General features: G+C 69.9%; 60 protein-coding genes (2 of these 60 running past the window's edge). 28 read left to right on the plus strand and 32 right to left on the minus strand.

Annotated elements, in window-relative coordinates:
• The 3 genes from hisD to HZS55_RS15360 form a co-directional block, all read left to right on the plus strand.
• On the plus strand, window positions 1–504 hold the 3' portion of the coding sequence (gene hisD, locus HZS55_RS15350) for a histidinol dehydrogenase (RefSeq protein ID WP_179908461.1). It extends 816 nt beyond the left edge of the window; only the last 504 of its 1,320 coding nucleotides appear in the window; its start codon lies off the left edge, out of view; the stop codon is at window positions 502–504.
• Window positions 505–586: 82 nt separating this feature from the next.
• Window positions 587–1,090 carry a GNAT family N-acetyltransferase gene (locus HZS55_RS15355; protein ID WP_179908462.1) on the plus strand — a complete coding sequence of 168 codons (504 nt, stop codon included), beginning with the start codon at window positions 587–589 and terminating at the stop codon, window positions 1,088–1,090.
• A 93-nt stretch (window positions 1,091–1,183) separates the two neighbouring features.
• Window positions 1,184–1,555, plus strand: a complete 372-nt coding sequence (locus HZS55_RS15360; protein WP_179908463.1) for a HesB/IscA family protein — start codon at window positions 1,184–1,186, stop codon at window positions 1,553–1,555.
• Here HZS55_RS15360 and HZS55_RS15365 read toward each other — a convergent pair.
• The 5 genes from HZS55_RS15365 to HZS55_RS15385 all read right to left on the minus strand — a co-directional run bounded on the left by HZS55_RS15365 (window position 1,552) and on the right by HZS55_RS15385 (window position 3,937).
• A complete protein-coding gene (locus HZS55_RS15365) occupies window positions 1,552–1,752 on the minus strand; it encodes a dodecin (RefSeq protein ID WP_179908464.1) in 201 nt (66 codons plus the stop codon). The genes HZS55_RS15360 and HZS55_RS15365 overlap by 4 nt on opposite strands.
• A gap of 103 nt (window positions 1,753–1,855) precedes the next feature.
• Complete coding sequence (locus HZS55_RS15370; RefSeq protein WP_179908465.1) at window positions 1,856–2,509, minus strand: hypothetical protein; 654 nt, start codon at window positions 2,507–2,509, stop codon at window positions 1,856–1,858.
• Entirely contained in the window at window positions 2,506–3,144 is a 639-nt protein-coding gene (locus HZS55_RS15375) for a hypothetical protein (RefSeq protein WP_179908466.1), read from the minus strand. The genes HZS55_RS15370 and HZS55_RS15375 overlap by 4 nt, the downstream gene beginning before the upstream one ends.
• Before the next feature lie 82 nt (window positions 3,145–3,226).
• Window positions 3,227–3,535: a DUF7116 family protein gene (locus tag HZS55_RS15380; RefSeq protein WP_179908467.1), complete on the minus strand. Its 309-nt coding sequence runs from the start codon at window positions 3,533–3,535 to the stop codon at window positions 3,227–3,229.
• A 162-nt stretch (window positions 3,536–3,697) separates the two neighbouring features.
• Window positions 3,698–3,937 carry a DUF5816 domain-containing protein gene (locus HZS55_RS15385; protein WP_135363358.1) on the minus strand — a complete coding sequence of 80 codons (240 nt, stop codon included), beginning with the start codon at window positions 3,935–3,937 and terminating at the stop codon, window positions 3,698–3,700.
• A 177-nt stretch (window positions 3,938–4,114) separates the two neighbouring features.
• Between HZS55_RS15385 and HZS55_RS15390 the strand changes: the two genes are divergently transcribed.
• Together HZS55_RS15390 and HZS55_RS15395 are read left to right on the plus strand one after the other, a co-directional pair.
• Window positions 4,115–5,470, plus strand: a complete 1,356-nt coding sequence (locus tag HZS55_RS15390; RefSeq protein WP_179908468.1) for a bifunctional metallophosphatase/5'-nucleotidase — start codon at window positions 4,115–4,117, stop codon at window positions 5,468–5,470.
• Between the two features lie 80 nt (window positions 5,471–5,550).
• Entirely contained in the window at window positions 5,551–5,952 is a 402-nt protein-coding gene (locus HZS55_RS15395) for a universal stress protein (protein ID WP_179908469.1), read from the plus strand.
• Window positions 5,953–5,973: 21 nt separating this feature from the next.
• Here HZS55_RS15395 and HZS55_RS15400 read toward each other — a convergent pair whose 3' ends face one another.
• The 3 genes from HZS55_RS15400 to HZS55_RS15410 all read right to left on the minus strand — a co-directional run bounded on the left by HZS55_RS15400 (window position 5,974) and on the right by HZS55_RS15410 (window position 8,469).
• Complete coding sequence (locus HZS55_RS15400) at window positions 5,974–7,119, minus strand: mechanosensitive ion channel family protein (protein ID WP_179908470.1); 1,146 nt, start codon at window positions 7,117–7,119, stop codon at window positions 5,974–5,976.
• A gap of 194 nt (window positions 7,120–7,313) precedes the next feature.
• A complete protein-coding gene (locus HZS55_RS15405; protein ID WP_179908471.1) occupies window positions 7,314–7,550 on the minus strand; it encodes a hypothetical protein in 237 nt (78 codons plus the stop codon).
• 67 nt (window positions 7,551–7,617) lie between these two features.
• Window positions 7,618–8,469, minus strand: a complete 852-nt coding sequence (locus HZS55_RS15410) for a translation initiation factor eIF-2B (RefSeq protein ID WP_179908472.1) — start codon at window positions 8,467–8,469, stop codon at window positions 7,618–7,620.
• Between the two features lie 181 nt (window positions 8,470–8,650).
• Between HZS55_RS15410 and HZS55_RS15415 the strand changes: the two genes are divergently transcribed.
• The gene (locus tag HZS55_RS15415; RefSeq protein ID WP_179908473.1) at window positions 8,651–9,121 is read left to right on the plus strand and encodes a type IV pilin; all 471 of its coding nucleotides are present in this window, start codon (window positions 8,651–8,653) and stop codon (window positions 9,119–9,121) included.
• 39 nt (window positions 9,122–9,160) lie between these two features.
• Here HZS55_RS15415 and HZS55_RS15420 read toward each other — a convergent pair whose 3' ends face one another.
• Window positions 9,161–10,624, minus strand: a complete 1,464-nt coding sequence (locus tag HZS55_RS15420; RefSeq protein ID WP_179908474.1) for an RtcB family protein — start codon at window positions 10,622–10,624, stop codon at window positions 9,161–9,163.
• A gap of 162 nt (window positions 10,625–10,786) precedes the next feature.
• Here HZS55_RS15420 and HZS55_RS15425 point away from each other — a divergent pair, with 162 nt between their 5' ends.
• Window positions 10,787–10,963, plus strand: a complete 177-nt coding sequence (locus HZS55_RS15425) for a hypothetical protein (protein ID WP_179908475.1) — start codon at window positions 10,787–10,789, stop codon at window positions 10,961–10,963.
• A 66-nt stretch (window positions 10,964–11,029) separates the two neighbouring features.
• Here HZS55_RS15425 and HZS55_RS15430 read toward each other — a convergent pair whose 3' ends face one another.
• From HZS55_RS15430 to HZS55_RS15440, 3 genes are all read right to left on the minus strand, one after another.
• Complete coding sequence (locus HZS55_RS15430) at window positions 11,030–12,121, minus strand: DoxX family protein (RefSeq protein WP_246308279.1); 1,092 nt, start codon at window positions 12,119–12,121, stop codon at window positions 11,030–11,032.
• A gap of 66 nt (window positions 12,122–12,187) precedes the next feature.
• Window positions 12,188–12,619 (minus strand): archease, encoded by a 432-nt coding sequence (locus HZS55_RS15435; RefSeq protein ID WP_179908476.1) that lies wholly within the window; start codon window positions 12,617–12,619, stop codon window positions 12,188–12,190.
• Window positions 12,616–13,632, minus strand: coding sequence for a DUF502 domain-containing protein (locus HZS55_RS15440; RefSeq protein WP_179908477.1), 1,017 nt, complete (start codon window positions 13,630–13,632; stop codon window positions 12,616–12,618). The genes HZS55_RS15435 and HZS55_RS15440 overlap by 4 nt, the downstream gene beginning before the upstream one ends.
• Window positions 13,633–13,737: 105 nt before the next feature.
• On the opposite strand from HZS55_RS15440, the gene HZS55_RS15445 reads away from it, so the two are divergent.
• From HZS55_RS15445 to HZS55_RS15455, 3 genes are all read left to right on the plus strand, one after another.
• Window positions 13,738–14,223, plus strand: a complete 486-nt coding sequence (locus tag HZS55_RS15445; protein ID WP_179908478.1) for a GNAT family N-acetyltransferase — start codon at window positions 13,738–13,740, stop codon at window positions 14,221–14,223.
• A gap of 209 nt (window positions 14,224–14,432) precedes the next feature.
• Window positions 14,433–15,593 carry a DNA primase small subunit PriS gene (gene priS / locus HZS55_RS15450; protein WP_179908479.1) on the plus strand — a complete coding sequence of 387 codons (1,161 nt, stop codon included), beginning with the start codon at window positions 14,433–14,435 and terminating at the stop codon, window positions 15,591–15,593.
• 19 nt (window positions 15,594–15,612) lie between these two features.
• On the plus strand, window positions 15,613–16,683 hold the full coding sequence (locus HZS55_RS15455) for a DNA replication complex subunit Gins51 (RefSeq protein WP_179911894.1): 1,071 nt from the start codon (window positions 15,613–15,615) through the stop codon (window positions 16,681–16,683).
• 74 nt (window positions 16,684–16,757) lie between these two features.
• Here HZS55_RS15455 and HZS55_RS15460 read toward each other — a convergent pair whose 3' ends face one another.
• Window positions 16,758–17,927, minus strand: coding sequence for a S1C family serine protease (locus tag HZS55_RS15460; RefSeq protein ID WP_218927233.1), 1,170 nt, complete (start codon window positions 17,925–17,927; stop codon window positions 16,758–16,760).
• Window positions 17,928–18,070: 143 nt separating this feature from the next.
• Here HZS55_RS15460 and HZS55_RS15465 point away from each other — a divergent pair, with 143 nt between their 5' ends.
• From HZS55_RS15465 to HZS55_RS15480, 4 genes are all read left to right on the plus strand, one after another.
• Entirely contained in the window at window positions 18,071–20,002 is a 1,932-nt protein-coding gene (locus tag HZS55_RS15465) for an ABC transporter ATP-binding protein (RefSeq protein WP_179908480.1), read from the plus strand.
• 58 nt (window positions 20,003–20,060) lie between these two features.
• Window positions 20,061–20,405, plus strand: a complete 345-nt coding sequence (locus HZS55_RS15470) for a hypothetical protein (RefSeq protein WP_179908481.1) — start codon at window positions 20,061–20,063, stop codon at window positions 20,403–20,405.
• A gap of 75 nt (window positions 20,406–20,480) precedes the next feature.
• A complete protein-coding gene (locus HZS55_RS15475) occupies window positions 20,481–21,212 on the plus strand; it encodes a metal-dependent hydrolase (protein ID WP_179908482.1) in 732 nt (243 codons plus the stop codon).
• 126 nt (window positions 21,213–21,338) lie between these two features.
• Complete coding sequence (locus HZS55_RS15480; RefSeq protein ID WP_179908483.1) at window positions 21,339–21,737, plus strand: OsmC family protein; 399 nt, start codon at window positions 21,339–21,341, stop codon at window positions 21,735–21,737.
• Window positions 21,738–21,958: 221 nt separating this feature from the next.
• Here HZS55_RS15480 and HZS55_RS15485 read toward each other — a convergent pair whose 3' ends face one another.
• Window positions 21,959–22,258: a PRC-barrel domain-containing protein gene (locus HZS55_RS15485; protein WP_179908484.1), complete on the minus strand. Its 300-nt coding sequence runs from the start codon at window positions 22,256–22,258 to the stop codon at window positions 21,959–21,961.
• A gap of 144 nt (window positions 22,259–22,402) precedes the next feature.
• Here HZS55_RS15485 and trxA point away from each other — a divergent pair, with 144 nt between their 5' ends.
• Complete coding sequence (gene trxA, locus HZS55_RS15490; protein WP_179908485.1) at window positions 22,403–22,867, plus strand: thioredoxin; 465 nt, start codon at window positions 22,403–22,405, stop codon at window positions 22,865–22,867.
• Between the two features lie 43 nt (window positions 22,868–22,910).
• Here trxA and HZS55_RS15495 read toward each other — a convergent pair whose 3' ends face one another.
• Window positions 22,911–23,984, minus strand: a complete 1,074-nt coding sequence (locus HZS55_RS15495; protein ID WP_179911896.1) for a CNNM domain-containing protein — start codon at window positions 23,982–23,984, stop codon at window positions 22,911–22,913.
• Window positions 23,985–24,196: 212 nt separating this feature from the next.
• Between HZS55_RS15495 and HZS55_RS15500 the strand changes: the two genes are divergently transcribed.
• Entirely contained in the window at window positions 24,197–24,871 is a 675-nt protein-coding gene (locus HZS55_RS15500; RefSeq protein ID WP_179908486.1) for a metal-dependent hydrolase, read from the plus strand.
• 14 nt (window positions 24,872–24,885) lie between these two features.
• On the opposite strand, the gene thrC is transcribed toward HZS55_RS15500, so the two are convergent.
• Window positions 24,886–26,124, minus strand: coding sequence for a threonine synthase (gene thrC, locus HZS55_RS15505; RefSeq protein ID WP_179908487.1), 1,239 nt, complete (start codon window positions 26,122–26,124; stop codon window positions 24,886–24,888).
• Between the two features lie 150 nt (window positions 26,125–26,274).
• On the opposite strand from thrC, the gene HZS55_RS15510 reads away from it, so the two are divergent.
• The 6 genes from HZS55_RS15510 (at window position 26,275) to bioD (ending at window position 32,073) form a co-directional block, all read left to right on the plus strand.
• Window positions 26,275–26,979, plus strand: coding sequence for a protein sorting system archaetidylserine synthase (locus HZS55_RS15510; RefSeq protein WP_179908488.1), 705 nt, complete (start codon window positions 26,275–26,277; stop codon window positions 26,977–26,979).
• A 67-nt stretch (window positions 26,980–27,046) separates the two neighbouring features.
• Window positions 27,047–28,195, plus strand: a complete 1,149-nt coding sequence (bioB, locus tag HZS55_RS15515) for a biotin synthase BioB (RefSeq protein ID WP_179908489.1) — start codon at window positions 27,047–27,049, stop codon at window positions 28,193–28,195.
• Between the two features lie 30 nt (window positions 28,196–28,225).
• The gene (locus HZS55_RS15520; RefSeq protein ID WP_179908490.1) at window positions 28,226–29,407 is read left to right on the plus strand and encodes a transcriptional regulator; all 1,182 of its coding nucleotides are present in this window, start codon (window positions 28,226–28,228) and stop codon (window positions 29,405–29,407) included.
• Between the two features lie 84 nt (window positions 29,408–29,491).
• Window positions 29,492–30,091 (plus strand): hypothetical protein, encoded by a 600-nt coding sequence (locus HZS55_RS15525; RefSeq protein WP_179908491.1) that lies wholly within the window; start codon window positions 29,492–29,494, stop codon window positions 30,089–30,091.
• Between the two features lie 69 nt (window positions 30,092–30,160).
• Window positions 30,161–31,372: an aminotransferase class I/II-fold pyridoxal phosphate-dependent enzyme gene (locus HZS55_RS15530; protein WP_179908492.1), complete on the plus strand. Its 1,212-nt coding sequence runs from the start codon at window positions 30,161–30,163 to the stop codon at window positions 31,370–31,372.
• The gene (bioD, locus tag HZS55_RS15535; RefSeq protein ID WP_218927234.1) at window positions 31,369–32,073 is read left to right on the plus strand and encodes a dethiobiotin synthase; all 705 of its coding nucleotides are present in this window, start codon (window positions 31,369–31,371) and stop codon (window positions 32,071–32,073) included. Before HZS55_RS15530 ends, bioD begins: the two co-directional genes overlap by 4 nt.
• Before the next feature lie 294 nt (window positions 32,074–32,367).
• Here bioD and HZS55_RS15540 read toward each other — a convergent pair whose 3' ends face one another.
• Together HZS55_RS15540 and HZS55_RS15545 are read right to left on the minus strand one after the other, a co-directional pair.
• Window positions 32,368–33,516: a phosphotransacetylase family protein gene (locus HZS55_RS15540; protein ID WP_179908493.1), complete on the minus strand. Its 1,149-nt coding sequence runs from the start codon at window positions 33,514–33,516 to the stop codon at window positions 32,368–32,370.
• On the minus strand, window positions 33,513–35,660 hold the full coding sequence (locus tag HZS55_RS15545) for an acetate--CoA ligase family protein (RefSeq protein ID WP_179908494.1): 2,148 nt from the start codon (window positions 35,658–35,660) through the stop codon (window positions 33,513–33,515). Before HZS55_RS15545 ends, HZS55_RS15540 begins: the two co-directional genes overlap by 4 nt.
• A 305-nt stretch (window positions 35,661–35,965) precedes the next feature.
• On the opposite strand from HZS55_RS15545, the gene HZS55_RS15550 reads away from it, so the two are divergent.
• Window positions 35,966–36,352, plus strand: a complete 387-nt coding sequence (locus tag HZS55_RS15550) for a hypothetical protein (protein ID WP_179908495.1) — start codon at window positions 35,966–35,968, stop codon at window positions 36,350–36,352.
• 123 nt (window positions 36,353–36,475) lie between these two features.
• A complete protein-coding gene (gene dpsA / locus HZS55_RS15555) occupies window positions 36,476–37,024 on the plus strand; it encodes a DNA starvation/stationary phase protection protein DpsA (RefSeq protein ID WP_179908496.1) in 549 nt (182 codons plus the stop codon).
• A 3-nt stretch (window positions 37,025–37,027) separates the two neighbouring features.
• Here dpsA and HZS55_RS15560 read toward each other — a convergent pair whose 3' ends face one another.
• Window positions 37,028–37,222 (minus strand): hypothetical protein, encoded by a 195-nt coding sequence (locus HZS55_RS15560; RefSeq protein WP_179907686.1) that lies wholly within the window; start codon window positions 37,220–37,222, stop codon window positions 37,028–37,030.
• 133 nt (window positions 37,223–37,355) lie between these two features.
• On the opposite strand from HZS55_RS15560, the gene HZS55_RS15565 reads away from it, so the two are divergent.
• From HZS55_RS15565 to HZS55_RS15575, 3 genes are all read left to right on the plus strand, one after another.
• On the plus strand, window positions 37,356–38,453 hold the full coding sequence (locus HZS55_RS15565; RefSeq protein WP_179908497.1) for a Gfo/Idh/MocA family protein: 1,098 nt from the start codon (window positions 37,356–37,358) through the stop codon (window positions 38,451–38,453).
• Between the two features lie 80 nt (window positions 38,454–38,533).
• Window positions 38,534–39,259: a DUF7547 family protein gene (locus HZS55_RS15570; protein WP_179908498.1), complete on the plus strand. Its 726-nt coding sequence runs from the start codon at window positions 38,534–38,536 to the stop codon at window positions 39,257–39,259.
• A 151-nt stretch (window positions 39,260–39,410) separates the two neighbouring features.
• The gene (locus tag HZS55_RS15575; RefSeq protein ID WP_179908499.1) at window positions 39,411–39,899 is read left to right on the plus strand and encodes an HTH domain-containing protein; all 489 of its coding nucleotides are present in this window, start codon (window positions 39,411–39,413) and stop codon (window positions 39,897–39,899) included.
• 116 nt (window positions 39,900–40,015) lie between these two features.
• Here HZS55_RS15575 and HZS55_RS15580 read toward each other — a convergent pair whose 3' ends face one another.
• The 10 genes from HZS55_RS15580 to HZS55_RS15625 all read right to left on the minus strand — a co-directional run bounded on the left by HZS55_RS15580 (window position 40,016) and on the right by HZS55_RS15625 (window position 50,771).
• The gene (locus tag HZS55_RS15580; protein WP_179908500.1) at window positions 40,016–40,393 is read right to left on the minus strand and encodes a Zn-ribbon domain-containing OB-fold protein; all 378 of its coding nucleotides are present in this window, start codon (window positions 40,391–40,393) and stop codon (window positions 40,016–40,018) included.
• Window positions 40,390–41,541 carry a thiolase family protein gene (locus HZS55_RS15585; protein ID WP_179908501.1) on the minus strand — a complete coding sequence of 384 codons (1,152 nt, stop codon included), beginning with the start codon at window positions 41,539–41,541 and terminating at the stop codon, window positions 40,390–40,392. The genes HZS55_RS15580 and HZS55_RS15585 overlap by 4 nt, the downstream gene beginning before the upstream one ends.
• Window positions 41,542–41,634: 93 nt before the next feature.
• Window positions 41,635–41,982: a hypothetical protein gene (locus tag HZS55_RS15590; protein ID WP_179908502.1), complete on the minus strand. Its 348-nt coding sequence runs from the start codon at window positions 41,980–41,982 to the stop codon at window positions 41,635–41,637.
• Window positions 41,982–43,589 carry an acyl-CoA carboxylase subunit beta gene (locus HZS55_RS15595; protein WP_246308280.1) on the minus strand — a complete coding sequence of 536 codons (1,608 nt, stop codon included), beginning with the start codon at window positions 43,587–43,589 and terminating at the stop codon, window positions 41,982–41,984. Before HZS55_RS15595 ends, HZS55_RS15590 begins: the two co-directional genes overlap by 1 nt.
• Window position 43,590: 1 nt before the next feature.
• The gene (fabG, locus tag HZS55_RS15600) at window positions 43,591–44,334 is read right to left on the minus strand and encodes a 3-oxoacyl-[acyl-carrier-protein] reductase (RefSeq protein WP_179908503.1); all 744 of its coding nucleotides are present in this window, start codon (window positions 44,332–44,334) and stop codon (window positions 43,591–43,593) included.
• A gap of 307 nt (window positions 44,335–44,641) precedes the next feature.
• Window positions 44,642–45,424, minus strand: a complete 783-nt coding sequence (locus HZS55_RS15605) for a helix-turn-helix transcriptional regulator (protein WP_179908504.1) — start codon at window positions 45,422–45,424, stop codon at window positions 44,642–44,644.
• Between the two features lie 351 nt (window positions 45,425–45,775).
• Window positions 45,776–46,834: an HTH-type sugar sensing transcriptional regulator TrmB gene (gene trmB, locus HZS55_RS15610; RefSeq protein WP_179908505.1), complete on the minus strand. Its 1,059-nt coding sequence runs from the start codon at window positions 46,832–46,834 to the stop codon at window positions 45,776–45,778.
• Window positions 46,835–46,957: 123 nt separating this feature from the next.
• Window positions 46,958–48,055, minus strand: a complete 1,098-nt coding sequence (locus HZS55_RS15615; protein ID WP_179908506.1) for a glucose 1-dehydrogenase — start codon at window positions 48,053–48,055, stop codon at window positions 46,958–46,960.
• 140 nt (window positions 48,056–48,195) lie between these two features.
• Window positions 48,196–49,260, minus strand: coding sequence for a Gfo/Idh/MocA family protein (locus HZS55_RS15620; RefSeq protein WP_179908507.1), 1,065 nt, complete (start codon window positions 49,258–49,260; stop codon window positions 48,196–48,198).
• 212 nt (window positions 49,261–49,472) lie between these two features.
• A complete protein-coding gene (locus HZS55_RS15625; RefSeq protein ID WP_179908508.1) occupies window positions 49,473–50,771 on the minus strand; it encodes an HAD family hydrolase in 1,299 nt (432 codons plus the stop codon).
• A gap of 172 nt (window positions 50,772–50,943) precedes the next feature.
• Here HZS55_RS15625 and gfcR point away from each other — a divergent pair, with 172 nt between their 5' ends.
• The gene (gene gfcR / locus HZS55_RS15630; RefSeq protein WP_179908509.1) at window positions 50,944–51,579 is read left to right on the plus strand and encodes a transcriptional regulator GfcR; all 636 of its coding nucleotides are present in this window, start codon (window positions 50,944–50,946) and stop codon (window positions 51,577–51,579) included.
• A gap of 21 nt (window positions 51,580–51,600) precedes the next feature.
• Here the strand turns inward: gfcR and HZS55_RS15635 are convergent, their stop codons facing one another.
• From HZS55_RS15635 to HZS55_RS15645, 3 genes are all read right to left on the minus strand, one after another.
• Window positions 51,601–52,053 carry a hypothetical protein gene (locus tag HZS55_RS15635; protein ID WP_179908510.1) on the minus strand — a complete coding sequence of 151 codons (453 nt, stop codon included), beginning with the start codon at window positions 52,051–52,053 and terminating at the stop codon, window positions 51,601–51,603.
• A 137-nt stretch (window positions 52,054–52,190) separates the two neighbouring features.
• Window positions 52,191–53,483, minus strand: a complete 1,293-nt coding sequence (locus HZS55_RS15640; protein ID WP_179908511.1) for an MFS transporter — start codon at window positions 53,481–53,483, stop codon at window positions 52,191–52,193.
• A 103-nt stretch (window positions 53,484–53,586) separates the two neighbouring features.
• Window positions 53,587–54,095, minus strand: the 3' portion of a protein-coding gene (locus tag HZS55_RS15645; protein WP_179908512.1) for an HD domain-containing protein. The gene runs 304 nt beyond the window's last position; only the last 509 of its 813 coding nucleotides appear in the window; its start codon lies beyond the right edge, outside the window; it ends in the stop codon at window positions 53,587–53,589.

The following is a 54,095-nucleotide window of genomic DNA, read 5'->3' on the forward strand; positions in this document are numbered from 1 at the left end:
GTCGCCGCGGCCGTCGACGACCACGCGACGGGCCGCGACCGCGAGGAGACGATCCGCGCGGCGCTCGACAACGACGCCAGCGGCGTCTTCCTCGCGCGGTCGATGCCCGAGGCGGTGCTGTTCGCCGAGGAGTACGCCCCCGAGCACCTCTCGATCCAGGCCGACGACGCCGAGGCGCTGCTCGACCGCATCCCGAGCGCCGGCAGCGCCTTCCTCGGCCCCTACAGCCCGGTCGCGGCCGGCGACTACGCGACCGGGACCAACCACGTCCTCCCGACAAACGGCAAGGCCCGTGTGACCGGCGGGCTCTCCGTCGACACCTTCCTGCGGTCCACCACCGTGCAGCGACTCTCCGAGGACGCGTTGGGCGACCTGCGCGACACCGTCACGACCTTGGCCAACGCCGAGGGGCTGGAGGCCCACGCCCACAGCGTCGACGCGCGCCTCGAGGCGGGCGCCGTCGACGGGGACGAGGACTCCGACGCAGACGGTACCGGCGAGTAGCGCCGGATTACCCCTCGGGGTCGCGGGCGCGGCGGCGACGCGGGTCGTCAGGTCTTTCTGCGATAGCGCCGTTCGGTCGTGCATGACAGCGGACGTACGCTATCGACCGGCGAACGCCGGCGACGTGGCCGGCATCCAGCGAGTCGCCGACGACGCGTGGCACGCGGCCTACGAGGACGTCCTCGGCGAGGACGTGGTCGAGACGATGCTCGACGAGTGGTACGGGGACGACGCCATCGAGGCCGGCGTCGAACACGAGGCCCAGGACTTCTTCGTCGCCGCCGTCGACGGCGAGGTGGTCGGCTACGCCCACGCCGGCCCGCACCCGCCCCGGCGGGTCCACCAGGTGTATCGGCTCTACGTCGACCCCGACCACTGGCGCGAGGGGATCGCCCGGAACCTCCTCGCGGAGGTCGAACAGGCGCTGTACGACCGCGACGTGACCGCCTACGAGGCGGAGGTGCTGGCGGACAACGAGCGCGGGATCGCCTTCTACGAGGCCATCGGCTTCGAGCGCGTCGACGAGCAGGAGACCGACTTCGATGGCACCACCGCGACCGAGTACGTCTTCCAGAAGCGGCTGTAGCCCGAGGCGCCGGGACGGGCGTTCCCGACGGAGACCGTGAGCCTCGGTTCGCCCGCCGTCAGGGTTAACACGTTCGGGACGGAACTGATGGGTATGAGTTCCACGACGGAGGCCGACCCCGACCCGGGCGGAGCGGGCATCGAGGTGACGGAGGCGGCCGCCGAGGAGGCCGTCTCGCTGCTCGACGACGAGGACATGGACACCGACGTGTCTGGACTGCGACTGTTCGTCCAGCAGGGCGGCTGTGCGGGGCTGTCCTACGGGATGCGCTTCGAACTCGAGCCCGACGACGACGACACCGTCCACGAACACCACGGGCTGCGCGTGTTCGTCGACCCGGCGAGCATCGACTACGTGGAGGGCTCGGTGCTGGACTTCGAGGGCGGGCTGCAGGGCGAGGGGTTCCACGTCGAGAACCCCAACGTGGTCAGCGAGTGCGGCTGCGGCGAGAGCTTCCGGACCTAGTCCTCGAGTTCGAACGCCACCTCGACCTCGGCCTGGTACTCCCGGTCTTCGACGCTGGCGACTTCGACGCCCATCTCCTCGACCTCGATCCACTTGACGTTCTGGAGCGTCGCTTCGGCGCGGTCGACGGCGTCGTCGACCGCCTCGTCGAAGCTCTCGGTGCTGGTCCCGATCAGCGTTATCTTCTTGAAAACCATCGCAGTGTGCGATACGGCCCCACGGTACAAAAGGTTCGGCCGACCGACGGAGCCGGTGGGATCTGACGGCCGTCGCCGACGTGCGGTGCTCGGGGGCGACCGCTCAGGCCGCCCGCTGGTCGAGCCGGTTCTGGATGTACTGGGAGATGCCGTTGAGGTGGGCGGTGCCCCAGGTGGCGACGACGACGGCGCCGAGGGTGTTGTAGACGAGGTCCCACAGCGAGTCCTCCAGCCCGTACTGGGTGAGGATGGTATCGGTTCCCAGCAGGGTCGCGACGTACCCGATGGTGAACTCGATGATCTCCCAGAAGACGCCGTAGGCGAGGACGAACAGGAGGATGAAGACGAAGACGAACCTGGGCGGCAGGTTGATCTGGTCGGAGTGTTCGTCGAGCGCGCGGACGGTGGCGTAGCCGACGCCCGCGATCACGGACGACGACAGCGCGTGGGTCATGTGGTCCCACCACCAGACGCTCTGGTAGAAGCTCTCTCCGCCGGTGCCGATCGTCCCGAGCGCGTGGAGGAACACGGCGCTGGTGATCCACAGCGTCAGGCCGGCGTCCAGCGGAACGCCGTAGTCGCGTTCGAGCACCGGCACGAGCTGTGCGATCAGCAGCGCGATGCCCGCGTTGGCCATGATCTTCACGTTCAGCTTCCAGACGCCGTAGAGGAAGACGCCGAGCATGACCAACTCCATCAGCCAGGTGAGCTGGCGCTGGCGGCGCGCGGTGATGCCGAGCCGGTCGCGGAGCCTCATGCGACGCCTCCCTCGACCCGCTCGGAGACGGTCGCTCGCCGGCGGACGTACACCTGGAAGACGAGCCCGGCGACGAGCCCGGCAACGCCCGAGCCGACGAACTCGACCATGAGTTCGTGTTCGATCTGGTCGAGATCGGCGTCACTGAGCAGGCCGTCGGGGCCGGGTTCGAGCAGCAGCGTCGTCCCGAGGTGGACGTCCGAGCCCCAGCGGGCGAGCGCCCACAGCCCCGCCGCGGCCAGTGTCGTGACGACGACGAACAGGACGGCGAAGCCGACGCTCATCTCGATCGGTGTGAACAGGTGGAGATTCACGGCCACCAGCAGTGCGAAGGCGGCGATCGAGAGGTACACCGCGATAGTACTGGTCATCCGAACGGTCACGAGCGCGCGGGCGACGACCGGGAGCCCCGCGAGCAGGACGACCTCCGCGGGCGCCATCGCCCGCGGGTTGCGCCGCACCAGCGCCGGAAGCGCGGCGACGGTACCGACGGTCACGGCGAAGGCCGCCCACAGCAGGTCGCCGTCCAGCAGGCTCTCGACAGTCACGAGGCCGAACACGCCGACGAGCACCCAGCCGATGGCGGCGTTGAGCCGCGTGTCCGTCAGCAGTTCACCGAGGTCCCTCTGTGCCATCTATACCCTCAGGGATTCGGCTCCACCAATGAAACGCTACCGGCTCGCCGGGTTCGGCCGACGCGGAGAAACCCGCGGCCGGTCAGGCCGCGTTACGGTGACAGGCGACCTCGTACTCCCCGTCTTCGTCGACGCCCATGATCGCCCACTCGTAGTCCGGGTCGGCGGCTTCGAGGCGTCGTTCGAGTTCGGGTACGTCCTCGGACCAGGCGACGAAACACCGGTACTCGCCCGAGTCGGGCGTCTCGTCGAACTCCTCGGCCGGTGTGACGTGGACGCTCCGCCACTTGCGCTCGGCCAGGTACTCGCCGCCGCTGTCGGTCACCGTGTATCCGAGGTCTGCGAAGATCGACCGGGCCTTCTCGTCGAGGTGCTTGGTAACAGCCCTCATTCGTGTCACGATACCGCGGGACCCGGTATAAACCTTCCTACGGTTCACGGGATCCGGGGGCGCGGACGCGCCCCTGCGAGTCGGTAGCGGCGTATTACGCGGGGTCGGCGGCCGCCAGGTGCGGACGCCGGACGGCGTCCGGGAGGAAACGGTCGGTCGCCGTCACTCGTGGGCCGCGTCCCACTCGTCGGGTTTCTTGAGGTTGCCGCAGTCGTTGCACTTGATCCGTCCCATCGAGTCCATCGCGGTGCGGAAGGAGTCGCAGTTGCCGCAGAAGTAGCCCCAGCGACGCTCCCGGTCGGGCGTCCGGTAGACGACGAAGAAGGGGCCCTCCGCCCCTCGCTCGGCGTCCTCGGTGTCGACGTACAGCGTCTCCGCGTCGGGACCGGTCTTCGTCTCCATGTGCCCAGAGAGGGCCACGCGGCCCAAAGTCCTTCCGTCCGTGGCAGGTGCGACCGGACGGGCGACCGGACCCCTCTCAGCGGCTGACCGGCATCCGCGGCGCGCCCATCGCGGGGTCGGCCTGCGACCGACCGGCCACCGAAGACGATATGCCCCGTGGAGGCCTCGATCCGACGGATGTCGCCCCGCCTCCTCCACTACTCCGACATCGAGAACGCCTACAACACGCCCGAACGGGTCGCCCGCGTCGCGGGCCTGCTGGCCGACCGCCGTGGACCCGACGCGCTCGTCGCGGGTTCGGGCGACGACACGGGTCCCGGCGTCCTCTCGCTGGTCAGCGACGGCCGCCAGTCGCTGGACTTCTTCGAGGCGGTCGAACCCCACGTCGAGACGGTCGGCAACCACGACTTCGACCACGGCTTCGACGCGCTGCGGCGCGTGGTCGCCGACTCCCCCCAGCGGTGGTCGCTCGCCAACGTCGAGCTGGACGGCGAGCGCTTCGGCGCCGACGCGGGCATCGAGGCCGGCGTCCTCGTCGACCTGTCTGACGCGACGGTCGGCGTCGTCGGCGTCCTCGACCCCGCGACGACGGAGATGACACCCGGCACCGACGCGCTGGACTTTTCGGACCCGGTCGACGCGGTGGCTCGGGCGGAACCACGGCTTCGCGAGGCGGGCGCCGACCGCGTGGTCGCGCTCGCGCACACGAACGACGACGACGCCCGCGCGGTCGCCGCGGACACGGGCGTCGACGCCGTGCTCGCGGGCCACTCGCACCACCAGCACGCGACCGCTATCGACGGCACGCCGCTCACCCGACCGGGCGCGACCGGGGGGTACGTCTACGAGGTCGACCTCGACACCGGCGGCGTGACCTGCCACGACACCGCGACGGCCGACCCCGACCCCGCCGTCGCGGCCGCGCTCCGCGAGCGGGTCGCCGCCAACGACCTGGACGAGGTGGTCGCCCACGTCGAGGACCCCCTCTCGCGGGACCGCGAGCGCCGCCTCGGCGGGGAGTGGCGACTGGGCAACTTCGTCGCCGACGCCTACCGCTGGAAGACCGGCGCCGACGTGGCGCTCCAGAACGGCGGCGGGATCCGCGAGGGACCGCCCCTGTCGGGCGAGGTGACCGTCGCCGACCTGATCAGCGTCAGCCCGTTCGAGGAGCCGGTCGTCGTCGCCTCGGTCACCGGCGCGGAACTGCGGTCGGTCGTCGCCGAGGCGGACGGTCGCGCCGTCGACGGGCTGAACGACTACTGGTACGGGCACGTCAGCGGCATGCGCGTCGCCGCCGAGAACGGCGGTTACGAGCCGTACGTCGGCGGCGAACCCGTCGAGACCGGCGAGCGCTACACCGTCGCGGTCCCGAACTACGTCCTGATCACCGACCTGGAGTTCCCGACGCTGACCGAAGCCCACGCGGTCGAGCGCTACGCCCTCCAGTACGAGGTCGTCGTCGAGTACGCCCGCGAGTCCGGCGTCGACGCGCCGCTGGAGGGGCGGATCCCGGACGCGGTCGCCGCGGAGTGAGCGGTGGCGCGCGACCGGAACGATCGGCCCGGCGAGCCCAATGGAAAGCTTCAGGCGGTGGGGCCGAGTACCCTCCGGCGATGACGCAGGTCGTCGTCCCGGTCCGCTACCCGCTCTCGGAACACTCCAGGGCGACGCTCGCCCGGGCCATCGAGATCGTCGAGGAGCGCGGCGGCCAGCTCACCGTGCTCCACGTCAACCAGTACCAGGACAACCACCAGCCCACGCGGCGCGACCTGAAAGATGCCGTCGAGCGCGAGTTCGGCCGGGTGCCCGACACCCGCTACGTCGTCCGCCAGGGGCTGCTCGTCGAGGAGACGCTGCTCGACGAGATCGTCGCCGAGGACGCAGACATCGTCGTCATCGGCAAGAAACAGGCCGGTCGCTGGCGGCGGATGATCCGCCGGCTGGTCGACGACCCCGACATCGAGACGTTCCTGCGCGAGGAACTGGACTGCGACGTGGTCACCGCCGAGCGCTGACCGCCACCCGCCGAATCCACTTCAGGGCCGCTCGTCGTCGTCCGCCGACGGGTCGTGCGGTCGGTCGGACGGTCGATCGACCGCGTCGACGGTGTCGTCCGCGTTCGGCCGCTCGCGGTTCGGTCGTTTCGGCCGGCCGTCCGCCGGTCGGTCAGCGACGTCGACCTGCATCTCGCCGCTGGTCTCGTCGAAGACGTGGTGTTGGTGGGGGTAGGCGATCTCCACGTCCTCGTCGACGATGGCCTCGTCGACCGCGGTCTGGATCTTCGACCGGACGCGCAGCAGCCAGTACGGTTCTTCCACCCAGTAGCGCAGCCGGAGGTTGATCCCGTGGTCGCCGAAGGCGTCGATGTAGCAGGTCGGCCCCGCGGGGTAGCGGGCGGCGCCGACCCGGATCGCCGGGCCGCCGCTCACGACGCCGTCCAGGTCGCGGGCCGCGTCCTCGATCAGCTGTCGGGCGCGGGGCACGTCGCTCTCGTAGGTGACCAGGATGTCCAGCGACTGTCGGGTCCGGGTGTCCTCGGCGGAGTAGTTGACCACGTCGCGCTCGCGCATCGTCCCGTTCGGGATGACGATGAACGTGTTGTCGAGCGTGAACACCTTGGTGTAGCGGAGCGTGATGTCCTCGACGAACGCCCGCTGGTTGCGGTCGGCGAGTTCGATCATGTCGCCGATCTCGTAGGGCTGGTCGGCCAGCAGGAAGACGCCGCCGATGACGCTGCCGACGATCGGCGCGAGGATGACACCGATCACCGCCGAGAAGACGGCGACCGACAGCGTCAGGTCGGCCAGTTCGTAGCCGTAGACGCCCATGATCGTCAGCGCCGCGAAGACGAAGACGAGCGCGCGGATCCCGCGGAGCGCGGTCCGGGTGAGGCTCGGTCGACGGAAGCGACGGGCGATCCGCCGGCCGAGCAGCTGGACGAGCAGCTGCGAGACCGCGTAGGCGAGTGCGAGGACGACCACCGACTGGGCGAGCTGGATCACTGGCGTCGGCGTCGCGTCGAGGATCTGCACCATCCAGTCGGGGAGCCACGAGAGGGCCGTCGCCGTGCCGGGGACGCTCGAATTCCCGGCGGTCGTCGCCGTGCCGCCGGACGCTGCGGTCCCGTCCGGTGCCGCCGTCTGGCCGATGGCGACCGACAGCGCTCGCGCCCACTGGACCATGGCATGGTGTCCATCGCACCCAGCAAAAAGGGTTGTGTCACAGGCAGTCCGGGCGACGGCGGCCCGGTCGTTCGTCGCCGCTATCCACCGCCGCTACCGGGTCCTGCCCGAGCGCATCGAGCGGGCCCGCGCGGTGCGACAGACCGAAGACAACGCGTCGACGGTCACTCTCCCGCGGTCGCCCCCGGCCGCGATCACTCGGTTTCACCGCCGGTGCCGGCCAGCGGCGACGCGCCGGCGACGATCGCGCCCGCGGCCAGGATGGCCGCCGACAGCGCGACGAAGTCACCGCTCGGCGTGTACCCCGCCAGTCCGGCCCCCACGTCGACGATGAACACCGTGACGAAGAAGCTGAGGATGGCGAACACCAGCAGTACGAGCGACGCGACGATACTCCCGACGAGCGCTCCGAACGAATCGAGGATTCCCATACACTTGCCTCCGGCTCCCGTTCTCCGACCGGACACTAATGGGTTGGGCTCGAAGCGAGCCGTGGACTCAGAACTCGTGGACCCGCTCGTCGGTGATGGCCGCGTCGAGCAGGCGGGTGGGCGTCGCGTCGTAGGCGGGGTTCTCGACGGCGAAGCCGTCGGCGGGTTCGCGGATGACCTCGCTGGCCGAGCGGTGTTCGTTCTCGAAGGCGAACCCGCCGGTGACGACCTTCGCCTCGGCGCCGACGACTCGGACGGGTACGCCCGCGTCGCTCGCGGTCGCCGCCAGCGGGTAGGTGCCGATGCGGTTGTACAGCGTGTCCTCGACGATGCAGTCCATCCCGACGACGACCTGGTCGATCTCCGGGAGGAAGTGGCCGGCCGCACCGTCGACGACGAGGTGCGCCTCGACGCCGTCCAGCTCGGCCAGGGTGCGGACCATCTTGCGCCCCAGATAGCGCGGGCGCGCCTCGGTGCAGTACACTTCCAGCTGGGCGCCCGCGTCGACGGTCCGTTCGATGGCTTCGAGGACGGTCGATGAGTAGTCGTGCGTGAGCAGCGTCGTCCCGTCTTCGAGGTACTCGACGGCCCGCTCGGCGGCCCGTTCCTTGGCCGACTCCACGCGGTCGACGACCGACTCGACGGCGTCGCGAGTCGTCTCCTTCGCCGATTCGACGGCGTCGGCGTCGGCGTCCTCGACGGTCGAGATGATCTCCCGCTGGGTGGTCTGTAGGGAGGCGTGAGAGGGGTTGGCCCGCCGGAGGGCGTGACTGTTGCGTTCGAGCGTCCGGACGTACTCCTCGACGGTCGGGTACTCCCGCTCGGTGAGCGCGAGCAGCGCCTCGGCCGCCTTCACCGCGACGACGGACGAACTGTGCGTCTGCATGTCCGCGATCTCCTCGACCGTCTCGTCTATCATGCTAGAGCCGTCGCCGCTCGCGCTCAAAGGCTTTCCCCCTGCCGATCGCGGCCGATGCGGTCGCCCTCCCCGGACACCGTTCGGCGACCGCCTCTCGGGCCGCGAACGCCCGCCCCAGTTCTATCGATTCTGATACTCCCGCCGAAGCTGGTTTAGTCCCGGCTCGCGCTACCACGGGTACATGACCGGTGGCGACGGGCGACACGAGCGATTCGAACGCGGCGGCCGCGGGGAGAGCGACCGCGGCGTCTCGGAGTTCGCCGGTGTCGCGATCCTGATCGCCATCACGCTGCTCGTGACCGGCTCGGTCGGGCTGTTCGTCCTCGTCGACCCCGGGTCGGAGAACCCGGGCCCGAATGCGAACTTCACCTTCGAGTACATCGATAGCTCCTCGGTCCTCGTCGTCACCCACGAGCGGGGCGACAACTTCACGGCGGGCAACCTCACGTTCCGGAGCGGCGAGACGGCGGTGCGGTGGAGCGCGCTCGCCAACTCGGATGCCAACCGGACGGTTTCACCGGGGGCGACCGTCCAGCTCAGCCGCCGCAACGCCTACGGCAACCCGGTCAACCCGAACGACCGGATCGCCGTCGTCTACGCGCCGCCGGTGGGCAACGAGACGGTCCTCGACAACTGGAACGGCACCGGGTGACCGGGGCGTCGCCGGGTCCGCGCCGCCGTCCCCTCTCGGTCACCCCTTGATGTTGCAGACCGGGTAGGTGCGAGCGACCCGGTCGCCGATGCCCAGCGCGTCGGAGACCCGCACGACCTCGTCGACGTCCTTGTAGACCCCCGGCGCCTCCTCGGCGACCGTCGCGCCGCTCTGGGCCTTGACGTAGATCTGCTCCCCCTCGCGCAGGTCGTCTTGCACGTCGCCGCCCCAGAACTCCTGTTTGGCCTGCGTCCGACTCATCAGTCGGCCCGCGCCGTGAGCGGTCGACCCGAACGTCTCCGTCAGCGACTGCTCGCCCCCGCGCAGGACGTAACTCCCGGCGCCCATGCTCCCCGGGATCAGGATCGGCTGTCCCACGTCGCGGTAGGCGGGCGGCACCTCCGGTCGCCCGGCGGGAAACGCGCGCGTCGCGCCCTTCCGGTGGACATACACCTCGCGTTCCTCGCCGTTCTCGACCTCGTGTGTCTCCTTTTTCGCGATGTTGTGGGCCACGTCGTACAGCAGGTCCATCTCCATGTCCTCCCACGAGCGGTCGAACACCTTCTCGAAGACCTGCCTCGTCTGGTGCATGATGAGCTGGCGGTTCACCCACGCGAAGTTGATCGCCGCGCACATCGCGCCGTAGTAGTCCTCGGCCAGCTGCGACCCCGCGGGCGCCGCCGCCAGTTCCTTGTCCGGCAACTGCGAGAGCAGTCCGCTGTGGGCCTGCTCGATCTCGCGCAGATAGTCGGTACACACCTGGTGGCCCAGCCCCCGGGACCCGCAGTGGATCAGCACGACGACCTGGTCGGCTTCGAGGCCGAAGTCGGCGGCCACGTCCTCGCGGTAGATGTCCGTCACGCGCTGGACTTCGAGGAAGTGGTTGCCGCTGCCGAGGCTCCCGACCTGGTTCTTCCCACGGTCTTTGGCCTTCTTCGAGACCTTGCTCGGGTCCGAATCCTGGCGGACGCCCTCGTCCTCGCAGTGTTCCAGATCCTCGGGGACGGCGAAGTCGTTCTCCAGCGCCCACTCCATCCCGCGGTCGAGGATCGCCTCCACGTCGTCCATCGACCCCTCGTAGACGCCGCCGCCGCCCAGCCCCGAGGGGACGTTCGCGAACAGCGCGTCGACCAGTTCCTCCTCGCGACCCCGAAGGTCGTCGTAGGTGAGGTTCGTCGTCAGCATCCTGACGCCGCAATTCACGTCGTAGCCCACCGCTCCGGGCGAAATACAGCCGTTTTCGGCGTCGATGCCGGCGACGCCCCCCACGGGGAAGCCGTAGCCCTGGTGGCCGTCGGGCATGCAGAGAGCGTGCTTCCGGACGCCCGGCAGATGGGTCGCGTTCTTGAGCTGCTGGAGCGTCTTGTCCTCGCTGATCTCGTCGAGCAACTCCTCGCTGGCGAGCACGCGAGCGGGGACGTTCATGTCGCCCTCTTTCGGGATCTCCCAGACGTAGTCCCGGACCTTCTCCAGGGTGATGCCGTCGGCGTCGTACGTAGTCATACGCGATGGTCCGCCCGGCGCGCCGAAAGCGGTTTCGCTGTCCGCCGGAGGCGCGGTCCGTCCCGGAGTCACCCGAGCCGACACCGACACGTGTCACGCCGAGGGGCGGCGGGCCGACCGGATTGCAGCGAACTTATCCGAGAGAGCCTCCACCGACCGCACGTGACGGACGCTATCAAGCGCCGCCTAAACGCCCTCATCCTCCTCTGTTCGGCGATTCTCGGCCTCGCCGTGACGCTCGTCGTCCTAGGGGGTCGGACGTCGGCGACGCTCCTGGTGTTCGCTCTCCTGCCGTCGGGCGCGATCGCGCTGGCGGCCTTCGTCTACGCTGGAGAGTAGCGGGGCCGGTTCGACGCCGGCCGTTCCCTCCCTGGGTGCCGGACCGAACGGGATCCACAGCGCGGATCAGTCGGCGGTCGGAACGGCGTCACGGTCCCGGTCGCGTTCCTCCGAGGCGCTCAGCCAGGCGTCGAGCGAGAGCGGCCCGCCGCCGAGCGTGAAGATGGCCGAGATCATGCCGAACAGCGTGATGTGGGCGAGCACGGGGTCGTCGGGCAGGCCGAACAGGGTCATGACGAGCATGGTGAACGCGACGGCGGCGGCGCCGCGGGTGTAGTAGCCGACGACCAGCAACAGTCCGACGCCGATCTCGGTGAGGCCGGCGCCGAGCACCCAGAGTCCGGGGTCGACGGGGACGACGGCCGTCAGATCGTACTTGTCGACCACCTGGACGGCGCGGGAGGGGTCGGCGAGCTTCTCGACGAGCCCCAGGTAGGCGAAGGCGAGGCCGACACCCACGCGGAGGACGGTCGCGACGTAGCGCTCGTGGGGACCGAACCGCTCGTCGAACCGCGCGGCGACGGCTCCGACGGGGTCGACCCGGCCGTAGTAGGTCCCGGCGGTGCCGGCGACCACGCTCAGCATGTGGTCGGCACTGGGGCGGCCGCCCCCGACGAGGACGATGGCGACGAACCCGGGGACGTACTCGATCGCGAGCACGAGCCCGGGGTTCAGCGCGAACGCCGCGAGATACGCCAGGAGGCCGGCGGCGGCGACCGCCCGCGTCGCCAGCCCGAACAGGAGGAGGAAGCCGAGACCGACCTGGAGGACTCGGGCCTCGGCGGGGACGGCCGGGCTGAAGAGATAGCCCGCGAACCCGGCGCCGACGAGCGGCAGTCCGAGACTCAGCCGCAGCATCCACGGGACGTACTCCCGGTAGGACGCCAGCGCGCTCCGCAGCGCGTCGATATCCGGAATCGTCGGTCGGACCACGAACAGGGCCGTCAGGAGGCCGACGACGCCGACCGTCCCGCCCGCGACGAGCGCGAGGTTCGGCGGCTCGGAGAGGACCTCGACGGCGAACTCGACCGCGTCCCGCGTCGCCGTCGGTGGGTCGGTGACGTAGTCGACGTGCGCGCTCGCTCGACCGGCGAACGCCGCGAGCGCGGCCGCGAAGAACACGGTATCCACCGTCGTCCGCCGCTCCGTGGCTCTCATACCGAACGATAGTGTCCTGTTGCGGATAAAGCCACACAAACCGGGCCGGCGAACCGGTCGACCGCCTCACACGTCGAAGACGACGTAGGCGTGCCAGCCGTCGGCGGTCTCCGAGAGGTCCATCTCGGAGTAGGTGACCGCTTTCAGGTCCCGCGCCTCGACGCTGCCGAGGGCGATTCCGCGGGCCGACCCGGAGAGCGTCCACTCGCCCGTTCGCTCGCCGTCGGACGACGGGGCGGACACCGCGGCCTCGTTGTCGACCGGGAGGACCCCGCGCACGTCCCGCTCGTAGATGAGTTCGTCGAGGTAGTCGAACAGCAGCGCCTCGCCGCTCTCGGCGGCGACGGTGAAGTCGAAGCGCTCGCCGTCCGCCTCGGGGATATCGTCGCACATCGCCGCGGCCATGCCGTCGGCGACGGCGCCGAAGACGGCGTCGAGCGACTCGCCGGTGGCCTCGACGGCCACGTCGGCGGTGTGTTCGCGCAGCGCGAAGCTCACGCGTCGCCTCCCGCGGCGTCGCCGTCCGGCGGCACGTCCCCGGCTCCGTCGTTCGGGGCGTCCTCGTCGGCCGAGTCGTCGGTGCCGTCGCCGGTCTGTTCGAGCATGTAGTGGCGGACCGCCTCCTCCTCGTCGACCTCGGACTCGTCGATGTCGGGGTGGATCGCGGCGAACTCCCGGCGGGCCTGTTCGCGGAGGTCGTCGGCCGTGTCGCCGGTCAGGTCGCTCAGGTCGTCGACGGTGCGGGTGCCCCAGGCGCTCAGGTCGTCGACGCCGTCGCGGGCCTGCTCGCGGATCCTCTCCATGTCGAACAGTTCCTCGGGCGATTCGTCCTCGCCCCGCTCGCCGGTCGCGACGCCGCTTGTGACGATCGAGCGGATGCCCTGCTCGACGGTCAGGTCCACGTCGTACACCCGGTCGGTCGAGACGTGGACGACGTACCCGCCCATCACGGGGTTGGGCGCGAGCGGCATGAACAGCGTCGTCACGTCGTCGTGGCCGGTGGTATCGCCGATGGTCGGTGGCGCGTCGGCGGTGACGAACGCCAGCGAGTACGACCCCTCGCGTGGGAACTCAACGAGTTTCACCTCGCGGAAGCTCTCGGCGTCGTTCGACATGAGGAGTTCGGTCATCTCGTTGAAACTCGTGTAGAGGGAGCCGATACCCGGGATCCGGGCCATGAGCGTGTCGAACACGCGCTCGAAGCCGTTGCCCGACCGAGCCTCGGCGACGAGCCCGATGGCGAAGATCAGCGCGACGAACGTCAGGACCGCGAGCAGTTCCATCACGAGCGGCGAGAGGTCCGAGCCGACTCCGTAGCTCTCGCTGAGGAAGGCGACCACCGGGCTGATCGCCTGGAGGATGAAGTTGACGACGAACGCGAGGATCATCACCGTGATCAGGATGGGGATGGTCAGCGCCGCGCCGGTGATGAACACCTGCCGGACCGTCTCGGAGACCGTCGCCTCCGACCCCGCCACGTCGGGGGCCAGCCCGGACGAGAGCAACACCATATCTCCACCTGCGCGCGACCCGCCGAAAGGTTTGCGGCCGTGGGACGCCCGTCACCGTGCCTGCGCCGATGGAATTATAGTGGCTTACCCGCTACACCCCGGTTAGTGAGCGTCAACGTCGAGCGACGGGTTGTCGACCCGGGGGACGCCGACTACGTCGAGCAGGCCTGGCAACTCAAAGAGCGCATCCGCTCCCGGGACGGTGTGCTCCGTCAGCGGCGCGGGTTCTTCGAGAACGCCTACGAGCGCTCGACGGTCTACCTGTTCGTCGACCGCGCCGACCGCAACGCGATGGTCGGCTTCGCCGCCGTCCGCCGCGACGGCTACATCCTCTTTCTCGCCGTCGACTCGGCCTATCAGGGCGAGGGCTTCGGCGAAGCGCTGGTCGCCCGCGTCGCCGAGGACTACAGCTCCGTGACCTGCCACGCCCGGACGACCAACCGCGACGCCCTCCGGTTTTACCAGCACATCGGCTTCTCCATCGAACGCCGCATCGACAACTACTACGAGGACGGCGGCGACGCCTACTACCTCAAACTCGGCGAGGAGGAGGGGCTGGCCGACCGGCTCTCGAAACTTCTGGGCGGGTAGCGAGGCGCGAGCGAAGCGAGCGCCTCGGAGACGCGAGCGGCGAACGGAGTGAGCCGCGAGCGGTGCGGTCGCCGGGCGGTGTGGGCGCGAGCGAAGCGAGCGCCTCGGACACGCGAGCGGCGAGCAGAGTGAGCCGCGAGCGGTACGGTCGCCGGACACGCAGTCGGTGAGCGAAACCGCTTTCACGCCCGGTCCGAAACCGGGTAGCCGTGCAGGAACAGACGCGGGCGTACCTCCAGGGGCGGTTCGGCGACCACTACCGTCGGTCGGACCTGTCGCCGCCGCCTGAGGCCAACGAGCGCGAGTGGGGGTACATCCCCTGGACCGACGGTCCCGGCGAGACGATGATCCGCCACCGCTCGCTGCTCGATGTGGGCAACCTCGAAGACTTTCTCGCCCGCGAGAAGCCGAAACACGTCTACTTCTCGGCCGGCCGGTACGACGACCCCGGCGCGAGTTCGATGGGCGAGAAGACCTGGCGCTCCTCGGACCTGGTCTTCGACCTCGACGCCGACCACCTCCCGTCGGTGACGCTGGGCGAGGACAGCTACGCCGAGATGCTCGCAAAGTGCAAGGACGCGCTCTTTCGCCTGCTGGACTTCCTCGACGAGGACTTCGGCTTCGAGGAGACGACGGTCGTCTTCTCGGGCGGACGGGGGTACCACGTCCACGTCCGCGACGAGACGGTTCAGCAACTGGGGAGCGACGCCCGCCGCGAGATCGTCGACTACGTGCGCGGGATCGGGCTGGACGACGAGTACATCCGGACGAGCGAGATGCGCGGCGGCGTCAGCCGGCGAGTCGTCGAGACGGGGGGCGGCTGGGGCCGGCGCGTCCACGAACACCTCCTCGAGTTCGTCGACGAACTGCTCGCGATGGACGACGACGAGGCGACGGCGCGACTGCAGGAACTCGACGGCATCGGCGAGGGTCGGGCCGACACCGTCTACGGCGCCCTGCAGTCCAACGCGGAGGCGCTGGAGGCGGGCAACGTCGAGCTCGGCGGCGTCGGGCTACGGACGCTGCTCGACGCGTTCGCCGCCGAAGTGGTCGACGGCCAGAACGCCCCAATCGACGAGCCGGTGACGACGGACGTGAACCGCCTCATTCGTCTGCCGGGGAGCCTCCACGGCGGGAGCGCGCTGGAGGTACAGCGGATCGACCGCGCGGATCTGGAGGCGTTCGACCCGCTGGTCGACGCCGTCCCGGAGACGTTCGTGGGCCACGAGATCAACGTCGAGGTGACCACGCCCGGGGAGGTGCAGTTGCGTGGCGATAGCTTTAATCTCCAGGCGGGAGTCCGTTCCGTTCCGGAGTACCTCGGCGCGTTCCTGATGGCCAGAGGTCGCGCCGAGAAGGCACCAGAATGAGAGTGTACCGACCGCGATGATGGACCTGAACGAACTACAGTCGGCCCAGAGCCGCGAACGGCAGACCGACAGCCTCCAGCAGCTGCGCGAGTCGTTCTACAAGGACGCCGGCGAGTTCATCCAGCAGCTCCACCGCGAGCGCGAGCGCGCCGCCGAGGAGGCCGACGACCCGTGGGACGCCCCGGAGATCAACCGCCTCAGCGACGACATCGACACCGCGGAGGGGACCGTCGAGGCCATCTACGAGCGCCGCGTCGGCAAGATCGTCAAGATGGCGTCCCTCGCCGCCGCGGACATGCCCACCGAGGACGAGGGGCTCACCACGGAGGAGCGGTCGCTGTTCGAGACGCTGGTCGGTGCCATCGAGGAGAACCGCGCGCGGGTCGAGGCCGTCATCGACGGGGAGAACCCCGCCGCGGCGGCCGCCGACGTGGATACCCCCGAATCCGCGGCCGGAGCGGACGCGGACCCGACGGCAGACACCGGCGCCGCGGACGCCTCGGACGCGGGTCCGGCCACGGGGCCGTCGTCCGCCGACGGCGACCGGCGCGACGTACCGAGCGACCCCGACGAGCTGGGTGACGCTCCCGGGGCGGCGCCACCGGCGGACGCGCCCTCTGGGGACGTGCCGGCGGACGACTCGGCGGCTCCGAGCCCCCCGACGGACGCACCCGCCGAAGCGTCCGGCGTCGATGCGGCCGACCTGATGGGCGACGGCTCGGAGACGGCCGGATCGGTCGACTCGGGCGAGCGGTCGTCGGAGGACGACGCCCGCGACCGGCCGCCCCAGGCCGACGGCGGGTCGAGCGCGGTCGGTCCACAGGGCGGGGCCGAGTCCGGCTCGGATGCCGGTCCGACGCCTCCGTCGGGGGACGGCCCCGGGGGGGGCGGGGCCGACCCGTCGGCCGACGCGGGCGCCGAGGCGGAGCCGTCGGTCGACCGCGCGACGGTGAAGATCACGAGCGACGTGGGCGAGATCTTCGGCGTCGACCAGCGGGCCTACGACCTCACCGCCGAGGACGTGGTGACGCTGCCCGAGGCCAACGCCGGGCCGCTCGTCGAGCGCGACGCGGCCGAGCGGCTGGACTGAGGGCGTTCTCCCCGAGTAACGACCGCGAGAATCGACCGCCGAGCCGCGGCTGGCGCGGTCCGACTCGCGACCGGTCAGGTCGGGTCGGGACGGGACCCGAGCGTGAGTTCGACCGTCCGCTCCTCGCCGTCGCGGAGGACGGTCACGTCGATGGTGTCGCCGGGGCTGGTCTCCAGCGCGAGGAAGCTCGCGAGGGCCTCCCTGGTGGGGATCGAGGTCCCGTCCATCGAGACGACGACGTCGCCGCCGGTCCCGACCCCGGACTGGCCGGCCACGGTCGTCTCGCCGGTCGACCCCCGGAGGACGCCGTCGGCGGGGCCGTCCTCGCGGACGAGGTCGATGTAGACGCCGACCCGCTCGTCCACGTCGTTGGCCTCGGCGTGCAGCGGGTCGACCGTCCGGAGGCGAACGCCCATGTAGGCGTGCTCGAACTCGCCGTCTTCGAGCAGTGCGGGGACCACTCGTCGCACCAGCGGCGCGGAGATGCCGAAGCCGATGTTGTCGCCGCCGCCGGAGTTGATGACGCCGGCCACGGTCCCGTCGAGGGTGACCAGCGGCCCGCCGGAGTTCCCGGGGTTGACCGGGGCGTCCGTCTGGATCGCGTCGGGGATCGAGAAGTCGTTCGGCGCCGGCAGCGTCCGGTTGACGCCGCTGACGATCCCCGCCGACACCGAGCCGGAGTAGCCGAAGGGGTTGCCGATGGCGATGACCTCCGTCCCCACGTCGGGGTCGGACTCCCGGAGCGCCAGCGGCTCGGCGCTCTCGGGCAGTTCCTCGACCGAGAGGACCGCCAGGTCGCTGTACACGTCGGTCCCCTCGACGGTCGCGTCGAGCCAGCCGCCGTCGCTGAACCGGAGGTAGATGCGCTCGGCGCCCTCGACGACGTGCTGGTTCGTGACGACGTGGCCGTCGCTGTAGACGAAGCCGGTGCCCTGGGAGGGGGTCGGCCCGCCGGTGTACACCTGGATCTGGGCGACCGAGGGGACGGTCGAGCGGTACACGTCGGTGTAGGTGCTCCCCTGCTCTGCGTCGAACTGCTCGAAGTCGCCGGCGGCGCCGTCCGAGCCGCCGGGGCTGCCGTCGCCGCCCGAGTCGGGTGACGGCGTCGACGGTTCGGGGTCGACGGGCGTCGTGTCCTCGGTCTCGCCGCCGAGGATCGAATCGGAGCAGCCGGCGATCCCGGCCGACAGCGCCGTCCCGCAGACGGCGAGGAACCGTCGCCGCGACGAGTCGGAGTCTTCCATACCGGCACGTAGGACACCAGCGGAATAAAACCGCGGACGCGGTGGGGCGGGACGGACCGGGGCCGGGGTCGACGACAGGTTCCAGAGATTCTCTCCCCCTGAGCGGGGTTTTTGCGCGCGAGCGGTCAAGCGGTGGCGACCGAATGGCGCGTCCCGATCCACACGGCAGTTTCGACGAGATCCGCGAGGAAGCCGACGGCCGCCCGATGCTCAGCCTGTTCCGCTACGCGACCCCCTACTGGGTTCCCCTGGTATTGGGCGTCGTCTCGACGATGGTCAACCGCGTCGCGCGGCTGTTTCCGGCGCTGCTCATCGCGGCGGCCATCGACCTGGCGGTCAACCCCTCCGGCACCGCCAGCAGCGTCCTCTCGGCGGTCGGCATCGTCCCCGCCGAACCCGTCCCGCTCGACGACACCGCCGCGCGCCTCAACCTGCTGTACTACCTCGGTGCGCTCGCCGCGGGGGCCTACGTCGTCCAGTCGATCAGCCACTTCGGCTCCCGGTATTTCTTCCAGACGACCGCCCAGCGCATCCAACACGACCTGCGGCTGGACACCTACGACCACATGCAGCGCCTGTCGCTGGACTTCTTCAACAACCACCAGACCGGCGGCATGATGTCCATCCTCAACAGCGACATCAACCGGCTGGAGGACTTCTTCAACGCCGAGATCCGCGAGATCACGCGGGCGATCATGATCTTCACGCTGGTCGGCGGGTGGATGATCTACACGGCGCCGTGGCTCGGTCTCCTCGTGCTCGTCCCGGTGCCGATCATCGCGCTGATCACCGCGAAGTTCATCATCTGGATCGAGCCGAAGTACAAGCGGATCCGCGAGCTGGTCGCGCGGATGAACACCCGGCTGTCGAACAATCTCGGCGGCGCGGCCATCGTGAAATCCTTCGACCGCTACGACGTGGAACGCGAGCGCGTCGCCGAGCAGTCGGGCGGCTACCGCGACGAGAAGATCGACGCCATCACCGTCCGCAAGGCCTTCTTCGCCTCGCTGCGGCTGCTCGTCGGCGCGATGTTCGTGACCATCCTCGTCCTCGGCGGCCGCGACGCCGTCACCGCGAGCGGCCTGACCGCCGGCGCCTTCGTCACCTACTTCATGTTCCTGCGGTACCTCGACGGCCCGATGACCCGCATCGGGAAGACCGCCAACAACTACCAGAAGGCCAAGTCCAGCGCCGAGCGCGTCTTCGGCGTCCTCGGCTACACCGCCGACGTGACGACCGCAGAGGACGGCCACACCCCCGACTCGGTCGACGGCCGCGTCGCGTTCGACGACGTGGACTTCAGCTACTCCGAGGGCGGCGAGCAGATCCTCGACGGCGTCGACCTCGAAGTGGAGGCCGGCGAGACGGTCGGCTTCGCCGGGACGAGCGGCTCGGGCAAGTCCACCCTGCTCAAACTCCCCCCGCGGTTCTACGACGTGGACTCCGGGGCAGTCCGGATCGACGGGACGGACGTTCGCGAGTTCGACCTGCAGACGCTTCGCAACCGGATCGGCGTCGTCGAGCAGGACCCGTATATGTTCTCCGGGACGATCCGCGAGAACATCGCGTACGGCGACGCCGAGCTGTTCCGGTCGGTGCTGGCGAACTACGACGACATCCCCGCCGAGGTCGACGAGCGAGTCCGCGAGGCCGCGGAGGCGGCCGGCGCCCACGAGTTTGTGGTCGACCTGCCCGGCGGCTACGATACGATGGTCGGCGAGCGCGGCGTGAAGCTGTCGGGCGGCCAGCGCCAGCGCGTCTCCATCGCCCGCACGCTGCTCAACGACCCGGACGTGATAATCCTCGACGAGGCGACGTCCGACGTCGACACGGAGACGGAGGAACTCATCCAGCGCAACCTGGAGGCGCTGACGGCCGACCGGACGGCGTTCGTCATCGCCCACCGTCTGTCGACCATCCAGGACGCGGACCGCATCGTCGTCATGGACGACGGCGAGGTCATCGAGACGGGCACCCACGAGGAACTCGTCGACGAAGGCGGCGCCTACGCGGGCCTGTGGGCCTCCCAGACCGACGAGAGCGTCGCTCCGAGCGCCGCCGGGGCGGACGACTGAGACGCGTGACCGCCCGGAGGGGACAAACTACAACACGGAGTTCCCCAAATGGAGCATCATGAGCCGATGGGTCGCGACGGACGAGTCGGGACGGCCGGACTGGCGCCGCCCGGCGCTGCGGGTCGGCCTGGAGATCAGCCTCGTCGCGCTCGTCGCGGCCTACGTCGCGGTCCACCTCTCCTCGCCGCTGGTCGTCGCCGTGCTCGTCGTCGCCGCCGTCGTCGGGTCGGCCGCGCTGCTCTTTCGCGCGCTCGACCGCCAGGCCTACGCGTGGGTCCGGTACGCGAGCAACCGGGCCCAGGAGAGCCAGCGGAAGCAACGACGGGAGCGCGAGAAGCGGCGGCGCCGCCAACAGGGGGGCGACGGGGACGGACAGCGACGGCGGTCGGACGCCGAAGAGTGACCGACGACGGCCTCGGTCGAGGACCTGCCGGTGGTCGTGCCATTAAGTGCGTCTGCCACGTATCCCAGAGCGACTATGGAACTGACCTGGTACGGCCACTCGACGTGGCACGTGACGGTGGGAAGCACCGATCTGCTGATCGACCCGTTCTTCGAGAACCCGAAGACGGACGCGGATCCCGGGGAGCTCGACCCGGACTACGTCCTGCTGACCCACGGGCACGACGACCACGTCGCCGACGCGGGGGCGTTCACGGACGCGACGCTCGTCGGCACGCCCGAGGTGACCAACCACGTCGCCGGCGAGGCGGGCTTCGACGAGGACGACGTCGTCGGGATGAACCTCGGCGGGACCGTCGAGGCGGGCGACGCGTTCGTGACGATGCACCGCGCCGACCACACGAACGGGGTCGGCGCCGGCTTCGAGGTGCCCAGCGCCGGGTCGGCCGCCGGATACGTCATCTCCGACACGAAGCCGACGCAGGTCGAAGACGAGGAGAGCGAGACGTTCTACCACGCCGGCGACACTGGCCTGATGACGGAGATGCGCGACGTGATCGGCCCGTTCCTCGAACCGGACGCCGCGGCGCTACCGGTCGGCGACCACTTCACGATGGGGCCGATGCAGGCCGCGATCGCCGCCGACTGGCTGAACGTCGACCACGTCTTCCCGATGCACTACGACACGTTCCCCCCGATCGAGATCGACCCGCAGGACTTCGTCGACGAGGTGGCCGCCAGCGGGAGCGACGCCGAGGTACACGTCCTCGACGGCGACGAGACGTTCGACCTCACGGAAGGCTACTGACGCTCCGGCGTCGCCGCGTGTCGCCGCTCGCCCGCGGCCGTTCGCCCATACCGTTCCCGGGCCGTCTCGGAGCCGCTCGCCTCGCTTGGGCACCTTTTAGAAGGGGGCGGTCGAACGTCTTCGCGTATGTCCGACATCGAAGTCACGAGCGTCTGTGAGGAAGGGTACACGACCGAAAGCGAGATCGACGGCGAGTGGTCGCTGGTCGTCGACGCGCTCTCGGAGGACGGCCCGTCGCCAAACCAGGTCCTCGCCGCCGACTACGCCTCCTGTTACATTCCGGCGCTGCGCGTCGCCGCAGACCAGACCGGCTACGACGACATCGGCCACGTGGAGGTCGAAGTCGAGGCCGACCTCGACGAGGACGACGACCTCGAAGCCATCGCGTTCACCGTCAAGACCGAGGCCGCGCTCGGCGAGGACGCCCAGGAGATCGTCGAACTCGGCGAGGACATCTGCCACGTCCACTCCGCGCTGACGGAGTCGCTCCACGCCGACATCTCGATCGAAGACGACGCCTTCTGAGACAGCGGCCCCGCGGTTCCGCCGCGTTTCGATCCCCGTTTCGGACGAAAATTCTTGCAAGAGGGGGTCGAGGTCGTCTATACGGCCGGAATCAGGTGGTCGCTGACCGAGAAGCCGCTCGCGGAGCGGGGGCTGTAAGCGGTGTCGGTCATGTTCGGACTCGCGCTTCTGGCGCGGCGATGGCGCGAGACGGGGAACGGTCGTCAGAAGTGAGAACTGAGTCAGGCCGCGACCTCTTCCTCGTCGCTCTCGTCGCTGTGGACGCGCTCGACGACGTCGTTGACGATGACGATGTCGCCGACGGCCTGCACCCAGCGGTAAGGGACGATGACGCCGCGGGACCCGGAGACGTCCGGGCCGAACAGCTCCGTGTTGATCTGGTGGAGCGCGAGGCCGGTCACCTGCTCGACGTTCAGGTCCAGCCGCAGGTCCTCGACCTCGCCGACGAACACGCCGTTTTTGGTGTAGACTTCCCGCCCCACGAGCGTCGTGATCTCCTGTGGCGCCGTCTCGGGATTCATATGCCGTAACTCGGCTGGCGGGGTCTTAAATTCTTGTTCTGTGTCTGACGCGGTCCCCGAATTTCCGTCCGTCGGGCGTCGTCCGTGCGTCCGACGGACGCGACGCCGTGGCGGTTAAACGGGAGCGACCCCTACGGAACGGCGATGAGCGAAGCCAGCGACGACGCGACCGACGAGGAACTCGAACGGATCCGCGAGCGGAAACGGGAACGACTCGAAGCGGGAGCGAGTTCGACGCTCTCGGACGACGGGACCGAGGGCGATTCCGCGACCGACGACGGGGACGCGATCACCCCCGACGAGCCGGTCCACGTCGAGACCGAGGCCGACTTCGAGGACGTCGTGTCCGAGGGCGTCGTGCTGGTCGACTTCTACGCCGACTGGTGTGGCCCCTGCAAGATGCTCGAACCGATCGTCGCGGACATCGCCGAGACGACCGACGCGACCGTCGCGAAAGTCGACGTGGACGCCCACCAGGGGCTGGCCCGCGAGTACGGCGTCCGGGGCGTCCCCACGCTGCTCCTGTTCGTCGACGGCGAACCGGCCGAACGGCGCGTCGGCGTCCAGGACGAGGGCGCGCTGCGAGAAATCGTCGGTCAGCACGTCTGACGGCGGCGGACCGCACAAGACGTGACGGCGGCGGTCGGGGGAGTCAGTCGATCGTCGCGTCGCCGGTGTCGATCGGGTCCTCGATGTCGCCGGTGACCGATTCGAGCAGGTCGGTGACGGTGACCATCCCGACCACCTCGCCGTCCTCGATGACGAGGGCGAGTTCCTGGTTCTCGGCCTGGAACTGGTCGATGGCGTCGCTCACGTCCACGTCCGGCGAGAGCGTCATCGGCGGCGCCGCCAGGTTCTCGAAGTCGATCGCCTCGTCGTTCGCGAGGTCCTCGCGGTGGCCCGCGAGCACGGGGAGATAGAGGATCCCCTTGAAGTCGGAGAGGTCCCCGCCGACCAGCGGGTATCGCGTGTGGGGGTTCGCCTCCATGCGGCGGAAGTTCTCCTCGGCGTCGGCCGTCGTCGAGAGCGCGACGACGTTTTCGGCGTCGACCATCACCTCGCGAACGGGACGCTCGCCGATGGTGAGCGCGTTCATCACCTCGTCGCGGCGCTCCTCGGAGAGGTCGCCCTCGTCGAGGACCGACCCCATCTTGTTGCGCAGGTCGGCGCGCGATTCGATGACGTCCTCCTCGGTCTCGAGCCACGCGCCGGTCATCTCGATGCCGAACAGCCCCAGCGTCGCCTTGGCGATCCAGTCGCCCAGGGTGATCAGCGGCGAGATGGCCCAGTTGAACCAGTACAGCGGCCCCGCGCCGTACCGACAGACCATCCGCGAGCGCTCGACGCCCAGGTACGTCGGCGTCTGCTCGCCGTGGGTGAGGTGGACGAGGTTGATGATCAGGAACGCGATGATGGCGCCGGCGCCGACCGTCGCCAGCCGCGTCCCCTCGAACAGCGGGAAGAAGATCGCCGCCAGCGCCGGTTCGGCGACGATCCCGACCGCGATACTGGAGGCGGTGATTCCCACCTGACAGGTCGTCAGATAGATCTCCAGGTTGTTCGTCATCTCCCAGGCCCGTTCGAGCGCCGCGCTGCCGTCCACGAACTCCTCCTCGGTGAACTGTCGCGCCCGCGTCAGCGCGAACTCGATCGCGACGAAGAAGCCGTTGGCGAGGATCAACCCGACCCCTGCGATCAGTCGGCCCCAGACCTCGAGAGAGGTCATCGAACTGTGCGCCTGCGCTACGCCGACGCCCGCGATCAACCGGATCCAGGGCTCCAGGGCGGTCATCGCCGCCGGCTTCTCCTCCGAGGGTTATAGAAGCGGCGGAACGGCCGATACCGCCGACGAGCGGCGCTGCGCGTCCGCTCCGCTCGATTTCGGCGGTCGCCGGGGCGCCCTGAAAGGTTATGCCATTGCATCCCACAGCCACGGGTATGCCTTCGACGCTGGTGCATCTCGCCTTCGGCGGGACGATCGCCGCCGCGCTGCTGGGGTCGGCCTTCGACCGTCGGTCGCTGCTGGTCGTCCTCGCCGTCGTCGCCGCGCCGGACCTGGACTCGTTTCTGGCCCTCGTGTTCGTCGCCGGCCACCGGACGCTCCTGCACACCTACCTCGTCCCGATCGCCGCGAGCGCGCTGCTGTACGTCGACCTGCGCGTGCGCGACCGCTCGTTCGTCCGGGGGCGCTGGGGGCCGGAGGGGGTTCGCCTCGCGTGGGTCAGCGTCGTCGCGCTCGCCTTCGCGGGCGTCGGCCTCGACTTCGTCGACCACGGCGTCAACCCGCTGTGGCCGCTTCACGACCAGTTCTACGTCCTCGACGGCCGCTTGGAGGTGTCCGACCAGCGCGGGATCGTCCAGAGCTACGTCGACCTGAGCCCCGAGACCGAGCAGACCGGGCCGCGCAGCCGCGGCTCCTCCCAGGAGGTCAACATCTCGACGGGCGTCGACCCCAACCCGGGCGGGGAGGGCGGCGGCCCCGACCCGGACACCGTCGAGGACCCCGAGCGGATGTTCCCGGTCGTCCGCCACGGCTGGCAACTGGCCATCCTCGTCAGCGGGACCGTCGTGACGGCCGCGCGGCTCCGGCTCGGCGAGGTCGACGAGAACTGAGCGAGCGGAACGGCTCAGAGGTCCTCGGGCAGGCCCTGTCCCGCGGCGTCGACCGAGATCACGTCGTCGACGGCCTCGCGGGCGCTGGCCGAGTCCTTGAGTCCCGTCCCCGTCGCAACGGTGACGACGCGCTCGCCGGGCGCGATAGTGCCGCGCTCGACCGCGGCGTGGATCCCCGCGACCGCCGCGGCGCTCGCGGGCTCGGCGAAGACGCCCTCGCACTCCCCGAGCAGTCGCTGGGCGTCGAGGATCGCTTCGTCGGAGACGACGACGGCGTCGCCGCCGCTCTCGGCGAGCGCGCGGCAGGCCTTGCCCGCGTTGTGCGGGACGCCCACGTCGATGCTGTCGGCGGTCGTGTCCTCGCCGTCGCCCCTCTCCTCGCTCCGGGACCCGGCGGCGTCGCTGTCGTCCGATTCGGCGACGAAGCGGTCGTAGATGGCGGTCGCGCCGGCGGCCTGGACGCCGAGCAGTCTCGGTGTGTCGTCGACGACGCCGAGCCGTTCGAACTCCCGGAGTCCCTTCCAGACGCCGGCCAGCGAGCAGCCGTTGCCCATCGGCATCGCGACCCAGTCGGCGTCGGGGGCCTCCTCGGCGAGTTCGAACCCGAGCGTGCGCTTGCCCTCGACGGCGTAGGGGTTCATCGCGGCGTTGCGGTTGTACCAGCCCCGCTCGGCCGAGACTTCCCGGCAGAGCTCGTAGGCGTCGGCGTAGGTGCCGTCCACGCCCAGCACGGTCGCGCCGTAGAGACGCGGCTGGACGGCCTTGGCTTCGGGGAGGTCGGCGGGAACGAAGATGCGGCAGTCCAGATCGGCGCGGGCGGCGTAGCCGGCGAGCGACGCGGCGGCGTTGCCGGTCGAGGCGCAGGCGACCGTGTCGTGGCCCTGCTGGCGCGCCCGCGAGACGGCGACGGCGCTGCCGCGGTCCTTGTTCGAGCCCGTGGGGTTGGTCGTCTCGTTCTTCACGAGGGCATCGACGCCCAGCGCGTCGCCGAGCGCGGGCGCGTCGAGGAGGTCGGTGCCGCCGGCGCCCAATCTCACGGGATCGCCGTCGACGGGCAACAGCGGTTCGTAGGTCCACAGGTCCCCGGTGGGTCCGTCGAGGACGCCGGCGAGTTCGTCGCTGACGGCGTCGTAATCGTAGCGTACGTCGAGGATGCCGCCCACGCCGTCGTGTTCGGGGCAGGTGTACTCGACGTCGGCGGGCGCGTACCGGCGCCCGCATCGTTCGCAGGCCAGGGCCTCGACGGGTGTCATGTGGTTGCCTTGCTCTACGTGTCTGCCCGAGCGTCACAAATGCCTTCTGGCTTTCCGACGGCCGACCGGCGCTCCACCGGTGGCTCCCGGGAGCGCGACGACGACCGCGCTTCCCCGTGATTGATGTACCCGCTCACCGACCGGACTGGTATGAACGAGGGGCTGCGCGTGCGCGAGCGCCTCGGCGTCGCCGACGCCATCACGCTCGGCAACGCCGTCGTCGGGTTCGCCGCCGGCGTCGTCGCGCTCTCGGACCCCCGCCTCGCCGCCCGGCTCGTCCTGCTGGCCGCCATCGCCGACGCGCTCGACGGGATCGCGGCCCGAACCTTCGGCGGCACCGAGGTCGGCCCCCTGCTCGACTCGGTGACTGACGTGGTGTCGTTCGGTGCGACCCCCGCGCTGCTCGTCGTCGGGATCGCCGGCGCCGAGTGGGGGTGGCTGGGCGGGGGGATCGGAGCCGCACCGCCCGCCCAGGCCGTCGCGGCCGTCGGCGTCGGGGCCGCATTCGTCGTCTTCTCGGTCCTGCGGACCAGCCTCTACAGCGAGTTCGTCGGCGAGGGGGAGAACCGCCCGGGCATCCAGAACACGCTCGGCGCGACCATCCTGGCCGCCGCCTACCTCGCCGGGCTGACCTGGGTCCCGGGCCTGCTCGTCGTCGCCGCCGTCCTCTCGGTGGCGATGGTCGCACCGGTTCCCTACCCGAAACTGCTGGCCCGCGACGCCGGAGTCCTCGGCGTCGTCCAGGCCGCCGCCATCGCCGCGCCGCTGGCGTACGGGCGCGTCCTCCCCCGCTTCCTCCTCGTCGCGGCGCTGGGGTACATGTTCCTCGCGCCGCGGTTCTACTGGGGAGAGTGACGCCGCCGACCGCCGGCCGCCCGCTCGCTGGGGAACTTTTTTGCAGCCGTCAACCGATACACCGATCGTGGTTTACGAGACCGGCAACCGAACGATAGACGACGCCGTCGAGCGCGTGCTGGCGGGCGAGCGCCTCGACCGCCGCGACGGACTGGCACTGATCGCACAGCCGGTCGACGAGCTGGCGGCGGCGGCCGACGCCGTCCGCGCGGAGTTCGGCGACGGCACGGTCGACGCCTGCTCGATCGTCAACGCCAAGGCCGGCGACTGCGCCGAGGACTGCGGCTTCTGCGCCCAGTCGGTCCACTTCGACACCGGCATCGACAACTACGGCTTCCTCGGTCCCGAGAAGATCCTCGACGCCGCCGAGCGGGCCGAACGCGACGGTGCCCAGCGCTTCGGCATCGTCGTCGCCGAGAAGGGCGTCTCGAAGGAACACCGCCCGGAGGAGTGGGAGGAAGTCCTCGAAGCCATCCGTCTGGTCCGCGACGAGACCGACGTAGAGGTCGACGCCTCGCTCGGCATCCTCACCGAGGAGGAGGCGGCGATCCTCGCTGCGGAGGGACTCAACCACTACAATCACAACATCGAGACCTCGCCGGACTTCTTCCCGGAGATCGTCGACAGCCACGCCTTCGAGGACCGCGTGCAGACGCTAGAGGTCGCCAAAGAGGCCGGCATGGACCTCTGTGCCGGCGTCATCCTCGGCATGGGCGAGAGCCCGACCGACCGGGTCGAGGCCGCGGTCGCCCTGCAGGAGGTCGGCGTCTCCTCGCTCCCGGTGAACGTCCTCAATCCGGTCGCGGGGACGCCGCTGGGCGAGCGGTTCGACGACGGCGCCGACATCACCACGGAGGAGATCGTCGCGACCGTCGCGGTCTACCGGCTGCTGCACCCCGAGGCGCGGGTACGGCTGACCGGCGGTCGCGAGGCCAACCTCGACGAGGACGAACAGCACCTCCCGTTCGAGGCCGGCGCCGACGGGGTGCTCACCGGGGACTACCTGACGACCGAGGGCCAGTCCCCCGCCGACGACATCGAGGTCGTCGAGCGCGCCGGCCTAGAACCCAACACCGAGGCCAACGACTTCGACCCGGCGGCGGTCAAGGCTCGCCACGACGAGAGCGGGGCGGACGTACCGGCCGAACCCGACGGCGGCGACGCGGCCGACGCGGAGACCGCCGCGGGCAGCGCGACCAGCAACGTTTCGGACTGACGACGCGGTTTCAGGACTCACCTCAGACACATGGACGACGACGTGACATTCGCGGTGCTCGGCACCGGTGGCATCGGCAGACGAGCGCTCGACGTGGCGCGACACAAGGGCGGCCTGACGCCCGTCGCGGCCTGCGACCGCAACGGCGTCGCGGTCGACCATTCGGGTCTGGACGTGGACGAACTCCTCGACGCGACCGAGGGGAACATCGCCTCCGGCCCCGAAGCGGACGGCGACACGCCCGCGACCCCGGAGAGCGACTACGCGTCGGACGGCGGTCTCGCGAGCCACGCGAGCGAGACCTCGTCAGAGCCGCGCTCTGACGGTGGAGCGACGGCCGCGGAGGGCGGCTCAGTCGGCGACGACGGGACCGCCAGCGACGGCGTCAAACAGGCCGGCGAGGACGCCGGCATCGTCGCCAGCGCGCAGGGCGAACCCACCGAGACGCCGATCGACGACGTGATCGCCGAGAGCGATGCCATCGACGCGGTCCTGCTGGCGCTCCCGAACCTCGAACACGACTTCATCCCGCGGGTCGCCGAGCGGTTCGCCGACGCCGACTACGGGGGCGTCCTCGTCGACGTGCTCAAGCGCTCGCGAGTCATCGGGATGCTCGACGACCGCACCGACCGTCTGGAGGACAGCGGCATCACCTTCGTCTGCGGCGCGGGCGCGACACCCGGCTTCCTCACCGGCGCCGCGGCGCTGGCGGCCCAGTCGTTCGTCGAAGTCGACAGCGTCGAGATCTGGTGGGGCGTCGGCCTCAAGTCGGGATACGAAGACAACCGCGGGACCGTCCGCGAGGACATCGCCCACCTCGACGGCTACGACATCGAGCGCGCTCGGGAGATGAGCGAGTCCGAGATCGAGGCGCTTATCGACGAGCACGGCGGCCGGCTGGAGTTCCGCGACATGGAACACGCCGACGACGTGCTCCTGGAGCGGGCGGGTATCTGCGACGCCGAGGACGTGTCCGTCGGCGGCGTCCTCGACGTGCGCTCCGACGAGAAGCCGACGACGACGACCGTCCGCGTGACCGGGACCACCTTCGACGGCGAGCGCGGCACCAACACCTTCGAACTCGACGACGCGACGAGCATGGCGGCCAACGTCAACGGCCCCGCGCTGGGCTACCTGAAAGCGGCCGTCCTCCGGAACCGCGCGGGCGACTACGGCGTCTACGGCCCCGCGGACGTCATGCCGAGCTTCTGAGCCGCGGGTCGCGTCCCCGCAGCACTTCGTTCACCGTTCGCACGCTTCGACCAGCGTTTAGTCCCCTGCCCGCCCAGGACCGCTATGGTCGACACGGAGCCGTTCGGCGAGTACTGCGAGTTCGGCGGCGACCGGGTGTACCTGCTCGTGGCGCTCGCGCGGGCCAAGGAGAACGAGGGGACGACGAGCAACACCGCACCGGCGATCCGGAAGGTCGTCGAGGACGAGTCGGATCTCGACCGGAAGGCCGCCGAGCTGGACCACGCGGCGAGCCGGTTCGACGAGCGATTCAGGCTCTACCTGACCGCGAACGCCCGCGACGCGCTGAAGGCGACGTTCGAACTCCGGCGGTCGATGGACGACTGGCTGGAGGGGCGGATCCATGGCGACGAGGGCGTCCGGGCGAAGTTCAAGCGGGTCGACGGCGAGTTCGTGTCGACTCTGCAGTCGGACGCCTGCCGCGACGAGACGAACTTCGTCTTCGATCTGGACGACGCGACCGCGGCCGACCGCGACGCGCTCGTCGACGACCTGCGGGACCACACGGAGGTCGCCCTCACTCGCGAGACGCCGAACGGCTACCACGTCGTGACCGACCCGTTCAACTACAACAAACTCGCGACTGGAGTCGAGTACGAGCTGAAGACCGACGGGATGGTCTTCGTCTCGTATCTGGACGGGTAGGCGGAGCTACCGGGGACAGAAGCGCCCGGGACCGAAAGGACGAGGGGCGAGCGGGTCCCGCTCACGGGTATGACCGATCGCGGCTTCGACCTCGACGCGCGACTGCGCGAACGGGAGCGCGCGGGGCTGCGCCGCCACCTCGACCCCGCCGAGTCCGTCGGCGCCCGGACCCGCTTCTCGTCGGACCCGCGCGGCGGCGCCCCCGACTACGGCGACGAGCGGTTCGTGTTCGCCTCGAACAACTACCTCGGGCTGGCGAGCGACCGCCGCGTCCTGCAGGCCGCCGAGAACGCCGCTCGCGCCGTCGGGACCGGCGCCGGCGCCTCCCGACTCGTCACCGGCGACACCGGGCTCCACCGCGCGCTCGAACGCGACATCGCAGACTGCAAGGGGTGCGAGCGGGCCCTCCTGTTCTCCTCGGGCTACGCCGCCAACGTCGGGACGATCGAGGCGCTCGGCCCCGACGTGGTGTTCTCGGACGAGCTCAACCACGCGAGCATCGTCGACGGCTGTCGCGTCGGCGCGGCCGAAACCGTCGTCTACGACCACGCCGACCCCGACGACCTGCGGGCGAAGCTGGCCCAGCGCGCGGCGGGGTCGCTCGACGACGGGAGCGACGAGGAGTGGCTCGTCGTCACCGACTCGGTGTTCTCGATGGAGGGCGACGTGGCTCCCCTCGACGCGATCTGCGACGCCGCCGAAGCGTTCGGGGCGTGGGTGATGGTCGACGAGGCCCACGCGACGGGACTGTTCGGCGACGGCGGCGGGGTCGTCCAGCGCGAGGGGCTGGCCGACCGCGTCGACGTGCAGCTCGGCACGTGCTCGAAGGCGCTGGCGAGCCAGGGTGGCTACGTCGCCGGCGACGAGGCGCTGGTCGAGCACCTCCTGAACGCCGCGCGCTCGTTCGTCTTCTCGACGGGGTTGGCGCCGCCGGCGGTCGGTGCCGCCCGCGAGTCGCTCCGGATCGCCCGCGAGACAGACCGGGCCGAGCGGCTCTGGGACATCGTCGCGACGCTCCGCGAAGGGCTGGCGTCGATGGGGTACGAGGTACTCGGCGAGACGCAGATCCTCCCGGTACTGGTCGGCGATCGGGAAGCCGCGCTGGAACTGGGGGAGCGACTCGCCGAGGCGGGTATCGTCGCGCCGGCCATCCGTCCGCCGACGGTGCCGGAGGGGACCGCCCGGATCCGCGTCGCCCCGATGGCCACCCACACCGACGAGGAGGTGGCGCGCTGTCTCGACGCCTTCGAGTCGGCCGGCCGGGAGGTGGGACTGCTGTGACCGACGGGAAGGCGGAGGGACTGTCCGCCGAGGGCGTGACCGACTTCGCCGTGGTCGGCACGGACACCGGCGTCGGGAAGACGGTGGTGACCGCCGGGCTGGTCGGGTGGCTCCGGGCTGTCGGCGTCGACGCCCGCGCCGTCAAACCCGCACAGACAGGCCATCCGCCGGACGACGACGCCGGCTTCGTCGCCGACGCCTGCGGGACGGACGCGGCCGCGACCTGTCTCGAACGGCTCGAACCGGCGCTCGCGCCGGCCGTCGCCGCCGAGCGCGAGGGCGTCGATCTCTCGTACGACGCGATCCGCGAGGGATGCGAGCGGGAACTCGCCGAGGCGGCGGTCGGCGTCGTCGAGGGGATCGGCGGGCTGCGCGTCCCGCTGGCCGACGACCGGGAGGTCGTCGACCTCGTGGCGGACCTCGGAGTGCCCGCACTGGTCGTCGCTCGCTCCGGGCTGGGGACGCTCAACCACACGGCGCTGACCGTCGAAGCGCTCGAACGCCGCGGCTGTGCGGTCGAAGGCGTCGTCCTCGACGAGTACGAGGGCGCCACCGTCGCCCAGCGGACCAACCCCGACGTGCTCGCCGACATGACCGAACGTCCGGTGTGGACGCTGCCGCCGCTGACTATCGACGAGCCCCGCGACGCCGTCGTCGGCGTCCGCGAACGACTCCCGACCGACGCGTTTCCGACGGAGTGACCCGTCTCGGACCCGAAGCGGTTCCGACCGGACGGGGCGGCCGCTGTCGGGCGGTCGTTCCGGGACAAAGGGGAACGGTGGGGCGGGACGCCCCAGCGTGTGACACTACGGAGCCGACTGGCTCCATCGGAAACGCGGGTTCGCTAGATTAAAAGAGTACGCGATCGTTCGCCGTCCGATGTTCCCCCGATGTCGGGGTAAGACAGCGTTACCCCGTCTCGACGCCGTCGCCGGACCGGCAGGGCCCGGTTACGAGGACCGTTTCGGGTCCGTCGATCCCCGGTCGCCGCGATGTCACTCCCCGTCGGTATCGGTGTCGGTGTCGTCGTCGGTGACGGGGTCGGGGTCGCTCCCCGTCTCGGGATCGGTGTCGAGGGTCGACTCGCCGTCCGCGAGCAGCCCCGCCAGATCGGCGTGGTCGGCAAGGAGGTCGACCATCCGCTCGACGGTCTCCGGGTCGCGGGTCCGACCGGTGGAGATCACCTCCTCGACGCGGTCGATGGTCACCCTGGTGTCGGACTGGACGAGCAGGACCGGCACGTCGGCCTCCGCCGCCTTGCCGAGGATGGCGCCCGAGGGCCTGAGCCCGCCGGTGAGGACGATACACTCGATACCGGGCGCTTCGAGCGCGGCGGCCTGTATCTCGGAGCGGTCGCCGCCGGTGACCATCGCGGCGTTGCGCATCCGTCGGAAGTGTCGCAGCGCCGCGTCGCTGCCCATCGCGCCGACCGCGAACCGCTCGACGAAGCCGTCGGTCGAGGCCTCGGGGTTGAGGAGGTCGGCGTCGAGCGCGTCGGCCAGATCCGCGACGGTGATCCCGGCGAGTTCCTGCACGCGCGGGACGATGCCGAGGACGGGGATGTCCCGCGCTTCGAGGAACGGCACCACGTCCGTGTTCAGCGAGTCGAAGTTCGCGTCGGCGACGGCGTTGAACAGCACGCCGGCGAGCCGCCCCTCGAACTGCCGGGCGGCGGCGAGCACGCCGTCCACGTCGGCCGGGTTGGCGTAGCCGCCGACGACGAGGGCGCGCGCGTCGAGCAGTTCGGCCACGTCGGGGTCGGTCAGGCCGACGATGCCGCCGGTCTCCAGGCGGCCGCCCCCCTCGACGACGACCAGGTCGTAGTCGTCGTCGAGCGCGTCGAAGTGCTCGCGCACCCGCTCGCGGACCTCGCCGTCGCGGTTGCCGCGGATGGCCTCCTCGATGAACGCGGGGGAGTAGACGACGGGTTCGAGCTCGGACAGATCGGCGTCGATGCCGAGCAGTTCCCTCGCGAGCAGCGGGTCCTCGTCGCGGGTCTTCCCGACGGGGCTCTTGAGGCGGGTGCCCTTGGGCTTGAAGTAGGCCACGTCGAGGCCGCGGTCCTGGGCGAGTTTCGCGACGGCGATCGCGATGGCTGTCTTGCCGGTGCCTTCTCCGGTCGAGGTGACGAATATCGGTTTCATAGTTGCTCCTGGTCGATGGTGAGTCGCACGTCGACGGCCTGGGCGCCGTCGGGGGTGGCGACGAGCGGGTTGATGTCCAGTTCCACGATAGCGGGGAAGTCGGTGACCAGCTGCGAGAGGCGCTGGAGCGTCTCGACGACGCTGGCCTCGTCGACGGGGTCGCGGCCCCGCGCCCCCCGCAGCAGCGGCGCGGCGTCGATCTCGTCGATCATCTCGCGGGCCGACTGCTCGCTGACGGGCGCGAGCCTGAGCGTCGTGTCCTCCAGCACCTCGACGAAGATGCCGCCGAGGCCGAAGAGGACGAGCGGGCCGAACTGCGGGTCGCGGTTCATCCCGGCGATGGTCTCGACGCCGCTGTCGAGGTCGACCATCTCCTGGACCTGCACGCCGAGGATCGTCGCGTCGGGCTGGTAGTTGCGCGCGCGAGTCACCAGGTCCTCGTAGGTGTCGCCGACCTCCTCGGGCGGGACACCGACGGCGACGCCGCCGATGTCCGACTTGTGGAGGATGTCCGGGCTGACGATCTTCATGACGACCTCGCTGTCTCCGCCTCTGCCGTCGTCACCGCCTCCGCCGTCCTCACCGTCCCCACCGACGATCCGTTCCGCCGCCTCGACCGCGTCCGAGCGGGCGTCGACGATCTCGCCGTCGGGCGTGGGAATGCCGTAGGCGTCGAGCAGACTCATCGCCTCGACGCCGAGCCGGTTGGTGTCCCGGCGGGCGGCCGATTCGAGGATCTCGCGGGCCGCCTCGCGGTCCACGTCGAAGGTCTCCGGTTCGGTGTACTCCCGCTCGCTAATCGCCCGGTACTCCCGGAGCGCGTCGAGGCTGCGGACCGCGCGGGCGGGGTCGAAGTACGTCGGGATGCCGGCCTGCGAGAGCCGTTCGTTCGCGTCGCGGGCCGACGAGCCGCCCATCAGCGTCGCGGCGACGGGCGTGTCGTACTCGGCCTGCAGGTCGACGACCGCGTCGGCCAGGGCCTCGTAGGAGAGCGTCGCCGTCGGGCAGGCCAGGACCACGGCGGCGCCGACGTTGGGGTCGGCGAGCGCGATGTCCAGCGCCTCCGCGAAGCGCTCGACGGGCGCGTCGCCGATGATGTCGACCGGGTTGTAGACGTTGGCCTCGTCGGGGAGCGCGTCCTGGAACCGCTCGACAGTGTCGTCGGTGAACGACGCGAGCGAGAGGTCCGAGTCGCCGACGGCGTCGGTGGTCATCACGCCGGGGCCGCCGGCGTTGGTGACGATGGCGACGCCGTCGCGCTCGGGCAGGGGCTGGCCCGCGAGGATGGACCCGAAGTCGAACAGGTCCTGGACGGTGTCGACGCGGAGCACGCCGGCCTGGTCGAGGGCGGCCTCGTAGGCCTCCTCGGAGCCGGCGATGGCGCCGGTGTGGGAGGCCGCGGCGGAGGCGCCGGCCTCGGTGCGGCCGGACTTGACGACGACGATGGGTGTGTCCCGCGAGACCTCGCGGGCCGAGTCGACGAACGCGCGGCCGTCGACCACGTCTTCGAGGTAGCCCAAGATCACGTCGGTCTCGGGGTCCTCGCCCCACTCGCGGACGAAGTCGGACTCGTCGAGGACGGCCTTGTTGCCCAGCGAGACGACGTTGTGGAAGCCGAGGTTGCGGTCGTTGGCCCAGTCGACGACGGCGGTGACGAACGCGCCCGACTGGCTCATGAAGGATATCGACCCCTTCCGAGCGTTCTCGGGGCCGAACGTCGCGTTGAGCCCGACCCCGGTGTTCATGATTCCCAGGCTGTTGGGTCCGACGACGTTGAGGTCGTACTCGGCGGCGAGCTCCCGGAGTTCGCGCTCGCGGCGGGCGCCCTCGCTGCCGGACTCGCCGAAGCCGGCGGTGATGACGACCACGTCGCGGATCCCCGCCTCGGCGGCCTCGCGGATGGCGTCGAGGACGATAGGGGGCGGGACCACGACGACGGCCACGTCCACGTCGGGGACGGCCCCGACGCCGTCGTGGCTCTCCAGTCCCAGGACCTCGTCTTTCGTGGGGTTGACGGCGACCACGTCCCCCTCGAAGTCTGCGAGGAGGTTCGCCGTGATCGCCCGCCCGACCGACCCCTCCCGGTCGGTCGCGCCCACGACGGCGACTCGTTTCGGTCCGAACAGTGTCGCTAGTTCGCCCATCTACTCCGGAGTTCGCCCCGACCGGCTTTATAAGCTGGCCCGGCTTCTCACATCGCAGGAAGACGGGCGGACCGGCCGTCGCGAACCGGACCGCCCGGGAGGTCACACCCCGCGGCGTCGGTCACTCGACGGTGACATCCGCCGGCTCGGCGGCGTCCGCCGCGGTCTTGTCCCCTCCGGGAACTCGCGGACCTCGACCTCGAACCCCCGGTCGGTCGCCCGCTTCGTGAACTCGCTCGCAGGGGATGCGCGCCTCTCCGGACGGAGCGCAATCGTAAATGCACTGGCGCGCCCAGTGTCGGCGAATGACCAGAGACGAACTCGCGGCCTTCGACGACGCGGTCGTCGAGTCGGTCGCGGCCGACCACGGCGTCGCCGTCGAGCGCCTGACCACCATCGTCCGCACGCACCAGTCGAACGTCCGCGAGTTGCCGGGCGTCGAGGACATCGTCTACGAGTGGCGCAACTACTTCCATCAGGACCCGCTGGTCGGTCGGACCGAAGGGGCGTACTACCTCGCGCTGCCGGCCCACGTCTGGGAGGAGTTCACCGACGACCTCGACCTGAACGAGAGCGAGAACGGAGCTCTCCTGGCGGTTCACGACGCGCAGGCGCGGGCCGCCCCGTCCGAAGCGGGCGTCGAAACCGAGCGGCTGGACGGGGACGCCGCGATCGTCTTGACTCGTCCCTGAACTGTCACGAAGAACGCGTTTGCGACGATCGGGTTCTGAGACCTGAATTAAACTTCGAACAATCGGAAAAATACTTTTGGAATGGCAATCTTTATGCGTCGAGCGACCGTCGATCGGAACGCAATGAGCACCCAGAAGCACGTTCTACAGGAGGCCGGTACGGTCGAGGAGAACTCGCTGCGGCTCGAACGGGGGAAGGCCGAACAGATCGTCGAGGCGCTGAACGCGGACCTGGCGTCGACGTACGTGCTGTACCACCAGCTGAAGAAACACCACTGGAACGTGGAGGGCGCGGAGTTCCGCGACCTGCACGTCTTCCTGGGCGAGGCGGCCGACCACGCCGAGGAGGCGGCCGACGAGCTCGCCGAGCGGCTCCAGGCGCTCGGCGGGACGCCCGTCTCGAACCCGGTGAACATCGCCGAGACGGCGCCCGTCGAGTTCGAGGGCGACGACGTGTACGACGTCCGCACGTCGCTGGAGCACGACCTCGCGATCTTCGGGGACAACATCGAGAGCCTCCGCGAGCACGTCGAGCTCGCGGCCGATCTGGGCGACCACGCCACCGCCGAGATCCTCCGCGAGGTCCTCGTCCAGGTCGAGGAGGACGCCCACCACGTCGAGCACTACCTCGAGGACGACACGCTGGTCACCCCGGAAGCCGCCGAGAAGTGAGCGCTACTCTCGGATCTCGACCGTGAGGTCGGTCGCGATCCAGCCGTCGCCGTTGTCCGCCTCGACGAACACCGTTCGCGTCTCCGTCGCGGAGTGAGCGGCGATCTCGGGGCAGTCGGAGAAGTCCGGTTGCGCGTCCCCGTCGATCTCGTCGACCCGAGGGCGACCCCCCGCCGCCGACTCGTCCGTTGCTTCCATATCCCGATTTAGGCGAACCTAAAGAAATAAGCGTTGCGGTCGGTTTCGGTGTCCGGGAGCGGGGGCGGAACCGCTCGGCGGAACGTTCGTCCGGAGTCGGGGGATTGATTAACTCGCTCGCGTAGGCCAGACCATGGATCCGCTCTCGGTCGGTCTCGTCGGTTGTGGTAACATCAGCTCCCGGTATCTCGCGGCGGACGACGTCCACGACGCCTTCGACCTGGTCGCTTGTGCCGACCTGGACGCGGAGCTGGCGCGCGAGACGGCCGCCGAACACGGGATCGAGGCGATGGCGGTCGACGAGTTGCTCGACGACGACGCGGTGGAGGCGGTCGTCAACCTGACACCGCCGAGCGTCCACGCGGAGGTCATCACGAACGCGCTGGACGCGGGCAACCACGTCTACACGGAGAAGCCCTTCGCCACGACGCCCGAGGAAGTCGCGGCGATCCGCGACCGGGCCGCCGAATCCGGTCTGCTCGTCGGGTCGGCGCCCGACACGGTCCTCGGCGCGGGCCTCCAGACGGCACGGCAGGTCCTCGACGAGGGCCGCATCGGCGAGCCGGTCGGCGCGACCGCCCACTGGACGTCGCCCGGCCACGAGCTCTGGCACCCGAACCCCGACCTGTACTACCAGGAGGGCGGCGGCCCGCTGTTCGACATGGGGCCGTACTACCTCACGGCGCTCGTCTTTCTGCTCGGGAGCGCCGAGCGCGTGGCCGGCTCCGTCTCGCGGCCCCGCGAGACCCGGACGATCGGGAGCGACTCGCGGAAGGGCGAGGAGATCGACGTGGAGGTGCCGACCCACGAGGCCGGCGTCGTCGACTTCGCGAGCGGCGCGACGGCGAACCTGCTGATGAGCTTCGACGTGGAGGCGTCGACGCTCCCCTCGCCCGCCTTCGAGATCTACGGGACCGAGGGGACCCTGGCGCTGCCGGACCCGAACCACTTCGAGGGACCGGTCCGGGTGCGCGACCACGCCGACGACGACTGGGAGACGGTCCCGCTGACCCACGAGTACACGGCCGGTCGCGGCGCGGGAGTGGCGGACCTGGCGTTCGCCGTCCGCGGCGACTGGGAGCACCGCACCGGTGGTGCGCTCGCCGGCCACGTCCTCGACGTGATGGCGGCCGTCCGCACGTCCTCGGCGGAGAGCGCGTTCGCGACCGTCGATTCCGACCCCGGCCGCCCCGCGCCGCTTCCCGCCGAGTTCCCCGACGTGGACCCGTAATCTTCGGGTCGGCCCGGTCCTGTCGGCCGCCTGTCGCGCGAGTGGTGACGTTTTTTCCGTCGGCCCCCGAAGGACGGGACATGGCAGACGACTCCTCGGACGAGGACCTTGCGCGGCTGGTGGCCGACCTCGTCCGGACGCTCCGCGAACTCGAGGACGAACTGGAGCCCCCGCGGCCCGACGACGGGCCGCGCCTCCCGACGCCGCGGGACCTGCGCCGGTTCACCAGCGAGGTCGCTATCCCCGGGTTCATCCTGGTCCTGGAGACGAACATCCGCGCCCTGCGACTCCTCCAGCGCGCGTTGCGGCTCGCCGACGGCGCCGAGGGAGCGCGTCGGGAGACCGAACAGCTGCGCGAGCGGGCCAAATCGGCCAGCGAGTCGACGCTCTCGCGGCTCGACGAGGCGCTGGTCGGTCTCCAGGACGCCGTCGAGGGTCGGCCGAACGACGACGAGGCCGCCGAACTGCTCGACGACGCCCGCGAACTGCGCGCGGAGATCCAGCGCCGGATCCGGGAGAGTACCCCCTCCGAGGACGGGACAGACCCGGCCGCGACGGACGCCCCCGACGAGCCGTCGCCGCTCGACGACGAGGGAGACGACACGGACGACGCCGCCTCGGTCGACGTGGACGCCGAACTGGAGTCGATAAAGCGCGACCTCGACGAGTTGCCCGGTGCCGGGGACGATCCCACCGACGGCGAGGGCGACGACTCGGGCAACGACGGCGGCGACGGGAGCGACGACGGGTCGTCCCCGGACACCTCGTCGAGCGACGACCGCCCCGACGGCTCCGACCGCGAGTAGCCCGCGCCCGTCGAACGGGTTCTCCCGCCTCGTCGAACGGGTTTCCCCACGGCCCGAAACTCCGAACGGTACCGCCGAACGGCCGTTCGAGTTAGAGTATGTGAAAAAACATAATGATTTATTATCCGCGGCGTGTATACTCCGAGTACCCATGACGCCAACCGAGCGGCGGGGGGACCGGCGCGTCGTGCTGTCGCTCAGGGAGACGCTCCCGGAGCCGGCGGCGCGCCAGCGAGACCGGCTCGCGGACAGACTGCGCGAACTCGAGGCGGCGGGGCAGGTCGACTCGTTCGAGGTGACGACCTGTCCGAAGCGCATCCGCCGCGAGGACCCCGCGGACGTAGCGGCGCGGGACCGCTACCTGACGTTCTCGCGGTGGGCGCGCGACCGCGGCGCGCGCTTGCGGCCGTTTTTCGCGACGCGCGAGTGCTACGCCCCGGACACCGGCGAGCTGTGCGACTGGCTGGTCTTCCCCGCGATCACCCTCGCCGTCTACGACGAGGGCGACCTCGCCGCCGTCTACCCGCACGCGGCGGGCGAGGAGTACCGCTCGGTAGCGGATGGGTTGTCTGCCCTCGCCGGGGACGCGCGCGGTTCAGTCGACGACCGCGACCGAGCACCCATCGCGTCGGCCGACTGACCCCCTGCTGTCAGCCACCCCGACCCACCACCCCTGCCACCCCGGCGGGATGGACCGGCCTCTCGCCGGTCCGGATTCTCCGCGAACGCTTCGAACAGGTGCCGGTCCGCGCGCGGCTACACCGGCTCGAACCGATAGCCGTCCCAGTCCTGACTCTCCGGGACCTTGATACCCGCCTCGGGGTCCCGAAGCTCCTCGACGTAGACCGGTTCGACCGCGTCGCCCGTCTCGACCGCCTCGGTCGTGACCTGCCCGACCGCGCGGACGTAGTCGTCCGCGAGGTCCGCCTCGGCGAGGTCGAACTGGACGATCGCAATGGTGTTCGGCGCCCGCACGCCGGGCGGCGTCGCCGTGGACTTCGTCCAGGTGACGACCTCGCCGGTCCGCTCAGTGAGATCGAGCGTCTCGGTCTGTTTCGCGCCACAGACCGGGCACAGCGTGTGTCCGGGGTACGTGACGTGGCCGTTCTCGCAGACGTAGGCGTCGAAGCTCATCGTCCGGCCTCCATGACGGTAGTGATGACGCAGTTCCCGAACCCGCCGACGTTGCAGGCGAGGGCGGTGTCGGCCTCGACCTGTCGCGGTCCCGCTTCGCCGACGAGCTGTTTGTATATCTCGTAGCCCTGTGCGACCCCGCTCGCACCGAGCGGGTGCCCCTTCGACTTGAGCCCGCCCGAGGTGTTGATCGGCAGTTCGCCGTCCCGCTCGGTGCGGCTCTCTTCCATCTGCTTCCAGGCCTCGCCGTGCTCGGCGAAGCCACAGCCCTCCATCTGGAGGAACTCCAGGATGGTGAACATGTCGTGTAACTCCGCCACGTCGATGTCCTCGGGGCCGAGCCCGGCCATCTCGTAGGCCTGGTCGCTGGAGTCGACGACGCCGCCCATCACGGTGGGGTCGTCGCGTTCGTGAACGACGTGGGTGTCCGTCGCGCCCGCGATGCCCGAGATCACGGCGTAGTCGTCCGTGATCTCCTGTGCGCGCTCCTCGGTGGTGAACACCATCCCCGCGCTCCCGTCGGTGATCGGACAGAAGTCGTACAGCCGGAGGGGGTCGGCGACGATGGGGCTCTCCAGCGCGGTCTCCTCGGTGATCTCCTTGCGGAACTGCGCGTGGGGGTTGTCGACGCCGTTCTTGTGGTTCTTGACGGCAACTTTCGCCAGCGAGTCCCGCGGCGCGTCGAACCGTTCGAGGTAGTGCCGCGCGGTCATGCCCGCGAACGACGGCAGCGTCAGGCCGTGCTTGTACTCGGCGGGATGGGTGATCGAGGCGATGATGTCCGTCGACTCGGCGGTCGAGCGGTGGGTCATCTTCTCGCCCCCCACGAGCAGGGTCATGTCGCTGGCGCCCGAGGCCACCGACTGCCACGCCTCGTAGATGCCGGCGCCGCCCGACGAGGAGGTCTGGTCGACCCGCTCGCTGTAGGCGGGCATCACGCCCAGGTCGTGTGCGAGGGCGTTCATGATCCCGCCTTGGCCCTCGAACTCGCCGCTGGCCATGTTCGAGACGTAGAGGTGCTCCACGTCGTCGGGGGCGACGCCGGCGTCGTCGAGCGCGGCCTCGCCCGCCTGGGCGATCAGCTCCTGTATCCAGGCGTCGCGCTCGCCGAAGTTCGTCATCGACGCGCCGATCACTGCGACTGTCATGTGCGGGTACTCGGAGGGCTGTAATGTGGGTGTTACGGTGGCGAGAGTCGCCGGCGGGCCGGGACGGTGCGACCCGCTCCCGGGAGACGCCCCTCAGTAGAACGACCGAGCGCTGGCCTTCCACTCCTCGCCCTCGCGCACGTCTTTCGGCCAGCGGCTCCGCCCCATCGACTTCATCCGCCCGGCGAGCTTCCAGGCGTCCGCCCGGTCCGGTTCGTCGTCATCGGCGGCCGCGGCGGCCGCCGCGACCTGCCGGTCGTGGAGGTGGGCACCGACCGCCGAGGCGATGGCCGCGGCTTCGGCCTCGTCGGCGTCGGCGGGGATCGACAGCGACGCCTCGTCGCCGCCGACGGTGAGCGTCACCGTCTCGGCGTCGGATCCGTCGGTCGCCGCCTCACCGGCGTTCGATTCCTCGCCGTCTGAGAGCGCTGATTCGGCCATTACAGTGGGATGTTGCCGTGGTCTTTCGGCGGGCTGTCCTCGCGCTTGCGTTCGAGCATCTCCAGGTCGGAGATCAGGCGCTTGCGCGTGTCCGTCGGTTCGATCACGTCGTCGAGGTAGCCGCGTCTGGCGGGGCCGTACGGGTGGGCGAACTCCTCGCGGAACTCGTCCATCAGCTCCTGGCGGCGGGCGTCGGTGTCCTCGGCCTGCTGGAGTTCGTCGCGGTAGAGGATGTTGACGGCGCCTCGCGGGCCGAGCACGGCCATCTCCGAGCCGGGCCAGGCGTAGTTCACGTCCGAGCCGAGGAACTTCGAGGACATGACGATGTAGGCGCCGCCGTAGGCCTTCCGGACCACCACGGAGAGCAGCGGCACCGTCGCCTCGGCGTAGGCGTAGATGAGCTTCGCGCCCCGGCGGATGATGCCGTTGTGCTCCTGGTCGGTCCCGGGCATGAACCCCGGCACGTCCACGAGCGAGACGATAGGGACGTTGAACGAGTCGCAGGTGCGGATAAAGCGCGCGGCCTTCTCCGAGGCGTCGATGTCGAGAGTGCCCGCGCTGACGCGGGGCTGGTTGGCCACGATCCCGACCACGCGCCCGTCCATGCGGGCGTAGCCGACGACGACGTTGCGCGCCCAGTTCTCGTGGACCTCGAAGAAGGAGTCCTCGTCGACGACGCGGTCGATCACCTGCGTCATGTCGTAGGGCTTGCGCGGCGCCTCCGGGACGATATCGGTGATCCCGTCGAGTTCGCGGTCGGGGTCGTCCCAGGAAGCGACCCGCGGCGGGTCCTCCATGTTGTTCTGCGGGAGGTACGACAGCAGGCGCCGGATGTCGTCCAGCGCCGCCTCCTCGTCCTCGCAGGCGAAGTGGGCGACGCCCGATTTCGTGGAGTGGGAGCCCGCGCCGCCGAGTTCCTCCTTCGACACCTGCTCGCCGGTGACCGTCTCGATCACGTCCGGGCCGGTGATGAACATGTGGGAGGTGTCCTGCACCATGAACGTGAAGTCCGTCAGCGCCGGGGAGTACGTCGCGCCGCCGGCGCAGGGCCCCATGATCGCCGAGATCTGGGGGATCATCCCCGAGGCCTTGGTGTTGCGCTCGAAGATCTTGGCGAACCCGACCAGCGAGTCGACGCCCTCCTGGATGCGCGCGCCGCCGGAGTCGTTGAGCCCGACCACCGGGACGCCGGCGTCGACGGCCCGGTCCATTACTTTGCAGATCTTCTCGGCGACCACCTCGCCGACGGAGCCGCCGAGGACGGTGAAGTCGTGGGCGAAGACGAACACCTTTCGCCCGTTCACGTCGCCGTAGCCGGTGACGACGGCGTCACCGGGGAACTCCTTCTCGTCCATCCCGAAGTTGGTCGAGCGGTGCTCGACGAAGGCGTCGACTTCGGTGAACGTGCCGTCGTCGAGGAGGTACTCGACGCGCTCGTGGGCGGTCATCTTCCCGCGGGCGTGCTGGCGTTCGATGCGCTCTTCGCCGCCGCCGACCCGCGACGCCTCGCGGCGTCGGCGAAGCTCTTCGATGGCCGTCTCCTCGCTGTCCTCGCCCGCGTCGACTGTGTCCGTCTCTGTCGTGTCGTCTGTCTCTTCCTGGCTCATCTCACCACTCCATGCCGCCGTTGACGCCGATGACCTGTCCGGTCATGTAACTCGACTCCTCGCTGGCGACGAACGAGACGATACCGCAGATGTCTTCGACCGTCGCGAAGCGGTTGAGCGGTATCTCACGGAGGATCTTCTCCTGCACTCGTTCGGGTACCTCCTCCAGCATGTCGGTCGCGACGAACCCCGGGGCGATGCAGTTTGCGGTCGATCCCGACGAGGCCATCTCCAGCGCGAGCGTGCGCGTGAAGCCGAACAGACCCGACTTCGTCGTCGCGTAGTTGGCCTGCCCGTAGTTGCCCTGCTGGCCGACGACCGACGAGATGTTGATCAGCCGGCCGTGGCGTGACTCCTTGACGTCGTCGAAAAACGTCTTCGTGCAGTTGTAGACGCCGCCGAGGTTCACGTCGATGACGGCGTCCCAGTCCTCGCGGGTCATGTGCTCGAACTTCTTGTCGACGGTGATGCCGGCGTTGTTGACGAGCACGTCGACGGGCCCGAAGGCGTCGACGATCTCCTCGCGCATCGCCTGCACCTCGTCGAAGTCGGACACGTCGGCCTGGGCGGCGACCGCCCGTCCCCCCTCGTCCTCGATGGACTCGACGACCGCCCGGGCCTCCGCCGCCGACGAGCGGTAGTTGACCACCACGTCCGCGCCGCGGTCGGCGAGGTCCTCGGCGATACCTTTCCCGATGCCGCGGGAACTCCCCGTGACGAGGCAGGTCTGGCCCTCCAGGTTCATCGCCCCGCCCTCCGTTCGCGACGGTCCCGATTCATGTGATACAGTGGCCCCCGGAGACGGGTTAATAGTTCCCCTTGCAACGGTTACATAATTCGTCGGTAGTGTCGACGGTCGTCACAGACGGAAGCCGACTGAATGCGATTCAGTGTCGTTGAAATCGCCGAAACCGAGTTCCGGGTGTTCGTTCTGTCACGATTTCGTTCCCACGTGGGTATCGAGGGCGTCGACGACGGTTCGGCCGGGCGCTATCGGTGAATCCCCGGGCGTCCGACGGTCGTCCGGGCGGTGGCCGGGACCGTCGGTGGCGCTACGAGAAGTACTCGGCGACGAACTCGTCGTTGGGCGTCGCGCGGTCCCAGTAGTGTTCGAACAGGTCCCGGCCCCACTCCATGGCGCGGTCGTCCGCCGCCAGTACCTCGGTGCGGGAGTCCCACCGGCCGTCGATGGTGGGGAGCGAGAGCATGATCTCCCCGTCGGTGACGGCGATACCCACGTCCACGTCGAGCACGCGGACGGCGGTGTCGGTCCACTGGTCGGCCTCGCCGGGCGAGCCGGCGCGTTCGAGCGCGTCGAGGGCGACGCTCCTGTCGACGAGCAGTCGCGCGTCGGCGGCGTCGGGCATGACGGCCTCGTACTCGGCCTGGTAGATCGGAGTCACGATGTCGACGTTCGCGCCGCCCCGTTCGACCCGGTCGCGGACCTCCCTGACGACCGCGTGGGGGTCGGTGTCCGAGGCGCGGACCACCTCGGCGCCGGCGAGTTCGGTCAGCCTGATCCGGAACCGCCTGGGGAGCGCGGACACGTCGTGTTCGCGCCAGTAGTCGTCGGCGAGCAGCCGACAGAGGTTCCCCTGCTGTTCGAGCAGGTCCGCGACCAACTGCCCGCTCCCCGTCGCCGCCCAGCCCGCCTCCAGCGAACGCGCCAACCCCTTGCGTTCGAGGTCGCCGACGGCGTTGTAGACCGCCGACTCGCTCGCGTCGACCGTGTCGATGAGCGCGCTCATCGACCGCTCCTCGGCGACCACCGCGAGCAACACGTCCGTCCGAACCGACGACCCGAGCACGTAGCCGACGATGGACTCCGAACTCACCTCGCTCCCCCCTGGGACTGTCGAACCGATCCGTCACTCGGTGTCATTATCGGATTCCATACCCTTCGGAATTACTTCGGTCTTGCGGAACGGTATCCGCGGAATGGAATTCTTTCCGGGTGAAAAGTTCAAGATTTATACCGTTGGGGCGGTGAGGACACAATGCGGTTCGATGGGGGATGTAGGGTCCCTGCTGGCCTCTCGACCTCGAGGGGGGAGAGCGGCTCACTGGCGTTCGTCCGTCCCCACTCGCGTTCTCTCGATTTCGAACGAGGAGCCGCCGCTCGTGAGTGCTCCGTGGCCTCGGCCGCAGTTCGGTGTTCGGACCTCGACAGCCGTCCCAGCCAGCCGTCAGTCGGCGGGTTCCGGCGGGGAGTCGCGGCCGATGCGGATCTCGAAGGACTCGATGTCCTCGAGCGCGGCGACCTGTCCGCCGACGGTGACCCGCCCCTCGTCGGTCTCGACGACGAGCGACGCCTCCTCGAGGCTGGAGGTGATGCTTGTGTCGACGACCTTCCCCTCGACGACCAGTTCCTCGCCGGTCAGCACGTCCCGTCCCTCGATGGTCGCGTAGAACTCCCCGTCGAGGTCGACCATGTCGGAGATCGCGCGGCGGATCGTCCCGTAGCGGCGCGGGAACGTCAACTCCTCGCCGTCCGTCCGGACCGTCTCGGCGGTGGTCCAGAGGACGGTGTTCATGAACATCGAGACGAGGAATCCCAGCTCCGAGCGGTCGAAGATGACGCCGTAGCGGTCGGTGTCGCCCTTGAGGCTCTCGCGGGTGGCGTAGATGGAGTAGCGGCCGTCGGCGACGGCGACGACGGGCGTCGTGACGCCGCGGCGCTGCTTGACCGTGCTGGCGAGGTCGTCGTAGTCGTACTCGGCGGGGGCTTCGACTTCCGCCGCCGGCGAGATGAGGAGTTCGATGGCGACGCCGTCCTCGTACTGGCGCCGGAGCTGGCTCTCGAAGCGCTCCAGCAGCTCGGGCGTCAGCGAGAGCATCAGCTCGTAGTCGGCGGAGTCGATGACCTCGGAGAGATATCGGAGGATGGTGGGGCGGGACTTGACGAGCGAGACGGCCTCCGTGCCGCGGGCCGGCTGGGTGTACTGCTGTTCGAGCCCGTCGACGAGGGTGTCGAGCGACTCCTGGAGGTCGTCGAACGCCTCGGCGGGGTCGAGCGCCAGCACCTTCATCGGCCGCGACTCCTGCAGCTCGACCAGGCCGATGTCGCTCAGGCTGCGGACCGTATCGTAGACGCGCGGCTGGGGGATGTCGGTGTAGTCGGCGATCTCGGAGGCGGTCACCTGACCGTGTTCGAGGATCGTGAGGTACGCCTTGGCCTCGTACTCCCCGAAGTTGAACCGCTCGGAGACGGCTTCGAGCGAGGCGAGGAGGTCGTCACCAGCCATGTCGGTTCCCTCTTTCGCCACCGAGTAAATCAGTCTGTCCCTTCGCGCGGTCGCCGGTCGGCCGCGGCGAGCGCGTCGCCGTCGAGCGGCCCCGCCGGTCGCCCGCAGCGGTCCCGTGACCGCTCACAGCCTGTCGAACTCGACGACGGCCTTGATCTGGTCGTCGCCGTACTCGAAGGCCGGCGCCACGTCGTCGGGCGTCGCGACGGTCGTCACGAGGTCCGCCAGCAGCCAGTCGGGGAGTTCGTCCAGCGTGTCGACCGCGCCCTCGAAGTGTTTCACGTGGGAGTTGACCGTCCCCACGAGCGCCTTGTTGTGGAGGACGAGCTCGTTGTGGATCCGTCCGCCGTCGACCTCGAACTCCCAGGAGTCGGGGATGCCCAGCAGCGCGCCGACGCCGTTGGGCGAAAGCGCCTCGACCGTCTCGAAGGCGTGGGGGGCGTAGCCGGTCGCCTCGTAGACGAAGTCCATCGATTCGTAGGTCTCGGGGACCGTCTCCAGGGGCGTTTCGTTGGAATTGACGTACGTCGCACCGATCTCGTCGATGATGTCGACCGTCGGGTCCGGCCGCTCCCGGCGACCCAGACAGTAGGTGCGCTCGAAGTCGTGGGCGGCGAACGAGCGGTCGCTGTCGACGCCGTACTCCAGCATCGCGAGCGTGATCAGACCCAGCGACCGGTTGCCCAGCACCAGGGCGGACTCGGGCGTCCACTCGAACGCGGACCGCGAGGCGTAAGCGTGTTCCATCGCCTTCTCGGTGATGCTGATCGGCTCGACCAGGAAGCCGACTTCCCAACGGTCCTCGGGGATCGACACCAGATACTCCGGCGGGCTCGTGAAGAACTCGGCCATGTAGCCGTGTTCGCCGACGATCCCGCGCTCGACGTACTCGCCCTCGGGAGCCATGTCCGGCTCGCCGCGCTCGAAGTAGTCGTTGGTCCCCTCCGCGGGCGGCCGCCGGACGGTCGGGACGACCACGTCGCCCTCGTCGAGGTCGGTGCCGTTCGCGTCCGCGACGACGGCGACGGCCTCGTGGCCGAGCACCACGTGGTCCTCACCCTCGGGGAACCCGCCGTGGGAGCCGCCGATGACCTCGTGGTCGGTGCCGTCGACGCCGACCCGGAGCGTCCGCAGCAGCGCCTCGCCCTCGTTCGGTGTCGGTCGCGGCTTCTCTACCACCGTCGGCCCTTCCGAGCCCCGCTGGACAGCGATCGCTTTCATCAGTTGGTAAAAATGAGTACTCTATTCCGAGTTAAGTCTTTCCTCAGAGCCGTCCGGGCCGGCGACGCGTCGGGCCCGAGAGACGGTGAGGAGAGGCGGGCTCGCGGACCGAACCGCTCGTCGAGAACGCCCGCGGGGGGTCAGTCCTCGACGGGGACGGCCTCGCCGGTCTCGCTGGAGCGGTAGATGGCCGAGAGGACGCGCTGGACGGTGAGGCCCTGGTCGACGGTGTTGCGCTCGGGCGTCTCGCCGCGCGCGCAGTGTTCGAGGAAGTAGGTCTGCTCGGCCGCGTGGGCGTCTTCGTTGCGGGTCTCGACCTCGGATTCGACCATGTGGCCGGCGCCCTGGGTGCCCGACTCGTGGAAGGTGACGCCCTCGCCGGGGCGGAAGGTCGCGCCCGATTCGGTGCCGCGGAGGATGTACTCCTGTTTCTTCGGGCGGTTGACGGCCCAGGCGACCTCCAGGGAGATGGTGCGGTCGTCGGCACAGCGGATAAACGCCGTCGCGGAGTCGTCGACGTTGAACCCCTCGGGACCCTGGTCGTCGCCCCACATCTGGATGTAGGTGTAGTCGTCGCGGCCGCCGAACTGCGAGCGGGTGACCCCCGACACTTCCTCGACGTCCGGGTAGCCCAGCATGTACAGCGAGAGGTCGACCGCGTGGACGCCGATGTCGATGAGCGCGCCGCCGCCGGCGACTTCCTTGCTCGTGAACCACGAGCCGCGGCCGGGGACGCCCCGGCGGCGGATGTAGTTGGCCTCGACGTGGCTCAGGTCGCCGAACCGACCCTCCTGGCGGTAGCCGTTGATGACCTCGACGGGGTTCTCGAAGCGGGTGTGGAAGCCGACCATGCAGAACCCGTCGACGGCGTGTGCGGCGTCGGCGATCCGCTCGGCCGCCTCCAGGGTGTTGGCGAGCGGCTTCTCGACGAGCACGTCCAGGCCCCGGTCGAGGGCGTCGACGACGTACTGCTCGTGGAACTTGTTGGGGGTCGTGACGGCGACCGCGTCGACCTCGTCGTACAGTTCGTGGTGGTCCTGGTAGGTCGGGACGCCGAACTCGTCGCCGAAGGAGGCCCGAGCCCCCTCCGCGATGTCGACGCCGCCGACCAGGTTGGCCCCCTGGTCGACGAACCGCTCCGCGTGGTGGTGTCCGATGTTACCCAGACCGACGATGCCGAGCCTGACAGATGAGATATCGACCATAGTGTTGACTCCGTTCGGTTCTCACGGAAACCTACTCACGGACTCCCGTAAATCTCCCGCGATCGGACGCTGAACACCGACCCCGGTCGAACGGCCCCCCGCTTCGTTCGACTCGGTCGGACGTACGGAACCGCTCGACGGCGAATATCGCCGTCTCTCGACGCGAGTCGCTCGTCGCCGAGGGGGTCCGTCGGCCGACGACACCGGCGCCCTCACTCGACGGCGACCAGTTTGTCGAGGGCGTACACCGTCCGTAGCACGTCGCCCGCGTCGCCCGCGGGGAAGACCAGGTCGTCGCGCTCCCGGACGTGATCGAGAACGACCGTCGAGGCGTGTTCGGGCGCGGCGGCGATCCCAGCCTCGCGCTCGGCGATCCACTCCATCACCCGCAGGTCGCTCTTGCTGTCGCCGAGCACGAGCGCGAACGGGTCCTCGACGCCCAGCACCTCGAACGCCGCCTCGACGCCGCCGGGCTTGTCGAGTTCGCGGCTCACCACCTCCGCCGCGTCGCCCTCGTAGTAGGCCACGTCCACGCGACCGAGGAACTCCGTCACCGCCGCCGGTACCTCCATGTCTGCCGGGCCCGCTTCGCCCGGCAGCTCGTCCCGGTCGTCGAGCACCGCTTCGATCTCCGGGTCCCGGGTCGCGTAGAACGCGCGGGTCCACTCGCCGGCGGCCGCGCCGAGGGCGCCCTCCTCGTCGCGGTCGGCCGGTTCGGCCGGTCGAGCGGCGTCGACGCGGTCCGCGACGACGACGCCCAGGAGGTCGAGCAGGTAGACGAGCGCGTCGTCGACCACGTCGACGGCGGCGTCGCTTCCGGTCTCGAAGTTCGGCTTGAGCGTGACGTTGAACTCGTTGCCCTGGAGGTGACAGCCGCGGGCGACCGTCTCGGGCGCCTCGGAGAGCACGCGCTGGCGCAGGCGGTCGAACACCGTCCGGACCCGTTCGTCCAGATCCTCGTACAGCAGGCGCTTGGTCTCGGGGCCGTGGCCGGGCGTGAACACGCCGGTGCCGCTCTCGTAGACGACGCTCACGTCGCCGGAGTTGACGACGGCGTTGCCCAGCCCCTGACCGAGAAAGCCCTTGACGTTCTCCAGCGTCTGGCCGGTGCAGACGACGATCGGCACGCCGGCCTCGTGGAACTCCGTCAGCAGGTGCAGCGTCTCGCGGGGGATCTCGTTGTCGGTCGTCCCCGCCGAGCGCAGCGTCTCGTCCACGTCGAGGACGAGGGCGTTGACCGACCGGTCGTACTTCGTCGCCAGGTCGAGCCCGGCGAAGGCCTGGTCGCGGGTGGCGTGGGCGGCCACGTCGGCGTAGGTCTCGCCGGTGCCGGGGAAGGCGTCGCAGATCTCCCCGCGCAGGTCGTCGAGTTCGTCGCTGGCGTCCTCCCAGTAGGTGAGCGCGACCCGCGAGTCCAGCGGCGGGAAGAGATCGACGAACGCCTGGTGGGCCCGCAGTCGCTCGGCGTCGAACTCCTCGTAGAGGCGATAGAGCTGGTCGTAGCGTTCCATTGTCGGAAGCTACCGTCGGGACCCGTTGTGTAGGTTGGGATCGGCGCTCGCACCCCGCGGCCGGCCCGGGGACGGCGGTCGGAGCGCAGTCGGTCGCGTACGCGGAGCGTGAGACGGCGACGGGAACCCACAACGGGTAACACCCCCGCGTGCGAAGGCACAGCTAAGACGCATGAAGAACATCGACGATCTCATCGACAGCGCGGCGGAGCTGGCCGAAGGGGGCCTCTCGAAGGGAGAGATCGCGGACGAGCTCAACGTCTCGAAGGAGACGGCCTCCTGGCTCGTCTCGCGCAGCGGCGCCACGACCGCGACGACGAGCGCCAAGAAGCCCCAGAGCCCCCACGACATCCACGTCGACTGGAGCGCCATCGGCCGCGACAGCGCCCGACTCACCCACGTGGGCCGCGCCGTCGCCGACCTCCTCTCCAAGCAGGGCGACGAGGTCGACCTGACCATCGGTATCGAGAAGGCCGGCGCGCCCATCGCGACGACGGTCGCCCGCGAACTGGACACGGACCTGGGTACCTACGCGCCGAGCAAACACCAGTGGGACGACGGCGAGAGCGAGGAGCTCTCGGGCTCTTTCTCCCGGAACTTCGCTCAGATCCGCGACCGGGAGTGCTACGTTGTCGACGACACCATCACCAGCGGGACGACCATGACCGAGACCGTCGAAGCGATCCGCGACCGCGGCGGCGAGCCCGTCGCCTGCGCGGTGCTGACCGACAAGCGCGGCGTCGAAGAGATCGAGGGCGTCCCCGTCTACTCGCTCGTGCAGGTCCTCCGCGTCGGCCAGTCCGAGTAGCCGCCTCCGCGACCGTCCGGCTCAGGGCTCGACGTCTTCCCAGTACGTCGAGGTGATGTGGGCGTCGGGCTCGTCGGGCGAGGACAGGGTCAGTTCGTCGTCGGTCCACCTGACGACCAGCTCCGGGCGGTCCTCCGAGGGCCCGTCCCGGTCGGGTGCCTCGGCCGCCTGCGCGCGGACGAGGTCGTCGGTGACCGCGCGGCCGTCGCCCTCGACGACTTCCTCCGTGAGCCCGACGCACTGCACCGAGCGCGCGCGGTCGGCTGTCCCCCCTCCGTCCATCGACTGCGCGCGCTCGAACGTCGAGCGCTCCTCGTCCTCGGTCAGCGATCCGAGCCGGGCGCGGAGGGATCGACCGACCGAGCGGAGTCGTGCGGCGAAGCGGCTGGCGAGGGAGTCGGACTCGGTTCCCCGGTCGGTGTCCCCGACGGCCCGACCCTCCCTGTCGGACCCGTCGACGGGGGTCTGGCTCATACTTCCCCTTGGTGTGGAACGGTAAAAATCATTGTGCCAACCAGTGACATGCTCGTGGTACTACCGGGTTCCCGTCAGGTCGGACCGGCGGGGCCGTCGGCGGCTCTCGGCCGACCGCTCGCCGCCGCCTCGGGCGGTCAGTCGCCCGGGGTGGCGACGCCCTCGGGTGCGGGTTCGACGCTGTAGAGGCCGACGAAGGCGACCGCGGCGACGACGATGAACGCGCTGGCGGTGAAGAAAGCGACGAACACCGAGGTGGCGTCCCACAGCGCGCCGACCGAGACCGGGCCGACGACCTGCCCGACCTTCCAGGCGATCGAGCGCAGCGACATGCTCCCGGCGACGGCGTCGAAGTGTTCGCCCTCTTCGACGAACAGCGCCATGCTCGCCGGCAGGCGGATGCTGTCGGCGACCCCGCAGACGGCGAACGCGCCGAACAGCGGGAAGAAGGCGGGCGGCAGCGTCGTCGACAGGCCCGCCACGGCGACCGTCGTCGGCGCGAACCACCCGGCCGCGTACTCCGCGAAGGGGATGATCGCCGCGCCGACGGCGTACAGCACCGCGCCGACGAACACGAAGACGTGCTTGTGGCCTAGTTTGTCCGTGTACGAGCCGACGATCCCCTGGGTCAGCGACTTGGTGAGTTTCCCGCCGGCGAGGATACCGCCGACGAGGACGGGGTTCATGCCGAAGCGGGTCCGCGCGTAGATCGGCAGGAAGAGGATGACCGCCATCTTCCCGAAGCTGAGGCCCAGCCGGAAGACGACCAGCGCGCGGATGGCCGCTCGGCCGAGCAGCATCCGCAGGGTCTCGACGCCGGTGGCCTCCTCCGGGTCGGCCTGGCCGCCGGGGTCGTCCCGGAGGAAGGCGTAGACGCCGACGAACGCCAGCAGCGTCACGCCGCTGAGCACGCTGTAGGTGAGCGTGAACCCGCTCGTCGCCAGCAGGATACCGCCCGCGAGGTCGCCGGCGAGGCTGGAGAAGGCGCCCACCTGGTTGTAGGTGCCGAGCCACTGGCCGCGCTCGTCGTCGGGGCTGATCTCGCCGACGACGGTTGAGCCGGTGATCCACAGCAGGCTCGCCCCCAGGCCCTGGAACACCCGCATCAGGACGACGTGGCTCACCGTCTCGACCATCGCGAACCCGACGAACACGAGGACGTTCAGCGCGAGCCCGACCAGCAGGTACCGCTTGGCGTTGCCGGTGTCGATCTTCCGCCCGAGCGGCAGGACGATGATCAGCTGGACCAGCGCGAAGGCGGTGCCGAACAGCCCCTCGACGGTCCCGGAGGTGGCGAACATGTCGGCGTACAGCGCCAGCGCGATCGCGATGGTCGAGTACGCCTGCGACCGCGCGAAGGCGGTGCCCGCCAGCGCCACGAACTCGGCGTTGCCGAACAGCCGCAGCGATCCACCCGAGCCGTCGCTCACGATCCACCGGTCCGGCTACGACCGAAAGGGCGTTTCGTCCCCGGCGGGCACTTCCGGCAGTCCGCGACTCAGGGACTCCCGACAGCGACGGTTCGCCGCCGGCTCACAGCTCGATCCGCTCGACGATGTTCTCGCCGCCGTCGGAGGTGTTGACGGCGACGATCCGAACGTCGTCCTCCAGCCCCGACCCCTGGAGCTTCGCCTTCAGGAGTTCGTCGACCTGGTAGACGCCGGCGGCGTTGTGCATCTCGATCTCGACGAGGACCGCCGCCCCGTCGCCGGGCTTCAGCGTCACCGACTCGATGGCCTGGCTGGAGACCGTGTTGATGCCGCGCCCGCCCCGCTCGTAGGGGTACCGCGACCGGCCGTGCTCCATGTCCAGCCCGTCGGCCAGTCGGACGAGCCCCGCCTCGGTCGTCAGCGGCGTCTCCTCGGTGTGGTGACAGAGGATCGCGTGCAGCACCTCGCCTTTCATGCGCACGGCGTCGGCCGTGTCGTACCACTCGTCCAGGATCCGGTCCAGCAGGTCGGCCGCCAGCGGGATCGAGTAGTAGGGGTGTTCGTCCCGGTGGACGACGTGGCCGATGTCGTGCAGCGTCGCCGCGAGCGCGA

It is taken from the genome of Halosimplex rubrum, assembly GCF_013415885.1.
Taxonomy (GTDB): Archaea; Halobacteriota; Halobacteria; order Halobacteriales; family Haloarculaceae; genus Halosimplex; species Halosimplex rubrum.

Coding starts and splice junctions, on each gene's coding strand:
- HZS55_RS15355 (WP_179908462.1), top strand. CDS start 587: ATGACAGCGGACGTACGCTATCGACCGGCGAACGCCGGCGACGTGGCC.
- HZS55_RS15360 (WP_179908463.1), top strand. CDS start 1,184: ATGAGTTCCACGACGGAGGCCGACCCCGACCCGGGCGGAGCGGGCATC.
- HZS55_RS15365 (WP_179908464.1), bottom strand. CDS start 1,752: ATGGTTTTCAAGAAGATAACGCTGATCGGGACCAGCACCGAGAGCTTC.
- HZS55_RS15370 (WP_179908465.1), bottom strand. CDS start 2,509: ATGAGGCTCCGCGACCGGCTCGGCATCACCGCGCGCCGCCAGCGCCAG.
- HZS55_RS15375 (WP_179908466.1), bottom strand. CDS start 3,144: ATGGCACAGAGGGACCTCGGTGAACTGCTGACGGACACGCGGCTCAAC.
- HZS55_RS15380 (WP_179908467.1), bottom strand. CDS start 3,535: ATGAGGGCTGTTACCAAGCACCTCGACGAGAAGGCCCGGTCGATCTTC.
- HZS55_RS15385 (WP_135363358.1), bottom strand. CDS start 3,937: ATGGAGACGAAGACCGGTCCCGACGCGGAGACGCTGTACGTCGACACC.
- HZS55_RS15390 (WP_179908468.1), top strand. CDS start 4,115: ATGTCGCCCCGCCTCCTCCACTACTCCGACATCGAGAACGCCTACAAC.
- HZS55_RS15395 (WP_179908469.1), top strand. CDS start 5,551: ATGACGCAGGTCGTCGTCCCGGTCCGCTACCCGCTCTCGGAACACTCC.
- HZS55_RS15400 (WP_179908470.1), bottom strand. CDS start 7,119: ATGGTCCAGTGGGCGCGAGCGCTGTCGGTCGCCATCGGCCAGACGGCG.
- HZS55_RS15405 (WP_179908471.1), bottom strand. CDS start 7,550: ATGGGAATCCTCGATTCGTTCGGAGCGCTCGTCGGGAGTATCGTCGCG.
- HZS55_RS15410 (WP_179908472.1), bottom strand. CDS start 8,469: ATGATAGACGAGACGGTCGAGGAGATCGCGGACATGCAGACGCACAGT.
- HZS55_RS15415 (WP_179908473.1), top strand. CDS start 8,651: ATGACCGGTGGCGACGGGCGACACGAGCGATTCGAACGCGGCGGCCGC.
- HZS55_RS15420 (WP_179908474.1), bottom strand. CDS start 10,624: ATGACTACGTACGACGCCGACGGCATCACCCTGGAGAAGGTCCGGGAC.
- HZS55_RS15430 (WP_246308279.1), bottom strand. CDS start 12,121: ATGAGAGCCACGGAGCGGCGGACGACGGTGGATACCGTGTTCTTCGCG.
- HZS55_RS15440 (WP_179908477.1), bottom strand. CDS start 13,632: ATGGTGTTGCTCTCGTCCGGGCTGGCCCCCGACGTGGCGGGGTCGGAG.
- HZS55_RS15455 (WP_179911894.1), top strand. CDS start 15,613: ATGGACCTGAACGAACTACAGTCGGCCCAGAGCCGCGAACGGCAGACC.
- HZS55_RS15460 (WP_218927233.1), bottom strand. CDS start 17,927: ATGGAAGACTCCGACTCGTCGCGGCGACGGTTCCTCGCCGTCTGCGGG.
- HZS55_RS15465 (WP_179908480.1), top strand. CDS start 18,071: ATGGCGCGTCCCGATCCACACGGCAGTTTCGACGAGATCCGCGAGGAA.
- HZS55_RS15470 (WP_179908481.1), top strand. CDS start 20,061: ATGAGCCGATGGGTCGCGACGGACGAGTCGGGACGGCCGGACTGGCGC.
- HZS55_RS15475 (WP_179908482.1), top strand. CDS start 20,481: ATGGAACTGACCTGGTACGGCCACTCGACGTGGCACGTGACGGTGGGA.
- HZS55_RS15480 (WP_179908483.1), top strand. CDS start 21,339: ATGTCCGACATCGAAGTCACGAGCGTCTGTGAGGAAGGGTACACGACC.
- HZS55_RS15485 (WP_179908484.1), bottom strand. CDS start 22,258: ATGAATCCCGAGACGGCGCCACAGGAGATCACGACGCTCGTGGGGCGG.
- trxA (WP_179908485.1), top strand. CDS start 22,403: ATGAGCGAAGCCAGCGACGACGCGACCGACGAGGAACTCGAACGGATC.
- HZS55_RS15495 (WP_179911896.1), bottom strand. CDS start 23,984: ATGACCTCTCTCGAGGTCTGGGGCCGACTGATCGCAGGGGTCGGGTTG.
- HZS55_RS15500 (WP_179908486.1), top strand. CDS start 24,197: ATGCCTTCGACGCTGGTGCATCTCGCCTTCGGCGGGACGATCGCCGCC.
- thrC (WP_179908487.1), bottom strand. CDS start 26,124: ATGACACCCGTCGAGGCCCTGGCCTGCGAACGATGCGGGCGCCGGTAC.
- HZS55_RS15510 (WP_179908488.1), top strand. CDS start 26,275: ATGAACGAGGGGCTGCGCGTGCGCGAGCGCCTCGGCGTCGCCGACGCC.
- HZS55_RS15520 (WP_179908490.1), top strand. CDS start 28,226: ATGGACGACGACGTGACATTCGCGGTGCTCGGCACCGGTGGCATCGGC.
- HZS55_RS15525 (WP_179908491.1), top strand. CDS start 29,492: ATGGTCGACACGGAGCCGTTCGGCGAGTACTGCGAGTTCGGCGGCGAC.
- HZS55_RS15530 (WP_179908492.1), top strand. CDS start 30,161: ATGACCGATCGCGGCTTCGACCTCGACGCGCGACTGCGCGAACGGGAG.
- HZS55_RS15540 (WP_179908493.1), bottom strand. CDS start 33,516: ATGAAACCGATATTCGTCACCTCGACCGGAGAAGGCACCGGCAAGACA.
- HZS55_RS15545 (WP_179908494.1), bottom strand. CDS start 35,660: ATGGGCGAACTAGCGACACTGTTCGGACCGAAACGAGTCGCCGTCGTG.
- HZS55_RS15550 (WP_179908495.1), top strand. CDS start 35,966: ATGACCAGAGACGAACTCGCGGCCTTCGACGACGCGGTCGTCGAGTCG.
- dpsA (WP_179908496.1), top strand. CDS start 36,476: ATGAGCACCCAGAAGCACGTTCTACAGGAGGCCGGTACGGTCGAGGAG.
- HZS55_RS15560 (WP_179907686.1), bottom strand. CDS start 37,222: ATGGAAGCAACGGACGAGTCGGCGGCGGGGGGTCGCCCTCGGGTCGAC.
- HZS55_RS15565 (WP_179908497.1), top strand. CDS start 37,356: ATGGATCCGCTCTCGGTCGGTCTCGTCGGTTGTGGTAACATCAGCTCC.
- HZS55_RS15570 (WP_179908498.1), top strand. CDS start 38,534: ATGGCAGACGACTCCTCGGACGAGGACCTTGCGCGGCTGGTGGCCGAC.
- HZS55_RS15575 (WP_179908499.1), top strand. CDS start 39,411: ATGACGCCAACCGAGCGGCGGGGGGACCGGCGCGTCGTGCTGTCGCTC.
- HZS55_RS15580 (WP_179908500.1), bottom strand. CDS start 40,393: ATGAGCTTCGACGCCTACGTCTGCGAGAACGGCCACGTCACGTACCCC.
- HZS55_RS15585 (WP_179908501.1), bottom strand. CDS start 41,541: ATGACAGTCGCAGTGATCGGCGCGTCGATGACGAACTTCGGCGAGCGC.
- HZS55_RS15590 (WP_179908502.1), bottom strand. CDS start 41,982: ATGGCCGAATCAGCGCTCTCAGACGGCGAGGAATCGAACGCCGGTGAG.
- HZS55_RS15595 (WP_246308280.1), bottom strand. CDS start 43,589: ATGAGCCAGGAAGAGACAGACGACACGACAGAGACGGACACAGTCGAC.
- fabG (WP_179908503.1), bottom strand. CDS start 44,334: ATGAACCTGGAGGGCCAGACCTGCCTCGTCACGGGGAGTTCCCGCGGC.
- trmB (WP_179908505.1), bottom strand. CDS start 46,834: ATGGCTGGTGACGACCTCCTCGCCTCGCTCGAAGCCGTCTCCGAGCGG.
- HZS55_RS15615 (WP_179908506.1), bottom strand. CDS start 48,055: ATGAAAGCGATCGCTGTCCAGCGGGGCTCGGAAGGGCCGACGGTGGTA.
- HZS55_RS15620 (WP_179908507.1), bottom strand. CDS start 49,260: ATGGTCGATATCTCATCTGTCAGGCTCGGCATCGTCGGTCTGGGTAAC.
- HZS55_RS15625 (WP_179908508.1), bottom strand. CDS start 50,771: ATGGAACGCTACGACCAGCTCTATCGCCTCTACGAGGAGTTCGACGCC.
- gfcR (WP_179908509.1), top strand. CDS start 50,944: ATGAAGAACATCGACGATCTCATCGACAGCGCGGCGGAGCTGGCCGAA.
- HZS55_RS15635 (WP_179908510.1), bottom strand. CDS start 52,053: ATGAGCCAGACCCCCGTCGACGGGTCCGACAGGGAGGGTCGGGCCGTC.